We start from the raw sequence: 57,671 nt of genomic DNA on the forward strand, positions 1-57,671 counted from the left end.
GTGATAATCTACAAAAAAGAAGAACAGAAACTTCCTGCGACCTTTACCAACCTGATATCCATTGACCTTGGAGTCAATAATCTGGCCGCCAAGCGTGAAGAATTTGTTCGCACACACCGTATTCGTTCTTTGCAAGGAAAACGGAATCGCTATGTCCATAACTTCTTGCATCAAGCGAGTCGGAAGATCGTGGATCTCATCACCTACAAGGCCGAACTCCTCGGGATCACAGTTGTCAAGCAGAATGAAGCGTACACCAGTGGTTGTTCTGCACTTGATGAAGAGAAGATTGCGAAGAAGGCATACGCACCCAAGCGACGCATTCATCGAGGACTTTTTGTGTCCAACTCAGGATTCAAGATCAACGCAGATGTAAACGGGAGCCTGAATATCTTGCGAAAGTACCTGGGTGGAAAAGGTAGTGAAGCAAAGGTGGCGGGAGTCTTCAATTTCACATTTGGTACACTGAAGACCAGCGTATTGGATGCTTGACCGATATTGCTCGTTTTCCCAGTTGCGTTTTAAGTCAGCAATAAAGAGGATACCACAGACAACTTAAACAGTACTTGTAAAAATATAGAACAGTCTCGGAAGACTGGATTTTTGCCCATGTCACCCGTACTATATTCGGTAGACATAAAAGGAAGGGAGGGGGATCTCCATGAACGATCGGCTGTCCGCCAACATGCTGCGGGGGGTTCCGGAATTTCGTTACCTGAATGCGGAGAATGTCGCGCGTTACCGGGTGATCATGCGCTTTTTCTATCAGGAATACCAGCGTTTGCGCTATTGGCTGAGGCCGGAAGAGGTATATAACGGCGTAGTGCAGTGGGGGGTTTTGGAAGGGTACACGATGGAGCAGTGCCAGGCTGATCTGGAACAGTTGAAGGACTGGCGCAATCTCGCTTCCCGGCACGATGGCGGCCGGGCGTTGACGGTAGAAGAGTATATGCGGAAGAAAAGTCAGTATGTACTCACCCCATACTCCATCGAAATTGAGCGAATGCTGGAGACGCTCGAAACGATAAAAGGGTATGGCGGATCGCTGGAGACGACCTATCTCGATACGATTGCGGAATGCCTCATTGCCGTGCGGGCAAACGCCGGGCAATTTCAGCCGGGGGAGGCGCTGGCTTGTTGGGAAAAGCTGTACCAATGCTTTAAGACCATGCATGAGAACGCCGCCGACTTTATCGCCAGCATGCACTCCATCCAGGCGGAGCAGATGATGGCGACAGATGCGTTTCTGCTTATGAAAGACAAATTGACGGAATACCTCCAACATTTTATCAAAGGGCTGCAGAAGAGCGCCTATCAAATCGAAGGGCATTTGCTGAAGATCTCGGACACGCTGGCGGATATGTTTTTGGATCAGGTAGCTGAGGATGAACTGCGAAAGCCGCGGCTGGAGGAGAGTTTTACCCGCGAGGAATTGATCTCTTCCCTGAAGCAGGGATGGAATAATCTTCGGCGGTGGTTTCTGGGAGCAGGGCATGAACCGAGTGAACTGGTTTTGCTGGAACGGGCGACCAAGGAAACGATCGCCAAGGTGGTACGATGCGCTCTGCGGTTGCAGGAGCGAAAGCGCGCAGGGATCAGCCGCAAGAAGGAACTGGAGTATCTGGCGCAGTGGTTTGACCGGCTTGGCTCCCTGGATGAGGCTCATCGCCTTGCCGCGTATGCGTTTGGCTTGTTTTCCAGCAGGCATCTGCAAGGCGAGGATGAGCGGACGACGGATCTCGCGGACAAATCCATGTGGGAAGAAGTGCCCAATATTCGCCCGATTCGGTCACGCAGCCGTAAACGGATTTCCCGCTCGGAGACCGAACCGGTTCGCCAGTCGGGAAACAGGCAGCGGGAGTATCGGGCAGCGGTTGAACAGCAGTTTCAGGAAGAGAGGGCTTTTTTGGGCCAATTGGCGGAAAGAAGACAGGTACGCATATCCGACTTTGGCGTTGTCGATGCCAAAACGCGCATGCGGCTGCTGCAGTGGATCGGGCGATGCATGGCGAACTCGTCCCGTTCCTTTGTCACGGCGGAAGGAGTAAAGGTCAGCTTGCGGTTGGAGCGATCGGGCGAGATGACGACACTGTATTGCGAAGACGGGGAATTGGACATGCCCGACTACACCTTGCTGTTCGCCAGTCCGCTGAAGGGGGAGACGAAACATGGCTAGAGGCGGTTCAAGATCCTGGGCTTTGCGGCGGATGCGGATGCAGGGGCGGTCGGGTGAGGACGTCTGGCGGGAAAGACGCAGAGCGTGTGCGCTCGCCCTGTTAAACCGGCCCTGGATCACGAAAGAGGAAGAACCGGAGTTGTTCTACTGGATCCGCGACCAGTACCGCGAACTGCGCGACTGGTTTGCCGAGTATGCCGGGTTCTCTCTATTGGTCACCAGGACCATGGCCAAACTGGACAAGGCCCCCTTGTATGCTTACCCGTGGATGGGCTTTAGCGAATTCCGCGAACCGCGGGATTACACCTTTTTTACCTATGGCCTGTGGTTTCTGGAAGGAAAAACGGAGATGGACCAGTTCCTCCTGAAAGATATGGTCGTACAAATCCGCGAGCAGATGGTCGGTTCGGGCTTGCATGTGGATTGGGAAATCTACCATCACCGCCTGTCCATGGTTCGCGCCTTGAAAAAACTGAAGCAGCTGGGAGTGCTGATAGCGGTAGACGGCGACGAACAGGATTGGGCTCATAACGATCAAAACAATGTCTTGTATGAATGTACCCCGTATGTTCGCTACGTGCTGCGCCAGTTTCCCGATGAGCTTAGCCGCTATTCCGAAATTCACGAGCTTAGCGCGCAAATGGTTTACCCCGACACCGCCGACGGCGAGATGCGGAAACGGCGCCACCGCGTATACCGCAGACTGCTGCTGGAACCGGTAGTGTTGGATCGGGATTGGGATTCGGACGATTTGTATTACGTGATAACACAGCGCAGGTCGTTGATTGAGCAGCTGCGCACCATGTTTGGCCTGGAAGGAAGTAGGTACCGCGAAGGTCTGTTGTTTTTTCACCCTGAACTGACGGGTGACAGCGAACTGTTTCCCACTTTGTCCGCTTTGTCGAACCTGGCACTGCTGCTCGCAGGGGAGTTGCGACGCCTGATTCATCAGGAGTCGTCCCTTTGGCATGCAGAAGAGGACGGCACGGTGCTGCTTACCCGGACTGATCTGGAAAATCTCTTGCTTGTGCTTGGCCAGCGCTATAAGGAGTACTGGAGCAAGGAACATCGGGAGATGACGTCGGCGGAATTGGCCGAAGCGCTGACCCAGCATCTTGCCGAGTGGGGGCTTGGCCGTTGGCAAGACGACAACCGCTTCGCCGTCTTCCCGGTAATGGGGCGCTGGAACGGGATGTATCAAGCAGTGGAAGCAGAATAAAAGGAGGCGGATCGAGTGGACTCGCAAAACCAATGGGAAGGTTTGGAGAAACAGCATTCCCCTGAAGCCGGGCTGCCGCCGCGCAACCGCTGGGAAATGGCTCGGGCGGGAATCTTCAATTTTTGGGTGTACGACGACGAAGAGATCGCCCTGGAAGCGGGGCGGCTTATTTTGCGCGGGACGAACGGCGCCGGCAAGTCGGTGACGATGCAAAGCTTTCTTCCGCTCGTGCTGGACGGCGACAAACGCCCGCAGCGCCTCGATCCGTTTGGTTCGAGGGACCGGCGCATCGAATATTACCTGCTTGGCGAAGACGGCAAACATACGGACCGCATCGGGTACTTGTGGATGGAATTTTATCACCGGGAAAAGGACTTGTACAAAACGATCGGGATAGGCTTGCGGGCGAAGAGAGGCGCTTCACAAGTAGGCTTTTGGGGGTTTGTGCTGGAGGACGGCCGCAGAGTGAACAAAGATTTCTGGCTGTACGACCGGCATGATTGGTTGGAAGGCAAAGGAAAGTACCCGCTGGATCGACGTGAATTGGAAGAGCGCATCGGTGCGGGCGGCCAGGTGGTTCAAGAGCAAAAGGCATACCGGGACCTGGTGAACAAAGCATTGTTCGGTTTTCATGACAGCGAAGCTTTTGCCGATTTGCTGCAATTGATGATTCAACTGCGCAGTCCCAAGCTCTCCAAGGATTTTAAGCCCTCGGCCATTTACCACATCTTGACCGAAGCGCTGCCGCCGCTGCAGGAGGAAGACTTGCGTCCGCTGTCCGAAGTGCTTGAAGATATGGACCAGATCACGGATCGGCTGGATGAGCTAAAGCTGCACCAGGCCGAACTGGAGAAATTGGAAAAAGCGTACGATCGATATAACCGGTTTTTGCTTTATCAAGCGTCCGAACAGGTTTTGGAAGCAAAAGCGAGTGCCGATGAGGCGACCAAACATGTGGAAGAAGTTCGCGCCCAATGCGCGGATACCGAGCAGAAGATTGCCGGGACTGCCGAACGGCTGCAGGGATACCGGAACCGCCTGCAAGAGGTGGAAGCCGATCTGGAACTCTTGTCCCGGCATGAAGCGATTGAAAAGCAGAAAGAGCTGCAAGGGCTGGAAGGAAATTTTGCCGAGACAGGGGAGTATTTGCAAAAGATTCGCCAGCGAATCAAGGCGGACAGGCAGCGCATGGACAAGGTGCAGCTGGAAAAGAAGCAGTCCGAAACCATGCTGACGGAACAAATAAGCGCACAGGAAGAGATGCTGGCGGAGTTGGAATCGTCCGCCCGGGATTGTGAATTTGTCGAGCATGATCTCTACCACCGTTACTGGGGGACACAGCCTCCTGATGAATTCCATTTTATGGAGCATTGGAAACGGGATGTCGCACGCCACCGCGAAGCGATTGGGCATGCTTTGAAACTGGCGGAAACGGAACGGGAAGCATGGAACAGTTTGCAGGAGTTCGAGAAGGAGCTGGGCGCCGTTCGGCAGGAGCGAGACGCGGCCGAACGGGCAAAAGTAGAGTCAGAGAAACACCTGGCCGCAACTGTGCACCAGCTGAAAGAGAGTATCGTGCTGTGGCGGCAGCAGCTCAAGGGATTGCCCGTCAGCGACGATGGGTTCCAGCGAATTTTGCAAGCCGTCTCCTCCATGTCTCTTGCGCAGCGCAACTACGAGATCGTAAAGCGGCCCCTGCAGGAAGCGGCGGAAGAGGCCAGAAGGCAATGGAAGGAACGGGAATGGCAGCTCGCCCATGAGCGCGATCAGGTGACAGCGGAGCTCCAGCGATTGAAACAGGAACAACAGGCCTGGCGGGAGAGCCGTGAGCCGGAACCGGAGCGTAGTGAAGCAAGGGCGGCATCGCGGACAAGTCGCGGTGCGGGACAGGGAGCCCCGCTTTATGCAGTATGTGAGTTCCAGGATCACTGGGATGACGCGGAGCGGGCGCGAATAGAAGCGGTGCTGTCCGCTTCCGGCTTGCTGGATGCCTGGATCGCGTCTGACGGTCAGATCGGAAGGGTAGAACAGGGAGAAGAAGTGTGGATTGCTCCCGCACCGGTTGAATGGGGGTATACGCTTGCCGACGTGCTGAAGCCAACCCCCTCGCCGGAGAGCGGTTTGGACGAAGCGACGATCGATGCTGTACTGCGGACATTTGCCTGGAGCGAGGGAGGAGATGATGGGCTTTTTCAAGAGGCGGACGCGACGTCGATCTGGGTCGGGCCCTCATCATTCCAGTTTGGGCCGCTTCGCGGCCAGGTGACGGATACCCAGCCCGCGCGGTTTATCGGCAAAGAGGCGCGCCGCCGTTACAAGCTTGCGGAAATCGCGCGTCTGGAGCGGGAGATCGAAGCGTGTGGCCAAAGACTGCAGCAGCTTGCCGGGGAATTGAGGGATGTGCAGTCGTCCCTGGAACAGATCGAAGCGGAAGTCTCTGCTTTCCCGGAAGAAAAGCAGCTTCAGGAATGCCTGGATGCATTGGCCGAGGCGACCCACCAGTTGATGGCGCTAATGGGTCAGGAGCAGCGGATGTCCGAGCGGCTCAAGGAAAAACACAGTCAATGGCAGCAGATCAAAATAGAATTGACGGAAAGTACCCGGCAGTGGTCGCGCCTCAAAAGCCTTCGCGATCTTCGCGAGGCACGCGAAATGATTCAGCATTACGTAAATGGACTTTCCGATTTGTACGCGGAGTGGAAACAGTACCGGCACACGGTACAAACGGTAAACAGGCTGGCGGAAGAGGAAAGGGAACTGGTGTTGGGGCTTGAGCGTGACGAGGAGTTGGCGGATGAGCTGGAGGATAAGTGCCGCTCGCTAAAGGTCAGGATTGAGAGTTTGCGGCGTCATATGCAGGAGTTGGGCATTCACGATATGTACGAGCGTATTGCCCGGCTGGAAGCGGAGAAAAAGGAATTGAGGCGGAAGGATGAAGAGGAAGACAAGCTGCTAAGGGAAGCGGAATATGACCGGGCCCGGCTAATGGAACGCCTTGCGGTCAGGGAGGAGCGCATGCAGCAGGCGCTGCAAATATGTGAGCAGGCGCTCCAGCAGTGGAAGCGGGAGATGGAGCTTGCGCTGGTTGCCGATTGGCAGGACGTCTGTTCCACTGAGGGCGCGCCGGATCAGGTGTACCTCCTTTGCCAAACCATCTACGCCAAACTTCAGTCTATGGCAGCGGGACGAAACCGGGAAAGCTTTGCTTCTTCCCTGTTGGATCAGTTTAACGCAGTACGCCACCTTTTAATGGATTACGCGTTGGAGGCCGTGGTGGACGACGCCACCGGCCGGGTGACGGTAGTCTCCATGCGCGATCGCATCCGGCCGCAGACACCTGCCGCCTTGCTAGCCGAGATTACCGATCTGATCGCAGAGCAGTCCGGCTTGCTGGAGGAAAAAGACCGCCAACTGTTCGAAGAGATCATCTTGCGAAGCGTCGGGAAGACGATTCGCCAGCGGATTCTGCGGGCAGAACAGTGGATCAGGGACATGAACCGGTTGATGGCGGAACGCAACACCTCAAGCGGATTGAAATTGCAGCTTCAGTGGGTGCCAAAAGCGGCACAGTCGGAAAAAGAGATGAACGCCGAGCAGTTGGTTGACCTGTTGCGGCGAGACGCGCGGCTGCTGCGCGAGGACGAGATCGAACAGATGATTCAGCACTTCCGCTCACGCATCCAGTGGGCCAAGCAGGGCGCCCAGGAAGAGAGGGAGTCGCTGCGTAAGCATATTTACGAGATTCTGGATTATCGCACTTGGTTTCAGTTCGTGCTGCGGTATAAAAAAGGCGGGGAGGCAGGGTATCGCGAGCTGACCGATTCGAAATTCAACGTCATGAGCGGCGGGGAAAAGGCGATGTCCATGTACATTCCGCTGTTTGCCGCCACCTATTCCCGCTACGAGGATGCCGCGCCCGACGCGCCCAAAATCATTTCGCTGGATGAAGCTTTTGCCGGTGTAGACGAAGAAAACATCCGCGACCTGTTTAAGCTGTTGAGCGAAATGGATTTCGATTACATGATGACCTCGCAGGTTTTATGGGGATGTTACGATACCGTGCCCCGCCTGTCCGTCGTGGAAATCTGCCGGCCGAATGACGCCGATTTTGTCACGCTGTTCCGCTATCGTTGGAATGGCAAGCGTCTGAGCCTGCTCTCCTCGGATGAAGCGGCCGCAGCTCTGGAGTTGCAGCCTGATGAATGAGCAGCGGGAGAAAGAAGTGAAGCGATTTTTTTCCGAACCCGGATTTGCCCGGTTCATCGATCTCCTCCGCAAAAAGTACAGGTCACGGGGCGCATCCGGGACGATTTCCCTGCCGAAGCTGTCAGCGGAAGAATCAGCGGCACTTACCGGATTGTTGGGAATCTATTTGCATCCCGGCAAAGACTTGAGCGTCAAAGTGAAACATGTGGAAAAAATCTTGCTTCACAGCAGTTATGCGATCACCATCCGGGAACTGCTGGCCTGTTTGGATGGCGGTGAGGTTTTAACCCGGACAGAAGAGGAACAACAAGCGCAGATACGCTGGAAGCGATTTTTCGATGAGGCGCTTCAGGCTAATTTACCCTATCATCCGCCACCCGACCTCACGAAATGGGTAGAACAACTGCGTCAGGGGATTGCCCCGGGAAGCCGGATTTTACGCAGGATGCATGCCCAAAATCCGGAAGAGGCGCTGCGGGATTTTGTTCACTGTCTGGCCGCGCTCTGCCGGGTTTGGAAGAGGGAATCAGAAAAGAGCAATGAAGCTGCCGACCGGGTTATGCTCAGGCTACCTGTTTTGGCCGCACAGGTAACGGGCGATGCTCACGGCTTTGATTATAAAAAAACGGTTGGACGATTGCTGTGGCACGGCATTTTGGCGATTTTTACCGACGCGGGAGAGACGGCCCAATCGTTGTCTCTTCAAGAATGGGACGACGATTGGGAACAACATGATTCGCCTGGAGATGACGAGAAAGGTGTAACGGAACAGGTGAAAAGCTTGCTCATTCGCGAGACTTACCGTTTGGCCGGGATTGCCGATGATGACATCTCTTCCCAGGTGATTCTCTTTGCGCCGTACATGACCGGCAAATGTGAAGAGCTTGTCCTGACGCTGCGGCAAGTGGAGAAAATGCCTGTCGTTCCCGCATGCTCGGAACTGTATGTGGTAGAGAACCCATCGGTGTTTGCCACGCTTTTGGAAGGGATTGCCCCGGATGACCTCTCCCGCCATAGTGTGGCCAAGTCACCTCCTCTAGCCAATGCTCCGATGCTGGTCTGTTTAAATGGCCAGCCGAGTGCGGCCACGATTCGTTGGCTCGACCGCTGCATGGAGGGCGGGGAACACCACAATCGTTTGCTGTACTATTCCGGGGATTTTGATGTGAAAGGAGTGGCGATTGCCCAAGCCCTTCATCATCGCTATGGACAGCGATTTGTCCCTTGGCGCATGAGTGCGGCGGATTATGAAAAGTATGCCGATGCGGGAATTCCTCTGTCCGGTGAGGAGAAAAGGAAGTTGCAAAAATGGCAAGTTTCATGGGACGGCCGCCTCGGTACCGTTATGGCACAACACGGCACCAAAGTGCATCAGGAATTGTTTGTAGAGGATCTGCTGCTGGATTGGCTGAATGCGTGGGGGGAGGTGTAGTATTGCTTCAGGAGTCAAAGGAACAGCAGTTGGAAGCTATTTTACACGAACTGTTGGAGTTTCTCAGGATACAGGGTTCAAAACTCCAAAAATAAGACTTTTCTACTAAGCAAAAAGACCTATACAACCGATACTAATAATAGTCGTTCGTTTCATGATTTTGCCCTTGGCTGCACGCAGTTAAGGGCCTTTTTTTGTCCCTGCAAAGAGGATATCGGAATGATTCCGAAGAAGCAGTCCCAACCGGGAGTTTCTCTGCATCCTTCATGCAAGCAAGCTGCCAAATATGTGGAAAAAGTATGAGTGTAGAAGGTATAATAGGTTAATTGGAACTATTTCCCCTATGACGAAGCCGAAAGAGGGGTGGTGTCATGCTGTCAATTCAGCGAGAACCGGACTATATTGCGGAATCGAAATTATTTTGTAGAAAGGCGGGGATGGATCCAAAAGATATTCCTTATCCCAAAGTGATGATGACCTCGAAGGAGTTGGAAGACAAGAGGGGGGAGTATGAAGAAATTCTATCTGTGGTGCAGTTTTTCAGCCAGAAGGTGCTGGATTCCCTGAAAGGCACGCCGCTGCTGCTGGCGGTATCCGATGAAGAGGGATTTATACTCCACATGATGGGCGACGAGACCATCAAAAACACGATCAATCAGTTGGGCATCAGGCCGGGCGTGCAATTTACCGAACAGGCCATGGGTACCAATGTCGTCAGCCTTTCACTGAAGCATAGCGGTTTGCCTATACAAGTGATCGGCGCCGACCATTACCACGAATGCCTGCATCAGATTGCCTGCTATGCTGTGGCGTTTCATTATACGGACATCGGCGATCTTTTGGGCAGCCTGATTATCATGACCTCGGTCGAGTATCAAAATCCCCTGATGGTTACCATGCTGTCCATCACAGTCGATTCCATTGAAAGGGAACTGCTGCTTCGCAAGCAAAACCGGCAGTTGAACATTATGAATCAGATCATGATGGAAAATGCCACAAATGGCATTATTATCACCGATAAGGAGGGAAGGATTACCGGATTCAATCGGACGGCCCAATCTTTTACCGGTCTGTCGAAAGAACTGGCGCTGTGCAGGTCAGTTCTATACTTATCTCCCATGGACCACTACATATACGATGTCATTCAGCACGGAAAAAATACGAAGACATCCAGATCAGTTTTGAACAAAAGAACAAGGACACCCGTATTGTCTGTCTATTTGATGCTTTCCCCATTTACGACGAATCGAAACATCTCATTGGAGCATTTGGACAATTTCGCAATATTACGGAACGTTTTGAAGCGGAAGAAAGGTACAACTACTTGGCCAACCATGACGATCTGACCAAGCTGCCCAACCGCAGATACTATAAAAAACAGGTTACAGCCATACTGGAGCAAACGAGGCAGGGAATACACAGAGGCAAAGTGGCGATCATGTACCTGGATTTGGACCGCTTTAAGCTGGTCAACGACACATTGGGCCATTCCAATGGAGATTTGCTGTTGAAGCAGGTAGCGGACAGGTTAAAAGGGTGCCTGGAGTCAGACGAGATCGTGGCTCGGATGGGCGGCGACGAATTTATGTTTCTCCTCCCCGATGTTTCAGATGAGCAGCATATCAAGCAGCGGGTGGAAAAAATACTGGACCTGTTCCGCACGCCTTTCAATATGAACGGATACGAGTTTCACATCACCGCCAGTATCGGGATCGCCATCTATCCCAATGACGGCTGGGATATTGAGACATTGATGGTTCATGCCGATACCGCCATGTACAGGGCCAAGCACCTGGGCAAAAACCAGTATATCGTGTACTCATCCAATATGCGGACCAAGTCGCACGAAAAAATCGTCATGGAAACCTCCTTGCGCAAAGCTTTGGAGAATGGCGAACTGAAGCTCTTCTACCAACCCCAGGTCGATATTAAAACCGGCGAGATTAAAGGGGTAGAGGCTTTGATCCGCTGGCAGCATCCGGTGATGGGGCTGGTTCCTCCGCATAGGTTTATCCCGCTGGCGGAAGAGACCGGTCTAATCATCCAACTGGATCAATGGGTATTGCGCACGGCTTGCCAGCAGAATAAGCAGTGGCAGGAGAGGGGACTGCCTCCCATGCGCGTGGGTGTCAACCTGTCATCTCAGCAGTTTTCCCGGGAGCATCTTGTCGATACGGTCAAAGAGGTCCTGGAAGAGGTCGGGCTGCATCCGCGGTACCTGGAATTGGAGATTACCGAAACGATGACGATGGATGTGGAGCACACCATTCCTACATTGAAGGGACTGCATGATCTCGGTGTGCAGATCAGCATCGATGACTTCGGTACGGGGTACAGCTCGTTGAATTATTTGAAGAAGTTCTCAATCGACCGTCTCAAGATCGACCAATCCTTTGTCCGCGACATTACGACCGACTCCAACGACTCCGATATTGTCGGCACGATTATCGCGATGGCCCACAATATGGGATTGGAGGTAATCGCCGAGGGGGTCGAGCAAAAGGATCAGCTTCGCTTCCTGCAGATTCAGAAGTGCAATGAAGTGCAGGGATACTATTTTAGCGAACCGATGACAGCCGAAGAGATGGAAGCCAATTTTGAACAATTGCAGCGGCACATTAAAGATAAATATTAATCCTGAGGGGGGAGCGTCTATGCAGACAGTCGCAACTTTATTAGTCCATCATCTTGTCAAGTGGGGGGTTACCCACGTATTCGGGATTCCCGGAAAGCCTGTCACTCCGCTCATCCTGGAAATGGATCGGCAGGGCATCGCCTACGTGCTTGGCAGACATGAGGGCGGTTCGGGATTTGCAGCGGCCGGATACGCACAGAGCAGCAAGAGGTTAGGGGTGGCGCTGGGAACTGCTGGCCCGGGTGGAATCAACTTGCTCACGGCGGCGGGACAAGCGATGGCTACGTATTTGCCGGTATTGTTTCTCACCGGACAGCCGCCGATCAAGGAGATCGGCAAAGTGCTCGGCCAGGACAGTACCCCGTTTGGCAATGACCTGGTGAAGATGTTTGAAGAGGTGACCAAATTCAGTGCCCGCGTAGAGCGCGGCGAGCTGCTGGAAACGTATTTGCGTCATGCGATCGAACAGGCTTTCACCGGTGTGCGCGGGCCGGTCCATCTGTCTGTGCCGCTCGATGTCTTGATGGAAGAAATCCAGCCGTTTGACCTGCCGCTGCCAATCGACTACCCCGCAGTGATCTCCACCAATCTCGACCAGGTGATCGAACTGCTCGGCTCGGCCAAACGTCCTGCGTTGTTCGTGGGAGGCGGAGTGCACGGCTTTGCGGCGTATCGGGAGTTGGAGGAGTTCGCCAGCCGCTGGAGGATACCCGTCATTACGACCCCGAGCGGCAAAGGAAGCTTTGTTTCCCGTCATCCCCTTTCATTAGGGCCGTTCGGGTTGGGCGGCAATCAGGCTACGGAAGAATACCTGCTCCAGGGAGTAGACGTGATGGTCGTCATGGGAAGCCAGCTGAGCGATCTGGAGTTGGCCGGTTTTACCCCCGCCATGTATCCGCAGCAGATCATTCATTTTGACCACGATCCGGATTTTATCGGAAAAGCGATTCCGGTGCCGACTTTGCCGGTGTTGGGAAATATCAAGGAGAATTTGCGGGCTATTTTAAATAAAACCGATCATTTGGATGTAAAGAGAGATTTTTCCAAGACTGAGGAAGCGGAGGAACCCGCTGCCGCTGGCGATTATCTGACCGGCAGGCAGGTAATGGAGGTGCTCCGCTCAGAACTGCCGGGGGATACCGTCGTATTTGGCGATGCCGGCAGTCATTCCTTTTACGCGATCAAATATTTCGAGATCGAAGAGCCGGGGACGTTTTTCTTTGAAGAGGTTTTCGCTCCGATGGGACGGGCTATCGGATATGCGATAGGGGCAAAATTGGGGGCGCCCGACAAGACTTACGTATGTATTACCGGGGATGGCTGCATGTTCATGACCGGAACGGAAGTGTCAACGGCCGTCAACCATAACGCCCCGGTCATTTTCGTCGTTCTGAACAACGCCAGTCTGGACATGGTGGATAAGGGCATGGCGGCGCACTTGGGGCGCGGGGTCGGGACGAAGTATCAGATGCCGCTGCACGTGGCGAAGTTCGCGGAATCCATGGGGGCTGCCGCCTTCCGATGTACGAGGGAAGAGGAATTGCGGGCAGCGATCGCACAGGCTCTACAGCATGAACAGGTGACGGTGATTGAGGTCATGGTAGATCCCTTTGAAATTCCGCCGACGATGAAGCGGGGATAGTTTTTTATTGAGGTGAACTGATGATGAGTCATGATAAATTGACAAATGCGGAGCGTTACCAACAGGGAATGGACACGCTGATCAAAATGGTCGGAGAAGAAGGGGCGAAGACGATTGCGGATATCCGCTCGTTTTTTCCGGACTTTGGCCATACGCTCGTCGCCTTTGGGTTTGGCGACCTGTATTCCCGCCCTGTCCTCGACTTGAAGCAGAGGGAGATGATCACGTTGACCTCGCTGATCACGCAAGGAGCCACAGAGCAGCTGTCTTTTCACGTCCATGCCGCGCTGAATGTCGGGATGACGCCGGAGGAGATTCTGGAGATCGTGCTGCACTGCGGCGGCTATGCCGGTTTTCCCAAGGCCTGCGGGGCGTTGAATGTGGTAAAGGAAGTGTTTAAACAGCGGGAGATCACCGTGTCGTAATAGAAAAAAGCCAAGGGAGAGGTGCGCCTCTCCCTTATTGTTTGTATCCCAGATAAGCTGCCCAGCCGCCGATGATCAGGTGGATCACATTGTTCAGAGCCAGAACCTGAAAAAGTCCAAACATGCCGGGGACGATGAATCCAAGGATACCGATCAAGAGGTAAAATACGCCGATTACTTTGGCAAACAGCCCCGAAGAGCCGAGCTCCCTGCTAGCGTATAACCCCCATAGGCCAGTTATGATGTAAATAATATCAAGAATCGGATCAAACTGGAGAACCCCGGATACACTTGAGATGAAGAAGTCTAAAATCCCAACCAGCAGAAATAACGCTCCAAAGACTTTTGAAAACGTTTGCACAGCCATTGTGGCACCTCCTCTCTCCGCTCTTGATTCAACATATGCATTCGGGACTGGTTTGGTTATGGGATGATGCTGATAGGGGTGAGTTTTGGGTACATTAATATAGTAGAACTGCGGAAAGGAGCTTTGGGATGAACTGGAAGCGACTGGCTCTGGCGGCAATGCTGGCCTGGATGCCGGTATCCGGGGCAGGAGGAGCGCAGGCAGCCGGGCTGCAGGCCGATTTTCCTGACCTGCTGTTTTATTACGGCCCTCGCACCGAAAAGAAGGTGGCCCTGACCTTTGACGACGGCCCGGATGCGTTTTACACGAGGAAAATTCTCGGTATTTTGCAGGAGAACGGGATTCACGCCACTTTTTTCATTGTCGGAAGGCAGGCCAAAAAACATCCGGAAGTCGTCAAGGAAATCGCCAGGGCCGGCCATGTCTTGGGCAATCATACCTGGGGCCACCACAACTTGGCGAAAATGCCGGAACAAGACGTTCAAACAGAGATTGCCAAAACAGATGAGATTTTGTACTCGCTGCTGGGTTATCATCCAGCGCTGCTGCGGCCGCCGTTTGGCTCTACGACTGCCGAAGTGGTTGCGGAAGCGGCGGCCATGCAGTACAAGGTAGTGAATTGGTCGGTGGACACCCGGGATTGGGCAGGTACGCCGACGATTGAAATCCTGGAAAAGGTCCAACAGCAGGTCAAACCCGGGGCGATTATTCTGCAGCACTGCGCGGGCGGCAGGCAGAATGATCTCAGCAATACGCTGGCTGCGCTGCCGCTGATCATCGCGATGTTGAAGGCGCAGGGGTACACATTTGTCACGGTGCCGGAGCTGCTAAATATTTCAGGGCAAAATGAGTGAAACACCCTCCGTTTCTATACGTATAAGATAGAGGGTGTTTTTCCTTTGCCAAAGTATGCAAGAAAGAGTAAAAGCCTTTTTTTGCATTCGGTTTATGTTATGCTATGCTTAATGCAGGTCTAGAAGAAGAGATGTCGGATGAACAGGGAGAGTAACGGATGTTATCTTTTGTGAAAAATTGGCTAAACAAAGATTCTGCTGCGAAAGAAGAGAATACCCAGACGAGAGAAGAGTCTGTATTGCCTGCCGCGGAGGCGCCCATAGCGAGCGAACAGCAGCAGCCGTCCGAAGCTGATTCCAAGAAGACGGCGGCGACTGCCCTCTCGCTTCACGAGTCCTGGCAAACGGCTTTGGACGACAAGCAAAGATACGCCCTTTCTTTTATGGCAAACGAACTGCCTCCGATCGAGGTCGGTCACGTCGGATTGGCAGGGATTCACATGGCGCCCCATGACGATGGAGCAGAAGTGACCGCTTTTATTCGCAACGGATTGCCCCAGCCGATTCAATTGGGCAAGATGAACCTGGTGGTTCTGTTTGGGGAAAACGAGCTCTTTACCCGGCAGGAGTTTGATCTGTCAGAGCTCGGGGAGATTCCCGCTTTCCACGCCAGACCGTGGAGCTTTGTCTTCCACCGCGACCACTTTTTGCAAAAAGGCGTGCTGTTGACCAACTGGAAGGTTGCCTTCGAGCTGGCCGAGAAAAAAATGGTTTTACCGCAAAAGCTTGAATTGGAAGAATCGTGGATCAAAGCGCTGAGCGACGACCAGAAAAATTCGCTGATCCAGCTGGCCAAGCGGCTTCCTCCGCTCAAGCCGGGAGAGGTGAATATTCAAAGCGTACAATTGTCCAAATCGCAGGATGGGTCGCTGCGGGCCATGCTGTTGATTCGCAATGGCTCCCGACAATCCCTTTCCTTCGAAAAACTGCCGCTTCGTCTGCATGATGCTACAGACGAGGTTGTGGCGGAAGGATTGTTTGAACTGGCCGGGCTTACGGTCCATTCGGAAACCAGCAAACCGTGGATGTTTATCTTCCCGCCGGAGAGCGTGGTGAAAGAGGACGCGGACCTGTCTCGCTGGAAGGTGACTGCGCCGCAGAGGGCTGGAGCCTGAGCCCAAGGTTTCATGTTTTTGCTGGCTTGATGAACCAAACCATATGGTATAATGGACAGATGGGATGAACGTCAAAGCGGTTAAACAAAAAGGAGGATACCATGTTTACCTTTTTAAAGAAATGGCTGAATAAAGATCAAGAGGAAATGAAATCCCTTGAAGAAATAAAACGCGATGTCCAGGAGGACTACGAAGTCTCCACTCCTCCTGTGTCTCCTGACGGGTCAGAAGTGCAGTTCACACCAGGCGCGAATCCTACGGTGCGGACAGAGCTGTCGCTGCATCCGAGTTGGGAGGAGCAGCTGGATTCGGAGAAAAAATATACGCTTCGTTTTTTGCAGTCCGAACTGCCTGAGATGGTCGAGGGAACGATGGGGGTAGCAGGTTTCAGCCTGATCCCGAGTGAAGAAGGCGTTACGGTTGCGCTGTTCTTCCGCAATGGGTTGAAGCGTCCCCTGGAGTTTAACAATGTCGGCTTGACCATCCGGGTCGGGGATGAGGTGTTTGCCCGCCACCAGTTCGATCTGAAAGAATTGGGGATCATTCCGCCGCTCACCAGCCGTCCGTGGGAAGTCTTTTTCCCGAAAGAGACCTTCCTGATGGATCAGGTGGCGTTTGACCGTTGGAAGGTACAGCTGAATCTTGGGCAGCAGATTTCAGTCTGGCCGAAGCACCTGGATTTGGATCCGCAGATGGAAGAGCGCATGACAGAACTCCAGAAGCTGAAGCTGCTTGATATCGTCAACCGGCTGCCGGCTATGCGTCCGGATCATGTAGAGTTTGACGGATTCGACATCGGGTGGACGAAAGATGGCCGCCTCGTCGTCGGGGTTCTCATCCGCAATGCTCGCCGCCGCCCGTACCGTCCAAAATCGCTGGAAGTGAAAGTCACTGACCGTAAAAATAATGTGATCGCCCAGGGGAAAATCCTGACCCATAACATCGAAGTTCGGCCCGGAACGAGCCGTCCGTGGATGGTCGTCTTCCCCGCTGAAACGGTGAAAAAGCCCGGTGCCGAGCTGCATCGCAACTGGCTGCTGCGCGTAACAGATCCGGATAGCAAGTAAGGTGTTTGTGCAAACGAGGAGGTTTGTATATGAGTTGGTTATTGGAAAATTGGTTTGGTTCGAAAGAAAGCCTGGATCAGGTGCGGGAAGACATCCGCGAACACGCCCATAAAGAAACGTACTTGGGCGTGTCGGGTATCGAGAACCCGGAGCTCTCTTCCAATCGGGTTGAACCGTCTGAGCTGTTTTTATCCCTGCACGGTCCGTGGGAAGACAAACTGCAGGATATCGAGGAGGAGCTGCTGCAGTTTATACACGACGAGCTTCCGCCGATCGTTCGCGACGAGGTCGGGATTATCCCGTTCTTCACCAGTGTGCTGCCTCATGGCTATCTGATGCTCACCTTTATCCGCAACGCCAGCGAGGAGGACATCCTGTTGAATCAACTCCCGCTATCGCTGGTAACGCCTGACGGAGAAGTCGTGGCGCAAAAGACTTTTGACATGCTTTCGTTCGGCAGCATCGGCGATTACTCCAGCCGCCCTTGCGAGTTCGTGTTCCGCTGGGAAGAATTCACGAAAGTTCCCGAGCAAGTGGTGCCGCTCTCCTTGGTATTCGACGCACCGCCTGTGAGAAAGGCAGGCGGCAAGGATACGCCGCAGGACGGCTTGACCAGCGAAGAGATGACCCACTATGAAAAAATCGCGAAGGAGCAGCCTGCAGTTCCCAGCGGTGAAGTGGAGTTGAAAGTATTGGGCATCAAGCCTACGGAGGAAGGCGGCTTGAAGGTGGTCGTTTTGTTCCGCAACGGCTTGGACAAAACGCTTGAATTTACTGAGGTGCCGATCATTATTCGTGACAAGTCGGGGGAAGAAGTGGCCCGTGCGCACTTTGGACTGAAAAACCTCCATGTGGCGGCCAAAGACAGCCGGGTCTGGGGCTTCTGCGTGCCGGCAGATTCCCTGACCAAAACGGATGTGAATCCGGAGGAATGCACAGCGTTCATCCCTGATGCAAAACCTGATCACCCGCGTAATTTTGGAGGCGGATCTGCGGGGTTGGTTCAGTAATATGAGGAAGGCGGCAGGGCGGATTTTTTTGCTGATACTGATAGCCGTACTCTTCGGCGGTATCCAAGGACCTCTCGTCAGTGCCGCCGCCAGCGGCGGTTTTATCCGCAGCGTGACACCTGACTGGGGAGCGGCTGATATCAGTCCGTACGTGTCGATAGAGGTGACCCTGGATACTGCCCTTCCGGAAGACGTGCTGCGCGATTACGTCTCGCTCTTGGATCCTGCCGGGAAACAGGTAAGCGGTGTACGGATCACCCGGGGAAGCGGGACGAGCTTTTATGTGGATGCCGATGTACCGCTGGAGGCGGGGCAGACGTATCGCCTGATGTACATGGATGTCGTTCCGTTGACGCAGTTTACTACAGCGTCCCGTCCGCTGGTGTCGCTGGCGGGATATGTGCAAAAGTATAGTTTGATGCGAGATGTTCCGCTAGGTAAAACGTTTGAGATCGGCTTTACCCAGCCAATGCTCCCTGAGAGCGTCTCGCCGGATACCATCTGGATTGAAGATGATCACGGCGGCAGAGTCGATGTAAAGGTGTCGCTTTCCGCCGACAAGCAGGTGGCAAGCATCGCTCCGGTCGCTGCTTTCTCGCCGGGCCGGATGTATTTTCTAAAGGTATCTGGCGGAGTTCGTTCAGAGCAGGGGGTTGGCTTGGGAACACCGACGGTCCTGCCGTTTCGCACTGTTCATCAGTAGCCAAAAACAAAACTCCTCTGTCAACGGAACAGGCTGACGGAGGAGTTTTTGGTTTTATTGGTTGATTTCGATAACGGTGCCGCTGTCTGTGAGCAGTCCGGCCATCACCCCGGGCTCAGACAAGAGCTCTGCCCATGTGTGCAGGCTGCCATCGGCGGTCCGGACCAGGAGTTCTTCACTGCTGTAGGTCGCAAGCAGTTGGTGGAAGAGGGCGGGGTCGTCTTTTAACCTGGTGATCGTATAAGCGGTTGGTTTGGGTGTCGGCGTTTGGCCATCTTGCAGGTTTTGCAGGGCAAGGGCGAAGTCAATCCGTCCGTATCCGCTGTAGATGTCCCAGCCGGGGGGACCGATGTCGACGGTGGACTGCTTGATGATCTCCTCTATTTCGCCGCTTGACCGTTCAGGCGCCTGTGACTTTAGCAGGGCCGCCAATGCGGAGACAGCCGGTGTGGCCATTGAGGTGCCGTTCAACGTCTCATAGCCGCCGGGAGTGACCTGATCCGGAACGGTGCTGAGGATTCGGACACCGGGTGCGAGTACGTCCAGTTTGTCTCCGTAATTGGAAAAGCTGGCCGGCTGGTCATTGGCATCGCTCGCTCCTACGGCAATCGCCTCGGGGTAAGCGGCAGGGTACTCGACGGCTGCGGCTTGGTTGCCTGCGGCTGCCACCACGATGACATCATGGTCTTTGGCGTAACGAATCGCTTCTCTCTCCGCGCGGGAAGGCTCGTCGTCTCCCAGGCTGAGATTGATCACATCCGCCCCCATTTCAACGGCGTCGTAGATGGCTTGAATTTCGTTGGCCACTGAGCCTACTCCATCCTTATCCAGCACTTTTAAGGGGAGGATCATGACGTCCGTTTTCCCGGCCAGTCCGGCGATACCGATGCCGTTGTCCGTCCGGGCTGCGATGATGCCGGCGACATGTGTGCCATGTCCGTTTTGGTCGAGCGGCAGTTCGCTGTGGCTGACGTAGTCTTTTCCATCCATAATCCGGCCGGCCAGATCTGGATGGGATGGATCTACGCCGGTGTCAATGACGGCCACGACAACACTCTTGCGGGCGGGCTGCAGCAGATTCCACGCTTCCGGAACGTGCATCACAGGCAGCGACCACTGCTTGCGGTAGTAAGGGTCGTCAGGAATGGCTGTGCGATTCGCCTCGGAGATGTAGATTTTCTTATTGGGCTCGACGAAGTCAACATCAGGGTTTGCAGACAATTGCTGCATCATTTGCTTCGCTTCCTCGGTCGAACCTGTTCGCAGCAGGCTGATGTGCGGCGCGATTGCCGTTTCCCTGGCTGAAGCGATGGCAGCGGACGAGCGTTTTGCCTTCTGCGGTTCTTTCCAGACGACGATTAATTCTTTGTCAGGGTCAAGCTTTGACGCGAATGACCGGGAAGAGTCAACGGTTTGGCCAAATGCAGACTGACAGAATAGCGATGCGAGCAAAAAGAGTATGACAATGGCTGTCAGCCTGCGGATATGGAGTCGGGGCATAAGGGTTGTCCCTCCTAATATTGGTAGAAAGTCAGGCAGATTCATTTTAACAGATCACATTGCCTATTAACAGGTGATAGATTTATGATAGACTTGATGGAGGCTGTATGGAAAAGGAAGGATGTTCTATGGTGCCTCGACTTCGATTGCTGACTGCATGTTTTGCCGTCATGTTGCTGATGTTGGCCGGTATGGCAGGTTACGCCGGGGCGGCTGCGGCAGAAGACGGGTTTTATCTGGGCGGCGGGAATGCCGTATACATAACAATAGGCGAGTACATTGATCACGTGGACCTGGCATTGAAGATGGTCAATGAACGTGATTTTTCGCAAATCTACTTCGTCCAGGACGGCCTGATGGCCAGCTTGACGGAGATTGTCGGCGCGGGGGGGCTCAAACAGGCGCTTTACCCGGTACGTCCGGATCGACTGCAGCCGCGATACACACGTTTTTCGGATGGGAGCACCTTGATCATAGACGGCGGCTCGACACAAGAGCCGCCGGAGGTGGAGTACATCCGATAGGATACCTCTTTTCCCGGCATAGGGAAGGAAGGACGCGTAAATATGAATAAATATTTGGCTGTACAACGGGTGGCAGCTTTGGTGATTGGCATCTGCATACTTGCGTCGGGACAGACCGTCGCATGGGCCGCTGTTGAGCCGAATGATTCGTATTACAAGAATCAATCTTATCTGACCCAGATTGGCGCCAATAACGCCTGGAGCACGGTCAAAGGAAATACCGACATCAAGATAGCCGTACTGGACTCCGGCGTAGATACGAACCATCCCGATCTGGCTCCCAACCTGCTGCCGGGAGTCAATCTGGAGAAACCGGAGCGTCAGATGCAGGACGATTACGGTCACGGCACACAGGTGATGGGCATCCTGGCGGCCAAGGGAAACAACAAGATAGGTGTCACAGGCGTGATGTGGGATGCCCATGTGATTCCGATAAAGGTCCTGGATAAAAATGGGAGAGCTGATGTGAAGCTGTTGGCCAAAGGCATCAATCAGGCCGTTGCGATGGGGGCAAAGGTCGTGTTGATGTCGGTGAGCAACCTGTACAACTCCCCTTTGCTCGAGCAAGCGGTCAAAAACGCGGAAGCAAAAGGGGTGGTACTGGTGGCCGCCGCGGGGAATGAAGGCAGCCGCGTCGGTTATCCGGCTGCTTATCCGACGGTGATCGCGGTAGGCGCGGTGGACCGTAAAAACACCCTTTTGCCGCAGTCCAATATCGGTCCGGAGATCAATTTGGTGGCGCCCGGCTCCAATATCTACACGACGAGGGTCGGCGGCGGATACGGTCCGATCAGCGGCACCTCGGCGGCAGCTCCGCAGGTGGCTGCAGCCGCCGCTTTGGTACTTGCCAGGAACCCGAAGATGACGCCGCTCGAAGTCAGGCAGCTGCTCTATTATACCGCTACCGATCTTGGGCCGAAGGGCTGGGACAAGAAGTACGGGTATGGCCTGTTGAATGTCGGGCGTGCCGTGAAGACAAAACTGCCCGCCGACATAAACGAGCCGAACAACACCCAGGCCACGGCAGCGGCTTTTCCCATTGAGTCCCAGGTACGCGGGCAGCTCAGTTCCGGTGATCCGATTGATTGGTTTTACTCGGATATCCCCTATGACGGCAAGTTGGTTTTTACCACGAAAGTAACGCCAAGTTCTGGCTCGGCCATTGCAGCTACTTTTTATCGCAATGGCGATACACCCGTCACATATTATGTAGGCGGAGGCAAGACCCTGACCGTACCGGTGCGAGCCGGCAAACTTTACTTTAAATTGGAACGGGGGAGCGGGGCCGGAACTTTCTCATACGTATTCGAAAGCAAATTTATGATCAATCCGGACAAGTATGAGCCAAACGACGACCAAAAAACGGCACGGCCGCTTCCGCCGGGCAACCACATCACGATCGTGGGGAATTTTGACCAGCCGGGGGATTTGGACTGGTTTTCCTATTACGTACGCGAACAAGGTAAATTAAACATAACGGTTTCCGTCGACACCAAGCGAATCGATCCCGTCGTCTATGTAGTGAAGCAGGGGCGGCCCGATCAAAAATTTGACAATGGCACTGCCGCCGACCCGACGGAGCGGGTAAGCATGGAGGTTTCACCCGGCAAATACTATTTCCGCGTGAGCGACTATTGGAACAACGCTGTGAACGGCGAATACGTGTTCGATCTTTCCTATTTGCCGGAACGGCGGGATTACAACGAACCAAACGATACGCCTCAACTGGCTGCCAAACTGGGCAGCGGTACATTGATGACCGGGACGCTTCCGTCTAAAAACGATCAGGATTGGTTCCAATTTGATGTGGCGACAGATTCACTGGTGACGATTGACGCACCGCAAGTTCCGGTACCCTGGGGATTGCACATGGTGTTATACGACGAGAAGCTGAAGACGATCATATCGGTCCCCGATGTGGCGGAACAGGCCGCCAAGGGGGGGCATATCACCCAGCTCAAATTGAAGAAGGGTACTTACTACATTATTCTGACCAGCACCAATCCGTTTAAGTACGATACCTACCGATTGACCGTCGATCGCAAGCCGACAGGCAAGTGACCCGGACATGTAACATGTAAAGAGGTTTCGGATTCAGATAAGCGGAACGTCGGTTGCAAGAGGCGTTCGAAAGACCTTTGGGGAGGAGTTCAGCAATGAAAAGTGTACGTACCAGTTTAACTGCGGGGATAATCATCGGCGGGATGATTTTTGCCAGCCAGGCTTGGGCGGATGTAGCCGGGGCGCCTGGCTCTGCAGACGATCCCGTTGTGACGAAAAGCTATGTCGATCAGAAAATCCGCGAAGCGCTCGGCGGAGCAGCACCTGTCGGGGGAGGGGTGACCAACAGCGGAGGGACTGCTGCCGCAGGTTTGGAAGTAGTAGAACTGCCGCCCGGCAAGATCCTGTACGGATTTGAAGGAACCGAATTCATCGTTCGGACCGGAAATGTGCTCTCGGTCGCCGGGGTAAACGGAGACGGCCTGACAGACCTTACCGCGGGTGCCGATCTGCGGGCAGGGGACCCGGTCGAGCATAACCACTTGCTTTTGATCCCCCGTTCTGATTCGCGAGGGCTGCAGCTTGTCCCGGGATCTAAAGCAAAAACCTATGTGATCGTCCGCGGCAAATACGAATTGAAATAACAGCTAGGCACTTATGGATTGACACGTATAAGAAAAATGTTTATTCTATTAGGCGAAAGGGATACTCTTATCCAGAGTAGGTGGAGGGACTGGCCCGATGAAACCCGGCAACCGTCTAGCGCGGTGCTAACCAGCAGAGTGGTTACCCATTCTGGCCGATAAGAGGTTAGGGAACGCAAACAAAGAGCACCTTTTCCTCCATATACAGGAAAAGGTTTATTTTTTGTCGTGATAGAAACCCGACTCGGCTACCAAAACTATATCTGTACGCAGACAAAGGAGGAAGGCTCATGGCATTGCAAAAAGGGCGTCGCCTGTTTACGTCGGAATCCGTTACAGAAGGACATCCGGACAAGATTTGTGACCAGATTTCCGACTCTGTATTGGACGCGATTCTGGCAAAGGATCCGAATGCACGCGTAGCGTGTGAAACTTCTGTTACAACAGGTCTTGTATTAGTAGCTGGGGAGATTACTACGAATACGTATGTGGATATCCAAAAGCTCGTTCGCGATACGATCCGGGAAATCGGCTATGATCGCGCAAAATTTGGCTTTGACGCGGATACTTGCGGCGTGATTACAGCGATCGGCGAACAGTCTGCCGATATTGCCCTCGGTGTCGATCAGGCCCTGGAAGCGCGCGAAGGCAGCATGACCGATGAGGAAATCGAAGCGATTGGCGCAGGTGACCAGGGATTGATGTTTGGTTTTGCCTGCAATGAAACGCCGGAGTTAATGCCGCTTCCGATCAGCATGGCACACCAACTGGCTCGCCGCCTGACAGAAGTGCGCAAGAACGGCACGCTGTCTTATCTGCGTCCGGACGGGAAGACACAAGTGACCGTCGAGTACGATGGGGATAAACCGGTCCGCATCGATACGATCGTCATCTCTACCCAGCATGCGCCGGAAGTAAGCTTGGAGCAAATCAAGAAAGACCTGACCGAACATGTAATCAAGCCGGTAGTGCCTGCTAATCTGCTTGATCAGGAGACGAAGTACTTCATCAATCCGACAGGCCGTTTTGTCATCGGCGGCCCACAAGGCGATGCCGGTTTGACTGGCCGCAAGATCATCGTCGACACCTACGGCGGGTATGCTCGTCACGGCGGCGGTGCTTTTTCCGGGAAGGATCCGACGAAAGTGGACCGTTCCGGCGCCTACGCGGCTCGTTATGTCGCGAAAAACATCGTAGCTGCCGGTCTCGCTGAAAAATGCGAAGTGCAGGTTGCCTACGCAATCGGGGTAGCACAGCCCGTATCCATCAGTGTTGATACGTTTGGAACAGGGAAAATCTCCGAAGAGGAACTGGTGAAGCTGATCCGCAAGCATTTCGATCTACGCCCTGCCGGAATCATTAAGCAGTTAGACCTGCGCCGTCCTATCTACAAACAGACGGCTGCCTACGGACATTTTGGCCGCAACGACTTGAACGTACCGTGGGAGCGTACAGACAAGGCAGACGCACTGAAACAGGATGCTGCCGGTCTGGCAAAATAATGATCTTGATCTACGAGAGGAAACGCCTGGTAAATGCCAGGCGTTATTTTTGTTAGATGAGCGGAATTCTCCTGTTATGGAAAAACCATCCTCCGATGGATGCCAATGTATTAAAGGATTTCTCAGGTTTGTGTCGAAAAAATACCGTTAATCACGTATGCCATTATCCACGAGCCTGTGATTTTATGTTAACCTAAGTTAGGACAAGTTATTTTTTGTTACCGGAGAAAATCGAAAAAACTATACAATTTTTGCAACCTTTTTCCCCTGTTTTACCGTCTAAAATACGGTAGGCAAAATGATCTAGTATTTTTGATCGACAGGAATGCAGAGATCCAGTTTAACCTTCCCCGAAATTTGGGTAAAGAAAGCATGGTAAGATGAGGTAGCCAATGGATATAGACATCAGCCTCCTGGATGGAGTCATTAAAAAAACAATTCAAACGGTCGAGTCAAGCCAAGAGCAGATCTTTGAGATTGCGGAAAGCGCCCGGCGTGAGAGGAGCGCCATTCAAAACGAGATCGCAGAGATACGCGAAGAGGTGTACGCCGTCGTCGATCTGGTCGATTCGCTTGACCTGAAGTACCGCAAGTCCCGTGCTATGCTGGCGATGGTGAGCCGTAATTTTCACAGTTATACCGAAGAGCACATTCACCAGGTGTATAAAGAAACCAACGATCTGCAAGTTGAATTGTCACTCAGCCGGGAACGGGAAGCGACTCTGCGCCAGCGCCGCGATGAATTGGAGCGCCGGCTGCAAAATCTCGAAGCGACCATTGCCAAAGCCGAACAGTTAATGACACAGATAGGCGTTGTCTTGGGTTACCTGACCGGCGATTTTAGCAGGGTAGGGGAAGCGCTGGAAACAGCAAAACAGCATCAACAAATGGGGCTTCAGATTATTCAGGCGCAGGAGGAAGAACGGAAGCGGGTGGCCCGCGAGATTCACGATGGTCCAGCCCAATCGATGGCCAACGTAGCCTTGCGGATGGACATAGCCGAGAAGATGTTAAAAAATGAACAGATCTTGCAGGCGTTGGCGGAACTTCAGGAATTGAAAGAGATGGTTCGACTCAGCTTGGCAGATGTCCGCCGGATCATTTTTGATTTGCGCCCGATGGCGTTGGATGATCTGGGATTGATCCCGACACTGCAAAAGTACGTGCAAACCTTCGAAGAACGTACCGGCACCACCGCCGAACTGGTGGTATTCGGGCGGGAACAGGACATCGACGATGCGTTTAAAACACCGCTGTTCCGTCTCGTTCAGGAATGCCTCAACAACGTGGCCAAACACGCAAAGGCAAAGGTCGTCCATGTAAAACTGGAATTGCAGCATGATAACGTATCTCTTGTCGTAAAAGACAATGGCGTCGGATTTGATGTAATCGAGCGGCGCAATAAGTCTTTCGGACTGATGGGGATGAAGGAAAGAGTGCAGCTTTTGAACGGTACCATGGAGGTTGCTTCGGCACCGCTAAAAGGAACCAAGGTAATGTTTCAAATTCCGCTGAAGGCCAAAATGCAGCAAAGCTAAAGGAGGCAGGAGAGGGATGCAGAAACAATTGGAAGAGATAAGTATTGTATTGGTAGATGACCATAAATTGTTTCGCGAAGGGGTAAAGCGCATTCTGGAAATGGAGGGCGGTTTTAAGGTAGTCGGAGAGGGTTCCGACGGCGAAGAGGCCACTCATCTGGTAGAAGAGCACAAACCGGATGTCGTTTTGTTGGATATCAATATGCCGAATATAAACGGCGTATCGGCTGCCGAGAACGTCATCGAATCAAACCCGCAAACGCGTATCATCATTCTGTCTATCCACGATGACGAAGGGTACGTGTTCAGGACGCTGCGCACCGGTGCATCCGGGTATTTGTTGAAAGAGATGGAAGCGGAGGATCTGGTCGAAGCCGTTCGCGTTGTCGCCCGCGGCGGGTCATACATACACCCGAAAGTAACAGGCAAGTTAATCGACGAGTTTCGGCGTTTGAGCATACAAGAGGAAGCAGTCGGCCGTCCGCTGACGATGGAAAATACCCCTGTCTTGGATGCCCGCGTCATTGAATCACTGACGCGGCGTGAGCGCGAAGTGTTGCAGCTTATGGCAGAAGGAAAGAGCAACCGCGCGATCGGGGAGTTTTTATACATCAGTGAAAAGACTGTAAAAAACCACGTCAGCAGTATTTTGCAGAAATTAGGCGTGCAGGACCGCACGCAGGCAGTGGTCATTTGCATTAAAAACGGCTGGGTAAAAGTGTAATCAAAGATTAACGTACCTTGGCCAAGCATTGCGGCATACCCTGAGAATAGGAGGGGATGACCGTGATCACAAGTTTGTTGGTGTGGTTGTTGGCGGCGTATGGCTGCGCCTCTCTATTGGTGGCCTTGTTAGAGCGTATATCCTTTGAGTCTTTGGTTCGCGCCAGTGAGCCCCTTACCCATTATAAGGTTCTGCTGTATAACTCGGATCATTCCTTGGAAGGAGTCATTCGCAGGCTGATTTGGTCATCGATTCGATACGGGCAGCCGATCAGGATTTCATTTGTCGATTTTGGCTCCACTGACGATACACTGAAAATAGCCACAACCTTTGAACGGAATTACGAATACCTCGTTGAGGAAAGTGAACGGGATAAAACCAATACGATTTTGATCGACCTTCGCAGACCAACCGAGCAGGAGAGCATGTAGCTCTCCTTCCTTCGGTTTTTTAGTATTCATCCACGAATCTCAGTCCAACACGGTCCTGCGCCCGGTAACGTTGCATCCGCATCCTGGACAGATTTCCCGGTAATTTTGTCGTTCGGCAGGGTTCTGTCTGGATTGCTGCACATCCTCCCAGTATTCACCAATTATCTTCTAGGCATTTTGCACAAATCCTTCCTGTCTGCAAAAATTTCATAACAGATCCATTTTTTTGATCGGAAATTTTCTTGTGCCCATCTCTGTCTTTCTCCAAACTGAAGGCGAGACCAGGATATGGGAGGAGACGGGATGCGGGAGTATTTATTGTATGTGAAGGAAGAAGAAAATGCGCTGCGAGCCTACATTACTCCCTGTTTTCACATAGACAAGCTGTTCTGGCAGGAGCGCAATGGGCAGCGGCTGTACGTTATCGGCAGAAGCCCTTCGCTCGCACTGGCTTTCGCCTTGCGCGAAAAGATCGGCACATTCGCCAAAAGACGGCGCCTGACCGCAAAATCTGTGTTGGAAATGCAGCGGTTGGCCGCCTCTTATGTGCGCGAGGCAAATAAGCTGTACGTAAAAGAGGGGCACGCAGGCTATCGTTATACATTCCGGGCAGAACCGATCAAGCGAGAAAACTTGCCCCCGGAAGCCGGTCATGAGCGGGTATCTGAAGAAGCAAAGCAGTTGGCGAGCATTTTAAGCGGCCGTTCCCTGCTTGAGGAAGAAGCGGAGTGGCTGTTGAAAAAACGCGGCCGCTTCATGATTCCGATGATATGGCTGCTGCAATGGTTAGTTCTCATGAACAAGACCGAGTGGCGTCCAGGCGTAGGAATGGACATCCATAAACATTGGTGGCAACGCCGCCTGCGTTTTATTTGCTGGCGCTGCAGCAGCAGGAGCCACCTGGTGCGGACGGAATGCCACAGCTGCAGGCAGCCGTGCGTGTACTGTTCCTCCTGTTTGACGATGGGTAGGAGCAAATGCTGCACACCTTTTATCTGTGTACAAGCGGAGAATACGGGCAAGGGATGTCAAGACTCCGGCTCCTTGCTCGCCTGGGAGGGAGAATATACGCCGGCACAGGAAGACGCAGCCCGGCGTGCAGGGCAGTTTGCCGTAGAGACTGGAGGGGAAGCGGCGTTTCTCATTTGGGCGGTATGCGGCGCGGGAAAGACAGAGCTCTTGTTTCCGGCAATTGATGGAGTGCTGAGGAAGGGGGGACGGGTTTTGCTGGCGACACCGCGCAAGGATGTGGTGTTGGAATTGGCTCCCCGTCTGCAGGCTGCTTTTCCTTCTGTAACCGTACGTTCCGTCTACGGTTCAAGTGAAGAAAAGTGGGAGGAGGGAGATTTGATCATCGCTACTACCCATCAAGTCATGCGTTTTTACCGCTGCTTTCCGCTGGTGGTGGTGGACGAGGTCGATGCTTTTCCGTTTCACAACAACAAGCAGCTGCATGATGCCGTTTCACGCGCGGTGGCCAAAGAGGGCAAGCTGCTTTACCTCAGCGCAACACCTCCCGAGAGACTGCGGAAGCAATTGACCGGCTCCACTGCAGTGCTAAAGCCCCACTCAGCTACCCACGTACTCTTGGCTCGGCGCTATCACGGACATCCCCTGCCGGTGCCGGAGATCAAACTGGTTCCGCGGCTAATGGAAAAGGTAAACGCCGGGCGGCCGGTGGCCGAGTTGATCTCCGCTGCAGGGCATATGTTGGCTCAGGACAGGCAGGTATTTGTCTTCGTGCCTCGTGTAGAAGATGTAGATACGGTGCTCGACTACCTGCAGGGACTGCTGCCAGCCTATGCCGAAAAAATGGCCGGTGTCCACGCGGCAGACCAGGGGAGGGAGGAAAAAGTACAACGATTTCGCCGGCGGGAAAACATGTTGATTGTGACCACGACGATTTTAGAGCGGGGCGTGACCATTCCGCGCAGCGATGTCATCATCCTGGGGGCGGATGCTTCGGTATTTGATGAAGCTTCCCTGGTACAAATCGCCGGGCGGGTAGGGCGTTCGGCAGATGCGCCAGACGGCACTGTACTGTTTCTGGCCAGCCATCGGACACAAGCTCTGTACGCGGCCAAACGACAGATTGAACAGATGAATCGTCTGGCCGACAAGCGGTGGGCTGCGGACGGAAAACAGCAAAAAGCCGGGAGAAAAAGGTAAATGCGGGAATGCCTCTTGTGTCATCAATTCTTGTCTGCCAACGAGCGGCTGGAGGGCATCAGGCGTTGCGTGAATCGGCTTGTATCGCCGCGGCATTACCCGCAGGTATTTTCCCTGTTCAACCGCCTGCCGCTATGTGTGGGCTGCCTTGCGGGTCTTCCCTTCGTTGGGGAGACTATCTGTCATCGCTGCGGACGGAATATGTCAGCGGCTTCATCAGATGACCCTCTGCTTTTTTGTACGGACTGCCGATCATTCCTGGCCGAAGTGGATCCTCTGACTGCGAATCGAAGCGCGCTCCGCTATGACGAACAGGTGAAAGCGGTGGTCGCAGCGTATAAGTATCGCGGCGATGAACGGCTTGCAGAGCTTTTTGCCGTCCTTGCCGCAAGCTGCTATTACCGGTACTACAGCGGCATCTCTTTTCGGTTGATCACCTACGTTCCGCTGCATGATAAGCGGCTTGCCGAGCGGGGATTCAATCAGGTGGAGTTAATCGCAAAAGGGCTGGGGCGAATGGTTGGACTGCCTGTTTTGCCTCTATTGCGTCGGATCAAGTACACGGAAAAACTGAGTATTCAATCAGGTCGCACTGCCCGCTTTGCCAGCATGCAGAAAGCCTTCGCCCCGGGGGAAGGAGCAAGTCAGTCGTTTCGTCTGCGCAGATCTGGCTGGCTGAGCAGGAAAACGGACCGCCCGAAGGTCCTGCTGCTGGATGACATATTTACGACGGGGGCAACCGTCCGTTCGTGCGCGTCAGCTATCAAGGCTATTCCGGACTTTGCTGACGTGGAGGTCTACAGCCTGACGTTATGCAGGTGAAGGGGTCATTCTGCTGTCTTTGCACATCAAAAGGTTCTCCAGCCGTGATACAATCATATCAAGTTGGGTGGACAAAGGAGGGAGCGTATGAGTAACAACCTGTTAGAAGTAATCCGTGAAGGTTTCGAAACCGTAAACCGTAGGATCGAAGGAATGGAGACTCGGATGGAGGCGGGTTTTGAAGCCGTAAACCGCCGAATTGACGGGGTGGAGACTCAGATAGAAGCCGTGAACCGCCGGATTGACGGAGTGGAGACTCAGATAGAAGCCGTGAACCGCCAGATTGACGGAGTGGAGACTCGGATGGAAGCGGGTTTCGAAGCCGTGAATCGGCGGATTGACGGAGTGGAGACTCAGATAGAAGCCATGAACCGCCGGATTGACGGAGTGGAGACTCGGATGGAAGCGGGTTTCGAAGCCGTGAATCGGCGGATTGATGGGGTAGAGACCCAGATCGAAGCCGTGAATCGGCGGATTGATGGGGTAGAGACCCAGATCGAAGCCGTAAACCGGCGGATCGATGGGGTGGAAGCCCGAATCGATCATATCGAAAATCGGATGAACGAAGGATTTTCTTTGGTTCATGAACGAATCGACAAAGTGGAATTTAGCATTTACAATATGAACCTCTGCCTGGGCGATATGCAGAAAACATTGCAGCGGATTGAAAAAGCCCAAACAGAAGACGTCATGGGCATGCTGCGCCATGTAAAGGAAAAAACAGACTCACACGAGACCAAAATAGAACTGATAAATAACAGGCTGTTGGACGTAGAAAGCAAGGTGGAAAAATTAGAAAGGCAATAGGCAGCGTAAATATGGGAAACCCATCTCACCGGCGAGAAGGGCTGTCGATTTTTAAGCTCGTGATTTTCCAACGGTCCAAAGGTGTCGACCGATTGAGCAAAAATACCCAAACACCGTTTTTCTTATCTTTTCCTAATATATATGAGATGTTGACCGGAACGACTGCCGTAAACAGGCCGGCTGTCTGATTCGAAAGGCCGCTCTTTTTTACCGAATGCATATCATTAAAAGAAAACGGCAGGGGGAAACCATTCGTTGTCATGTCCAGCGTAGACCTGTCCTGTTCTTGAAGGGATGTTAAAAAGATGTCAACGAGCTGCTGGGGATCCGCTTGGATAACCGTCTGCCGCAAAGCCCCTGAAGCTTTTAACACCATCAGGCTGTGTCCCGGATCAGGAGTGTTGGAACGGCGGCGGTGCAGGGTGCTGCCCTTGAAATGAATGCAAAAATGCCCCCGAAAGTTGTTCCCGGCAATTGCTCCAGCCCCGTGCGGCATTCCGTTCATTGAGGCCGCGTATTTCTTTCCGTCGATGGCCACCAGGACTGCTCGACGTTTCCAACTCCATTTTCCCTGATAGACTTGCTTCATGATTTTGGTATCCTGTTTTGTTAACGGCTGCACATCTGCGTGACGGCTGCCTGCCCTCCGTTGTACCCGGAAAGCAGCTCCTGTTTCCAAGTCGATCACATCTGCGTAAGCCATTCGTTTAAAAGCCTTGCGGACGCTTTCCCAATCGAGCGGCTCGCCAAAGTGAGCCTTTTCCACTTGGGATATCCGCTTTTCCAGCTCGGTTTGCACTTTGACAGGCAGCAGTACCTGTTTTTTCTGCCCTGTTTCGTACATACGCGAAAATGAATCATACACATACTCTTTTTCGCCGATCCGGATGGTCGCCCGAGGAAGCTCCGGCAGCTGTTTAGAAGGAATGGTTGGGCTTTGTGTGATGGATGCGGCCAACCCGTGCTTGTCTTGGATGGACAGATGAGAGTAGAAAGGCGATGCGGGAGACGTTGCGACAATGATCTGCACGTCCCCGGCCGCATGTACCGGAGAACAAAGCAGCAGGAAGAGAAAGAATAACAAGACAGTTTTTTTCAAGGTAACTACCCCTTTTCGACACTGAGCACTTCTGTAGTATGCACCAAAGATCCTATTGAAACACTGATCTTTTAAAAAAATGGCTGCCTCGAATGAAGAAGGGAGAAGATATGTAAACTAACGGTTGTAAATAACCACAACGTGAGGCATCCGTATGAGAAAAATTCACTTTATGATGTTTGTGCTCATCTGCGGCCTGATTTTTTGCGATACAGGATACTGCGCCTCGGCTAAGGATAAGGATAAAGACGCGGACAAGGTCTACATACACATCAACCTCTGGCAACGAAAGCTGTATCTCAAGGATCAGCAGGATCGCGTGCTCGCTTCGTACCGGATAGGCCCGGGGAAGATTGATACTCCAACCCCGATCGGGACCTTTCGCGTGATACAAAAGTCGAAGGATTGGGGTGACGGATTTGGAACACGCTGGCTGGGGCTGAATGTAACTTGGGGAATCTACGGGATCCATGGTACCAACAGGCCGGAATATATCGGGGGGTATGTCAGCGGCGGGTGCATTCGCATGCGCAACCGGGATGTCGAGAAACTGTTCGAGCGCGTTCCTTTGGGCTCAACGGTCGTAATTGACGGACCCATTATGGGGCATGAAACCGTCACGTACAGGATACTTGTTCCAGGCAGCACCGGTTCTCTGGTAAAAATGGTGCAGAATAGGCTGAAAGCTGCCGGCTTGTATACCGGGAAAGCAAACGGAAGATACGATTATTGGACAGAAGTAGCGGTTAGGAAATTCCAAAAAGAGGTTGGTTTGAAGGTAACTGGGCACGTTGATTTTGATGAACTGCAATATCTGGGAATTATTGAGTAACACACTGTATTTTCAGTGTGTTTTTTCCTTTTTTCATCCGATAATATAGGTAAAAAGAGGCTTTGTTTCACGTGATGGAGGGGATTTACGTGTCGATCGGGAATCTGGAAAACTGTCCGCGCTGCGGGGCTTTGTTTGTCAAAACAGTTCGGGATGTCTGCCAGAAATGCTATCAGCAAATCGAAAAAGAATACGAAACATGTGCAACATTCCTGCGGAAAAAGGAAAACCGGGGCGTAGATATTTACCAGCTAAGTGAAGCAACAGGCGTCAGTGTCAAACAGATTACCCGGTTTATCAAGGAAGGGCGCATTTCGGTCAGGGATAATCCCAATATGGGTTATCCATGTGAAAGCTGTGGTGGGATGATCCGAATCGGAAATCTGTGTGAAGCATGTGCGAAGAGCTTGAGAAGGGAGTTCGAGCAGCAGTTGGAATTGGACAAGCGGCTGGAGGAACACAAACAGGAAAAAACAGTAAGTTATTGGAGAAGAGCCCAAGGAAAACGGGAAACGTGAAAATGCTAATGTCAACATATGAAATTGCCGATGATACTACTATAAGAGTATTCATCGGTGTTTGATAAAGAGGGTGTACGTATGCGCATTGACAAGACAAATCCGGCAGGGATGATTCAAGCCTACAACAAAACCAATCCAGGCCAGGCGGAAAAAATGTCGAGAAAGCCAATGGGAAGGGATGAAGTAAAGATATCCGACGAGGCTATTGAACTGCTTAAGTATGGTGAAGAGCAGGAAACCGACCCGGTTCGTGAGGCTAAAATAATTGAACTAAAACAGCAGGTGCAACAAGGGACATACCGTGTGCCTAGCGATAAAATCGCCGAGAAGTTTTTGGCCTTTTGGAAGAAAAGCGGGAGGTCAGACTGATGAGGATGGACGGGCTGTATGAAGTGTTGGAGAATCTGCTGAATCTTCATAAATCCCTTCTTGCCTTGGCCGCCGACAAAAAGCAGGCACTGCTTGCAGGCGAGATCGATTCATTGGTCGAGATTACACACCGGGAGCAAAAGCTGATCAAGGCGGTATCGCTGGCCGAACAAAACCGCATCGGGATTGTCCAGGAACTCTTGAAGGAGAAAGGGCTGCCTGGTTCAGAGGGGACCTTGGCCGGACTGTTGAAGACACTCACCAGTGCAGAAGAAAAGAAACGGCTCAAAATCATTCGCGAGCAATTACTAGGGATTGTATCCGAACTGCGGGAGGCAAATGAACTAAATCAGCAGTTGCTGGGGCAATCCCTCTCGTTTGTCAATGCCAATCTCGAGCTGCTGACAGATTCTCCGGAAGAGGATTTCGTCTACAGGAACCCGTCAACCCACTCTCACCATTCGTATGCCAGCCGTTCCTTTCTCAATACAAAAGCGTAAAGAGGTGCATCAAACATGCCTTCAACATTTCACGGAATAGAAGTAAGCAAGCGCGGGATTTTCGCTCAGCAGTACGGACTCAATATAACGGGGCACAACATCTCCAACGCCAATACGGAAGGCTATACCCGCCAGCGCCCCAACATGGAGGCGACCAAGGGGATTCCTGCGCCGGGCATGAACGCTGACCGGGCTCCGGGGTTGCTCGGGACGGGGGTGCAGATTTCTGATTTGCAGCGTTTGCGGGAGGACTTTTTGGACGTCCAATTTCGCAACCAGAACAAATTTTACGGATACTGGGAAAAGCAAAGCGATGTGTTGGGGAAGATAGAAGAGGTTTTCAAGGAACCATCCGATACAGGTCTCCAAAGCGTCATGGACGAAATGTGGAAGGCATTTCAAGACTTGGCTGATGACCCGACGAGTTCATCGGCTCGTGCGGTTTTAAGGGAGCGGGCCATTGCTGTTGCCGATACGTTTGCCTCCGTTTATTCACAACTGGAAACCATGCAGACCGATTTGGACAATGAAGTGAACGTCACTGTCAATAACATCAATTCTCTTGCCTCTCAAATCGCTACTTTAAACAAGCAGATAGCCGATGTGGTGCCGCACGGCTATCAACCGAATGACTTGTATGACCAGCGGGACTTGTTAATCGATAAGCTGTCGAAACTGACGGATGTCCGCGTAACGCAGGGCGAAAATGGCATGGTAAATGTTTTGATGGAAGGGCAAGAGCTTGTAAACGGCCGAAATGCGGCTCAACTAGCCACTTCAAGAAATCCGCAAACGGGATTTTTGGATGTCACACTAGGCGGGGCTCCGTTTAATCCGGTGAATGGACGATTAGCCGCCATTATGGATATGCGCGGGCGGACGGTAACCAATCCGGACGGCACCCTGACCCTGAGTGGAGCAATCCCAGACTTGATGCAAAAACTGGATACATTGGCGATCAATTTAGCGAAAGAGATCAACGACGTACACCGTCAGGGGATCAACATCACCGACATTAAGAACGGCTCTACACAACCCTCCGATCTGCCGTTCTTCGTGGATAAGGACGAGCTGGCTGCTGATGCGAATACGAAGGAGTATCCGAAAGGGGCCAAGCGTCTGACGCTTAATCCGGCTATTATGGCCAGTCTGGATGCGATCGCGGCTGCCAAGCCGGAGGCAAACGGCCAGGTAGTAGAGGGGAATAACAAGAACGCATTGGATTTAGCGGCAATCAAACAGAAGCTGATCTCCCCAGGTACGGGAGCAAACGATTTTAAGGAAACCTCGACATTGGATGACTTTTACCGTTACATGGTAGGGCAGCTCGGGATTGACCGTCAGGAAGGGCTGCGCAAATATAAAAACTCCGAGGATATCGTGTCGATGGTAGATAATCAACGCCAATCTGTCTCCGGTGTTTCCATCGATGAAGAGATGTCGGAGTTAATCAAATACCAGCATGCATACAGCGCCTCCGCTCGCGTGATGACCTCGATGGATGAGGTGCTGGATAAGGTGATCAATGGAATGGGCCGTGTTGGACTCTAAACGTAGTTGGAGGAGGGCTAAACCGTGGCAATCCGCGTAACGCAAAATATGATGAATAGCACGATGATGCGAAATTACTATAATTCGATGGGGCAGTTGGATCGGTATAACGAACAGTTGTCTTCAGGGAAAAAAATCTCACGTCCCTCCCAAGACCCTGTGGTGGCGGTCATGGGGATGTCTTACCGGACTCAGTTGAACAAAAACGACCAGTATCTTCGCAATGCGAGTCAGGCACAAACGTGGCTTGACACAGCAGATACGGCAATGAACGAGGTCGGCAACGTTCTTCACCGGCTCAATGAGCTGGTCCTCCAATCTGCCAGTGATACAATGTCACCGTCTGATCGTCAGGCGATGGAAAGCGAAGTGATCGAGCTGAAAAATCAGCTTGGGGAGATCGCCAACCAAACGGTCAACGGAAGATATATCTTTGCCGGAACAGATACGACAAAAGCCCCGTATGACAAAAACGCCGGCGACTATACAAGCACCAATTTCTCAGAATTCACTGTCGAGGTAGGACAAGGCATTTATATCCCGATAAATGTTAATGGTCAAGAAATCTTTAACAAATCGATAAACGGGAACACTATCTTCAAGCTAATGGATAATATTATCAATGACCTGCACAATGGCAATTCGGCAGACGGCCACCTCGACGAAGTGTCGCAGCATATGGATAATGTGTTAAAACAAAGAGCTACACTTGGAGCCAGGGTAAACCGTATGGAGCTGGTCACAGAACGTCTGGAAAGTTCCGGATTAAACATTACCAAGGCGATGTCGGAAAATGAAGATGCAGATATGGCAGCCGTCATCACGAATTTAAAGACGCAAGAAAATATCCACAGAGCTGCTCTGGGATCAGGTGCTCGCATTATTCAAACAACGCTGCTTGATTTCCTCCGTTAACAGGCAAAGGGGAGAGTACAATGCAGTTGCCACGAATTCAGATTCAACAGACTCCCATGTTGCTCGGATTGAATATCCAAAAACCTGTTCAGGAAATGGAACAGCCGAAAGCGGAGCTGAATTTGCGCCAGGAACCTGCCGTTTTGGAAATTCGCCAGCCGCAAGGAACCTTGTCCATCGATTCGAGCCGTGCTCGTTATAATATTGGATTGCGTACGTCAATGGAATTTAGTGACGCGAATGCTGAGCATGGTGTACAATCCTGGTTAGAGGCTATTGCACAATCCGGTTCTGAAGGCGATCGCTTGGCAGCGATTGAACAGGGGGGCAACGCAATCGCAGATATTGCATTCGAGCGTGGATTGGAGTCTAATCCCCCGGATATTCCTGTTTCCGGCAGCGACGAGGGAGTCGATATCAGCTACCAAGCGGGAAAAGTGGAGATTAATATAGAGCGGCGCGGGATGAGGATGGATCCGATTCTTCGTCCGCCCATTTTGCAGTATACCCCTGGTAAAGTAGAAGGGTATGTACGCCAATGGAATAAGGTGAATATTGAAGTGGTTGGGCTTCATGTGAATCAAACCTTATAAATTGTCGTTTAAAAAGGAGTTGTCGCAGGTGGCCAATCCGCAGTACGTAGAGGTAGGCAAGCTGTTTTTCGAGGAGGGCCTGCCCGGCTTTTCCCATTTGCAATTTTTTCGGCTGCTGCAAGAAGAAAAAGGCAGCCCTTTTTATTCTCTTGAGTCAGTTGAGGATCCGCAGGTAGGATTTTGGGTGGTTGATCCGTTCGCTTTTTTTGCCGATTACGAATTTGAGCTTCAAGAGCAAGCCAAGGCGTCACTGCATATCTCGCAGGAGACCCCTGTTGTCGTTTTAAATATCGTGACACCACGCCCCAATCAGCAAATAACAGTAAATCTCAAAGCGCCGATCATCGTAAACCAGGTGAATCGCATGGCCAAGCAAGTGATCCTTCGCGAGGAAATTTATGATGTACGCCAACCGCTCCTTCCCGTGCGGCAGGCCGCAAGTAAGTAGGTGAGCGGATGCTGGTACTTTCCCGCAAAAAAAATGAATCGATCATGGTCGGAGATAATATCGAGATCAAAGTGATTGGGATTGAAGGCGATTCAGTCCGCATCGGCATTGAAGCGCCCCGTGAAGTAGACGTGTATCGAAAAGAAATCTACTTGTCGATTCAGGAAGAAAACCTGCTCGCTTCGCAAACAAAAGCAGATTGGTCGACGTTAAAACAGTGGATCGGCATGAAACCGTCTGATGAAGAATAATTTCATCAGATTTTTTATCGGCAAATGTGTAAATAGTCCTAAAAGATTTAAGCGGCCTCTCCGATAAATAGAATGTAAGGATTCGTAAATCCAAGCGCGCGATTGGATTGTGAGTCCCAAAATGCAAAAAGCAGTCACAGGGACGTGACTGTCACAATCAAGGAGGAAAAATCATGATTATCAACCACAATATTTCCGCGTTGAACACGCACCGTCAAATGGGCGTAAACGCCGGAAACCTGAGCAAAAACGTAGAGAAACTCTCTTCCGGCTACCGCATCAACCGCGCTGCTGACGACGCTGCCGGCCTCTCCATCTCCGAGCGTATGAGAGCGCAAATCCGCGGTATGAACCAAGCAGCTCGCAACTCCCAAGACGGTATCTCCCTGATCCAAACGGCTGAGGGTTCCCTGCAAACTGTAAACGACATGCTGGTTCGGATTAAAGAATTGGCTACTCAGTCCGCGAACGGTACGTATGACGATAATGCTGACCGTGCTCGTCTGCAGGAAGAAGTAACTGAGCTGTCCAAAGAGATTAACAACATTAAAGATAAAACCAAGTTCAACGGAATTAAATTGTTGGATAAAGCAGATGGAGTATACAGTGGTTCAATTGCTGCTGGAACAAATGTAGTCCTTAGTGGTACCTATAGCGGAACTGCTGATAAAACTATTACATTAAAATATATTGACGCTACCAGTGGATGGCACGTTGATTCTGGTAATGGTACTTTTGCTCAAGTATCCGGAGCTTCGATCAGTGGTATCTCTTTCAAAACTTCTGGATCCGTCCCATCTGGTGTTACATCTGGTACAACAATAACTGTTACTATAAAAGCAAAAACACCAGATAAACTGGATCTTCAAATTGGCCAAGAAGCAGGTCAAACGTTATCTTTAGATCTCCAGAAGATTGCTCTTAACGATGTAGCTTCCAAAGTTAGCGGTTGGAATATCGCTTCACAATCCGGCGCTCGAACAGTTCTCAGTGAAATTGAGAACGTGATCAACCAGGTGAGTGCTGCCCGTTCTTACCTTGGTGCTAACCAAAACCGTTTGGAAAACACCATTAACAACCTGAACATCACTTCCGAAAACCTGTCTGCTGCTGAATCCCGTATCCGCGATGTAGACATGGCGAAGGAACAAATGGAGTTCACCAAGAACAACATCCTCGTTCAGGCTTCCCAAGCAATGTTGGCTCAAGCGAACCAACTGCCGCAAGGCGTTCTGCAGTTGCTCCGTTAATCAAAACAAACAAGTGAGGAACCTTGGATTTTCTAGGGTTCCTCTTTCGTATTTATCATCCAGGTTCCAGTCATTTCCGTAAAAAGCATTCATGAAAAAGCCGATACAAGTAATAACCAAACCTTAACCAAACAAGGAAGGTATGCTGTTTGTTCGGTACTATGTTATGCGGGATGGGGGAACAGTCTTGGAACTGAAAATAATGGATCGGATCTACGTTTATGAAAATAATGAAACCGTACTTGATCAACTCATGAATGATGTCAACCAGTTTATGCATGAATCAAATTCGGTGATTGTCCAGATGGATATTGACGGTCAGGTTGTTTTTGACGATTACTTCGAATATATATCTGATCGCATTGGGGAAATCAGAAAAATCGAGGTGATTTCTCAGTCTGTAGAGGAGTTTACAAACGAGGTGTTAATGACCGCAAATGAATATCTGGAGCGGTCTCTTCCCCTTATTTCGTTATTGTCTGATGAATTTTATCAAGGTCCCAAACAGGAAACATGGGAACAATTTGAACAGCTTATAGAAGGCTTGCAATGGATGGAACAGACTGTTCAATATGTAAGCAACAATAAGCCATCATGTGAACAATGGCAGGAAACATTCAGATGGTCGACGGAATTGGCTGAACTAGAGCAGGCAGTGATACAACAAGACGCGGTTTTAATCGGAGATATTCTGCGTTACGAGATTTTAACTCGACTGGAAATGCTGAAAAAAGAGCTAGAGCAAGAGATTCATAATGGGGTAATCAATCATGATCTTAATTGATAACATTCATCTGTTAAAAAAGCACTATCCGGATGTCTGGAAGGCACTAAAGGAGTATGAGGATCGGTCACACCCAAAGCACGTAGAAGTCATGGATACGAAAAAAGGGGTACCGACGCTTCTGCTTCAGGATAATCATGTCCCTGTATATATTCACAGTAAATACGACCCTTATCTTGAAGCGGAGCGATTGCTTGAACAGTATACTTCAGTAGAATCGAGTAAACATGTCTTTTTTTACGGGATAGGATTAGGCTATCATATTGAAGCCTTTACACAAAAATATCCTGACATCCCATTTTCCATCTACGAACCAAGTCTAGAAATATTGCATACGTTTCTCTCTAAACGGTCATTAGATATATTTCCGATCTCTATGTTAAAAAATATTTTCGTAGAACAAAATTCGCTGCAATCGAAACAACTTATTAACAAGTTTGTCAGCTCAGTGAAAGAAGAAGTCTTGTTTATCGTTTTACCAGCCTATGAGAGAGTTTTTAAACAAAATTATAAAGAGTTTGTAACAAGCTTTCGGGAAGCAGTCCGCGAAAGAAGGTCGCATTTGCATGTAAATGTGGCGTTCGAACAGCGGTGGACGATCAATAGTATTATAAATCTGGAAACTACCCTGAATACCCCTAATGTGCTTCGAGAAAAGAAGGGATACTTTCAAGACAAACCGGCGATTATTGTTTCAGCAGGTCCTTCTTTAGAAGAAGAAATAGAGAATCTGAGATACATCAAGGAAAACAGACTAGCCTATATCTTCTCAGTCGGATCAGCTATTAATGCGCTGCTATCCCATGGGATCGAGCCGGATGCAGCATGTACGTATGACCCAACGGTGCTAAATCAAAGGGTATTTGAGAAAGTGGTAGAGCAGGAAATAAAAACAATCCCTTTGATATACGGAACAAGTGTCGGTTTCGAAACGGTGAAGCGTTATCCTGGACAAATGTTCCACATGATTACGAGTCAAGATACGATTTCTCCGTTTTACTTAAATGATGTAGATCCTGAAGAGATCGTTAACGATTCACCTTCCATCGCGGTAATCACACTGCAATTATTACATAAATTTGGCTGTAACCCTATCATTCTCGTTGGACAAAATTTAGCTTTTAAGAATGATCGAGTTTACTCAAAGGGAATTGAATACGAGCACAGGCCAGCCACTTTAACGGAACCTGAAAAGAAAAACCTGTTAACCACGGAAAGTGTCGATGGTGAAGTTGTTTACACAAATGAAGGTTTTAATCGTATGAGAAAACAAATGGAAGCGCTGATTGCCCAATATCAGGACAAAGAGATTATTAACACGACACGGGGCGGGGCCAAAATCAACGGTACTTCTTTTATTCCTCTTGATCAAATCATAAAGGAGAAACTAACTTCGTCATTCAATACATCAGACTGGTGTAAGGAAACTAATCAAAGTTACAGTGTTACCTATACAAGACAGCAGTCGGCTAAAATGATGATTTTCCTTGAGGAATTTCCAAAGGTACTTGACGAATTCCGAAAAATTATTAATGAAATAAACCAATCGGTTAAAACCCATAATGTCAAACAACTGGAAAACTTTTTTACCAAGTTTGACAAGGTATTTAAAAAAATGCAGAAAAACCAATTCTATCAATGCGTGATAAGGCAAATGAACCGAGTCCAATTTGAGTTGGTCGCCAAAGAGATTGAAGAGCTTCGTTTTGAACGGGATACTCTTCATAAGGGGAAACGGATTGCCAGTGAGTTTGGAGCCTATGTTGATAACTGTACAGTTAACATGCAGTTGGCCGCGCCATTGCTTCAGGAAATGCATCAAAAGATTCTTCAAGAAGTTGAGGCAACAACATAAATTTTTCTGTGGAGAGAGGCTATATGAACCTGAAAGGGAAAAAAATACTAGTCACCGGAGCAGATGGTTTTATAGGTTCTCATTTGACAGAAGAGCTTGTCAGACGAGGGCATAATGTGAAAGCCTTTGTTTACTACAATTCCTTTAATAGTTGGGGCTGGTTGGACGAATCTCCCAGTGATATTCGCAGCAGCATCGAGATATTTTCAGGAGATATTCGCGATCCGTTTGGAATAAAGGAAGCAGCCAAGGACTGTGATGTCATTTTTCACCTGGCGGCATTAATTGCCATTCCCTACTCGTATCATTCCCCTGCTACGTACGTGGAGACCAATATAATGGGAACACTGCACGTGGTTCAGGCGGCCCGTGAATTAGGGATCGAAAAAGTCATTCACACCTCGACCAGTGAAGTGTATGGAACAGCCAAGTACGTTCCGATTACGGAGGAGCACCCCTTACAGGGACAGTCCCCTTATTCAGCAAGTAAAATAGGTGCCGATCAGATGGCTATGTCGTTTTACCAGTCGTTTCAGACGCCGGTTGCTATCATTCGCCCATTTAACACATATGGACCGCGTCAATCGGCAAGGGCGATAATCCCAACTGTCATTACTCAGATTGCCAGCGGACAACGCAAAATCAGGTTGGGAGCACTTCATCCTACGAGGGATTTTAATTATGTAAAAGACACCGTCAATGGATTCATTGCTGTGGCAGAGTCTGATGCTTCTGTAGGCGAAGTGATCAACATCGGGAGCAACTATGAGATATCGATCGGAGAAACCGTTCAATTGATCGCAGATGTGATGGGGAAGGAGATTGAAATCGAAACAGATGCCCAGCGGCTTCGCCCGGAAAAAAGCGAGGTAGAACGTCTTTGGGCTGACAATACTAAAGCGAAAACCCTGCTGAATTGGGAGCCAATCTTTGCGGGACGCGAGGGTCTAAAAAGAGGTTTGCAGGAAACGGTTGAGTGGTTTAGCAGCCCGGAAAATCTACGTAAATACAAAAGCGATGTGTACAATATATGAACAAATCAATTGATTTACAGTGTATTGTCGAAACGTTGCAATCGGTATTGCCCAAAGACCAGGAGTTTATCGCCCTTCATGAACCCCGTTTTTCCGGAAATGAATGGGCCTATGTGAAAGAATGTCTGGATACGGGTTGGGTTTCCTCGGTTGGGAAATACGTCAATCGCTTTGAAGAAATGCTGCAGGAATACACTGGTGTACGTCACGCCGTGGCTGTAGTAAATGGTACAGCGGCATTGCACATGTGTCTGCAACTTGCGGGAGTTGAAGAAGGGGATGAAGTGCTAGTCCCGACTTTGACCTTTATAGCTACTGCCAACGCGGTTCACTATTGTGGGGCTACTCCGCATTTCGTAGATATTGAAACAAGAACGCTTGGACTTGACCCTTATAAGCTGGGGGACTATCTAAGAGAGATAACCGAAATCCGGGACAATGCTTGTTTCAACAAAATAACCGGGAAGCGATTAAAAGCTGTTGTTCCGATGCATACATTCGGTCATCCTGTTGATCTTGATCCACTGGTGGAAGTATGTAACAGGTTTAAGCTGGAATTGATAGAGGATGCAGCGGAATCGCTGGGCTCCTTTTACAAAGGACGGCATACGGGGCATTGGGGGAAACTGTCGGCTCTTAGTTTTAATGGAAATAAGGTTGTAACAACCGGAGGCGGCGGTGCCATCTTAACTAACGATTCTTCGTTAGCCAAACTGGCAAAACACCTTACCACAACAGCCAAGGTGCCGCATCGTTGGGCGTTTAACCACGACCGGGTCGGTTACAATTATCGTTTGCCCAATTTGAACGCTGCATTAGGTTGTGCCCAGTTGGAGCAGCTTCCTGGTTTTATTGCTAAAAAGCGCAACCTGGCTGATCAATACAAAAAAGCCTTTTCTGAATTTGTAGGGGTAAGCTTCTTTACTGAGACGGAATTTGCAAAAAGCAACTATTGGTTGAATGTATTGTTGCTGGATGAGCAGTATGCAGGTAGACGGGATGAATTGTTGGAGTTGACAAATGAGATGGGGATCATGACACGGCCGTTTTGGACTGCTCTTCATAAACTGCCAATACACGCGAAATGTCCAAAAATGGAACTAACGGTAGCAGAAAACCTGGAAAGCCGCGCGATTAATATTCCAAGCAGTGTGGTGTTGGGTGTGAGTAGTGATGAAGCGTAAAATATGCGTTGTTACCGGTACCCGTGCAGAGTATGGTTTGCTTTATTGGTTAATGAGGGAGATAGAGAATATCCCAGACTTCGAATTGCAAATCGCTGTAACTGGCGCTCATTTATCTCCAGAGTACGGCTTTACATATAGGGACATAGAGAATGACGGTTTTTTTATCAATGAAAGGATAGAAATGCTTCTATCAAGTGATTCCTGTGTTGGAGTGACGAAGTCAGTAGGCTTGGCAACGATCGGTTTTGCAGATGCGTTTGATCGTTTAAAGCCTGATCTAGTCGTTATTTTAGGAGATCGTTATGAGATGTTAGCTGCAGCCCAAGCTGCCTTAATCGCAAAAATCCCAATTGCTCATATTGCCGGTGGGGATACTACAGAAGGGGCATTCGATGAAGCAATCCGCCATAGCATTACTAAAATGTCCCATATCCATTTTGTTACAAATGAAGATGCTGCAAGAAGAGTTCGTCAAATGGGGGAAAACCCCAAACATATTTTTAATGTGGGAAGTATGGGGATAGATCATATCAGGCGTTTGCGTCTAATCGAAAGAAACGATTTAGAAAAAGAACTGGATTTCAAATTCAGGGAAAAAAATCTTCTGGTTACATATCATCCTGTTACATTGGAGTTGAACTCAGATTCATTACACCAGTTTCAGGAATTACTAAATGCACTTGATGGTTTAGGGAATCAATACGGTCTGATTTTTACTAGACCGAATGCTGATCCATGCGGAAAAGCCATTAACGTACTTTTGGACAAATTTGTAGCGACACATGAAAACGCGAGAGCCTATACATCATTAGGACAACTTCGTTACTTAAGTACTATTGCACAAGTTAATGCGGTTGTTGGCAATTCATCGAGCGGGTTGTACGAGGTTCCTTCTTTTAAAATCCCAACAGTAAATATTGGTGATCGCCAGAAGGGACGATTACAAGCAACATCCGTAATTAATTGCGAACCTAGGACAGATTCAATTTTACGAGCGATACGAGAGGCTATGGAGAAGAAATGCTTCGATACAGTAAACCCTTATGGTGATGGACATAGTACCGAGAGGATTATTGAAATTTTACAAAGTTACTCTAACTTCAGCGGGTTGTTAAGAAAAAAGTTTTTTGGGGTGGAATGCCTGTGATTACCGAACAACAGAAGGTATTTATCATCGCGGAAGCAGGCGTAAATCATAATGGCTCGCTCGAGATGGCAAAGCAATTGGTCGATGCAGCTGTTGATGCCGGAGTTGACGCTGTAAAGTTCCAGACGTTTAAATCGGAAAAATTAGTGAGTAAATCTGCACCAAAAGCGGAATATCAGACCAAAACCACGGACTCTTCGGAATCACAGTTCGAGATGATAAAAAAACTGGAGTTGGATGAAGAAGCCCATCAGGTGTTGATTGAATATTGCGCTCAGAAAGGAGTCCAATTTTTATCAACTCCCTTTGATATCGACAGTGTTGACTTGTTGGCGAGACGTTTTGATCTGCCGCGTCTAAAAGTACCATCCGGCGAAATAACGAATGCTCCTCTTTTATTAAAAGTGGCATCGACTGGAAAACCAATTATACTCTCAACGGGTATGAGTACACTTGGTGAAATAGAACTTGCATTGGGTGTTATAGCATTCGGCTATTTGCAAACAGGTCAACAACCCTCTGTCAATGCTTTTGAAGCGGCTTATTGTTCTGCCGAAGGGCAAAAGCTCTTACAAGCAAAGGTCGTATTACTTCACTGTACCACAGAGTATCCTGCACCGTTTACGGATGTAAACCTTATGGCAATGGATACGCTCCGCAGTACCTTTGGGTTGCCTGTTGGGTTTTCTGATCACACGGTTGGCATATCAATACCCATTGCTGCCGTAGCACGTGGGGCTGTCATCGTTGAAAAGCATTTTACCCTTGATCGAAATTTACCTGGTCCCGATCATAAGGCTTCTTTAGAGCCGAACGAACTAAAAGCTATGGTGAAGGGGATTAGAGAAGTAGAACAGGCATTAGGCGTTCCGAGAAAAATGCCCGCCATTTCAGAGTTGAAAAATAAACCGATTGCACGGAAAAGCATTGTTGCATCGAGGAAAATCCAAAAAGGCGAGCCTTTTACCGATCAGAATATAACGATCAAGCGGCCCGGAACCGGAGTTTCTCCTATTCATTATTGGGATTATATCGGGAAATTGGCAGATAAAGACTACCTTTCGGATGAAGTGATCCAATGAAGAATATGCCAGTTATTGTTTTGGGCGGCGGCGGACATGCGAAGGTGTTAATTGACACTTTACTTCAACAATCCGTAGACATCCTTGGCTTTACAGATTTAACGATGCCATCCGAAGAGAAAATATTAGGGGTTCGCTATCTTGGACCCGACAGTATTATTTACGGTTACAGCACCGACAGTATTATGCTGGTAAATGGACTAGGTTCGATAGGGGCAGTTTCTCGAAGAAAACATTTGTTTTGTGAATTCAAGAAACGCGGATACTCCTTCATGAACGTCGTCCATCCTTCTGCTGTCGTCTCACCTTCTGCTGTCTTGTCTGAAGGTGTGCAGATTATGGCGGGGGGTGTCATTCAATCCGGAAGTACGATTGGAGAAAATTCGATCGTTAATACCAAGGGATCGGTAGACCATGATTGTATCATTGGTGCCCATGTCCACTTGGCACCTGGCGTCACTTTATGCGGCGGGGTGAAAATTGGCGATGAGGTGCATATTGGAGCTGGCGCAACTGTTATCCAAAATATAGACATTGGACGGAAAAGCGTAATTGGCGCAGGGGCCCTGGTCTTGAAGAATGTACCGGAGAAGGTAACCGTTTACGGTATTCCGGCAAGGGAGGTGTAGTCGATGAACTGGAGGAACGTTTTAATTAAGCAGGATACCCCGATCATACAAGCGATCCAAATCATCGATGCTGGAGCTATTCAAATAGCGCTTGTCGTCGACGAAAACGAGAGATTGCTGGGTACGGTGACAGACGGAGATATCCGTAGAGGAATCTTAAAGGGAATACCCCTTAATGAATCGGTTAAACACATCATGAACGATCAACCGAAATATGTTTTCCCTGATGAAAGTCCAGAGAAGATGTTGGCTTTTATGAGGGCCAAACGGTTAAATCAGGTTCCAATCATAGATAAGGATAGGCGCATTATCGGGATCAAAGTTTTGAATGAACTTCTTCGCCGGGAGCAAAAAGAGAATTGGGTTATTCTGATGGCTGGAGGATTAGGGAGTCGTCTTCAACCTTTAACGGATGACTGCCCCAAACCGCTTCTAAAAGTCGGAAGCAAACCCTTGCTGGAGACAATAATCGAAAACTTCGTTGAACAGAACTTTTATAAATTTTTTCTATCTGTAAACTATAAAGCCGAAATGATCAAGGAGTATTTTAAGGACGGGTCACAATGGGGAGTTGAGTTAAACTACCTTCATGAAAATAAAAGATTAGGAACTGCAGGCGCATTAAGTTTATTGCCTGAAAGACCGGATGCACCAATTATCGTAATGAATGGAGATCTATTAACCAAGGTTAATTTCAACCAGTTACTGGAATTCCATGTGGAACATAGAGCGGCGGCGACAATGTGCGTCAGGGAGTATGACTTCCAGGTGCCCTACGGTGTTGTTCGAACAGACAACCAACGTCTGGTAAGCATAGAGGAAAAGCCAACACAGCATTTTTTTGTAAGTGCAGGAATTTATGTGTTGGAACCGGACGTATTGGATAAGATCCCAGACCAGACCTACTTTGATATGCCCAGCCTTTTCGAAAAGCTGGTAAATGAGCAAGTCGAAACGGTTGTTTACCCTATCCGGGAGTATTGGCTCGATATTGGCCGAATCACTGACTTTGAGCGAGCAAACGTCGAATTTGCGGAGGTATTCGGGTGATAGACGGGAAAACGGTTTTAGCTATTATTCCGGCGCGAGGAGGCTCCAAGGGGGTCCCTCGCAAGAATATTCGAGAGGTGGCCGGCAAGCCTTTGATTGCATGGACAATCGAGGAGGCGAAGAAATCACGTTATATTGATCAAACGATTTTGAGTTCGGAAGACGATGAAATCATTTCAGTGGCCAGATCATGGGGGTGCGAAGTGCCATTCAAGCGTCCCCCGGAATTGGCGCAAGATGATACACCTGGGATTGATCCGGTATTACATGCACTAAGCCAAGTCTCAAAATATGATTATATAGTACTTTTGCAGCCAACTTCTCCACTTCGAAAAGCTGAGGATATTGATGGTTGTATTCATACTTGCCTTCGGTTATCGGCAAATGCTTGTGTTTCGGTAACGGAGCCGGATAAAAGTCCTTATTGGATGTATAAGGTTGACGATAGGAAGAGGATGAGTTTGTTACTCACTGGTGATTCTTTTGCCGTTCGCAGACAGCAACTGCCCAAAGTATATGCTTTAAACGGGGCAGTCTATGTGGCTAAAAGTGAGTGGATTCAAGCGAAGAAAAGCTTCCTAACAGATGAAACGGTTGCTTACATAATGCCAAAAGAGCGTTCGATTGATATAGATACTGAATTTGATTTGAAAGTTGCAAGTATTTTATTAGATAGTACACAGGGTTAATAATATTGAAATACAATTAAATGATTTAATGTAAATTAGTGTAAATGTTTGAGTTTTTAATTAAATTTCTTCCTATTTAAGCCGATACATATAGTAAAAGTACGGTTGGAGGAAAATGTCTATGGATATTCATTCCGTAAATCAGACAGGCAAAATATCTTCTTCTTACCAGGCGGAAAGGCCAATAGCAACCAGTAGTGGAGAACCGATACCTTTTCAGGAAGCATCGGGAGAACCTAGTCCTGAGGGGAATACTTCCAAAAAGGAAGTAGAAAAAGCAGTAGATTCCCTAAACAAATGGCTCCAAACGGGTAGTACGCATTTAAAATTTACCTTGCACGAAAAATTGAACGAATACTACGTAGAAATTGTCGACGATCAGACCCAAGAGGTAATACGCGAGGTACCCCCGAAAAAAATATTGGATATGGTTGCGAAAATGCATGAAATGATTGGCATTCTCGTAGACGAAAAACGATAGGAGGATGGCCATGATCGACCGTATACGTTTTGGAGGAATGTACTCCGGATTAGACACAGAAATGATCGTTAAGCAGTTGATGAAATCCGAAAGCGCGCCTTATGACCGATTGAAACAAAAGCAACAAAAGCTGGAATGGAAACGCGACGATTACCGTGAGGCGAATAGACTGCTGCTTGAACTAAAAAACATGATGGCTGATTTAAGGTATGCTTCCACTTTTACCAATAAGAAAGTGGCTGTATCCGCTAACGATAGTGTAGTCTCGGTAAAAAGTGCGGGGAAATCGCAATTCTCATCGTACCCAATCGAGGTGAAGGAGCTAGCTGCTGATGCTACTCCTGCATCCGTGGCTTTCAAGACCAAGTTTACTGATGCAACCACTCCTGTTGGTGCAGATAACGCATTTAAATTTAATGTAAAAGGTCAGGAGATACAAGTAAATGCTGATGATACACTTGAAACTATCGTAAAAAAGGTAAATGATCAAACAGAAAGTACGGGTGTTAAAGCCACTATTTTCAACAATCAGTTGGTATTTACCTCGACAGGCACTGGCAACGCCAGTAATTTTACGGTAGAAGTGACTTCACAACCAGCCAGCGGTGTTAATGTGCTGGGAATGGATGGATCTGTTACCACTTCAAATGGTAAGGATGCCAAGGAAGGCAAGGTTGTGATCAACGGTGCCGAATTGTCCATCTCCAGCAACACCTTCACCTACGACGGTATTGAATATACCGTGAAACAAAAGACAGAACCGGGATCTTCCGTAAATATCAGCGTCAAGCAAGACACAGATGCCATTTTCAATACGATCAAGGGCTTTGTCGACAAGTATAATGATGTAATCGCCAAGCTCAACGACAAGATCTCGGAACCTGTCTATCGCGACTTTTTCCCGCTAAGTGATGAACAAAAGTCGGACATGAAAGACAAGGATGTTGAGAATTGGGAGAAGAAAGCCAAAAGCGGAACGCTTCGAAACGATACGCTTTTATCCGGCATATTGTCTTCAATGAGGACCGCATTGAATACAAAAGTGTCAGGAGTCAGCGACAATTTCAGCACGCTAAGCAGCATTGGCATCACGACAGGGAAGTACTACGAAAAAGGGAAACTTGTGATTAATGAAGAGCAGTTGCGAAAAGCAATTAGTGAAAATCTGGATGATGTAACAAAATTGTTTACAAATTATGCATCTCAAGATTCCCCTAACAGGAACCAAGAAAGCGGTTTGTTTGAACGTCTTTACAGTCAATTGGATAAGACAATCAAACAGATTTCTGATAAGGCTGGAAGCGCTACAGCCACAGGCAATGACATTAGCGAGATGGGCTTAGAATTAAACCGAATGAACCAAGAGATCGACTCTTGGCAAGACCGCCTAAAGAAAATTGAAGATCGCTACTGGAAACAGTTCACAGCTCTCGAACAAGCTATGGCAAAATCACAATCTCAAACCGGATGGTTCTCCCAATTAATGGGTAACCGATAAGGGAAGGAGCGAAGGTTGGTGTTGCAAAATCCAGCACAGGTCTACCAAAACAATCAGGTTACGACAGCAACGCCAGGTGAGTTGACCCTGATGCTCTACAACGGGGCGATCCGATTTATTAAACAAACAAGACAAGCCATTCTCGATAAAAAACTGGAGAAAGCCCACGAATGCAATATTCGCGTACAAGATATACTTCACGAGTTAATGTCAAGCCTCAACCGGGATGTACCGATATCTGAACAGTTTATTACCATGTACGATTACATGCTCCGCCGAATGGTTGAGGCAAATGTACGGAAGGACGTGGAGATCCTTGACGAAGTCGAATCCCTGTTTGGAGAGTTTCGCGATACTTGGAAAGAAGCCATGATCCTGGCGAAAAAACAGGGTCAGGCAGTTGAGCAGCCATGATGGAGACAGCTCTTGAGCCATTATTGGAACGTCTCTTGGCATTAACCTTGGACCTGGAAAAGTGCGTGAATGACCCACAGGAAGAGCCGGAGGAATGGGTAAAGATATTCGAGGAACGTCAAGGTGTTATGGACAGCATATCCAGTATGCTTGCAAATGGTGAGGTATTGTCCGAACCGCTTAAACACAAGTACGTCGAAAAGGCTTACCATTGCGATCAAAAGATTTTACCGGTTCTAAATAGGAGAAAGGAAGAACTTGCAGCCAAAATAGGGCAACTTAATAGGCGAAAAACCGCAAACCTGCAGTATCATGGGTACGGAAATTTTGCAAGCTATGGTGCCTTTTTCGATCAGAAAAACTAATACCTTATCATATGATGAAACGGCCGGGAAACCCCGACCGTTTTTCCATCTTCCCCCCGCCCAAAAGCCCATCTACACACTCACATCAAGCTGCTTCCCCAGAGTCGGGTGAGGTGCATCCGCTGTCGCTTGAGTCTTGCTCAGATCCTCGATCATCACGGTCGCCTGGGCAATCTGCGTCGCCTGAAGCATTTTCATCACGCCGAGACTTACCGTATGCTGCAGCTGGCTAAGTTGAAAATTCATCTGTTCACCTCATTTCTTTTTGATTATTTTTGTTATCGGTCAAAAATACCCGAGAAATTACCGAAACCCCATGATTTCTGCAATAAAGGAAGACGTGGCTAATAATATCAAAAGAGATATAACTGTAATAAAAAGAAGACGTTGCCAAACTTAAATTCGACCTGGCCGGTTTAATAAACACATGACCGCGAATTTTGTCAAACGAATCTTGCGCGAGGACACTGGATTCAGCATCGTGAATGACAAAAGGTAACAAGAGGGCGTCGGATTGGAATAGTCCAATTCTGCGGCTTTTTATTCGTTCGTACGAAGACTCCCATCTTTATAGGTAATGTTATGAAAGTTATTTTTCGTACTTTAAACAATTTTCAGAACACGAGTTCCTCTCTCTGTGGTAAAATAAGGGCAGGAGGTGAACCGAAAAAGAAACTGTTCTACAATGGATTCCGCGTTGGTCGGCTGAACAGCTTGCGTTTTTGGACGGATTGGGCGTTTCATATGACCAAACTCTAAAACATCGCCAGTCATCTGTGGCGAGAAGAAGGGTTTCGTTCCTATGTGAAACTGGAAAAGGAACTGAAGTCCAATTGCACTGGGAGTACCTATCAGAATTGTATCAAGATGGTGAAACAAAATCGGAAAAGCTTTTTTACCGTAAACACAAACTTCAAGAAGAATCTGCAGAAATACAATGAGACACTTAAGCATGTTGGTAATTGCAAAAATGAAATCATTTTCACCCATTTGCCATTCGAGTACATGAGAATGGAAAGAGTACACCAGCGGTTGTTCTGTGCTAAATAGGGGGAAGATTTCGAAAAAACCCAAGCAAAATATTCACCGCAGAACAGAGATCTAAATATCTTACGAAGGTACCTTAATGGAAAAGGTATTCCTGCACTGATCCAATCAGTAAGGGATAATGGGTGTTTGAAGCATCCGAAACGTATTCTTGTCGCGTAAGACAGGAAACATTTGAATCCCCACCTCTAAGCAAAGCGAAGGTGTCGGGAGTCTTCAAAGAACCTTTAGTTATCGGCAGCTGCATGATTGGCAGTTTGTCGGCAGTAAAACATGTGTGCTTTTCCCCAGCTTGTGCACAAGCTCTTGTGGATAATGTGGACAACTCTGTGGAGAAGGCCAATTTAGCGGTCTTTTGCTGTGGACAGAATGGGGAAAGAGTAAAAGGGGGTCTTTGTATCATGAAGCTGAAGAGAAAAAAGCGTTGGTTGGCTGCATGTTCACTGGCACTGTGCCTCGGTCTGCTGGTGACGGGATGCGGCGGCAGCGGAGGAGGCGGCGGCGGGGCACCGGCAGCGGGCAGTGAGCAGCCTTCGGAATCGGCTGGCGGCAGTCAACCTGCGGAGGGAGGAGCCAATTCGGGGGGCACAGATTCCTCTGCGGCCGAGAAGGTCTACGTCGTCGGGACGGACGCTGCCTACCCGCCGTTTGAGCAGGTGGAACCGGACGGAAAGATCACCGGGTTTGACATGGACGTGATCCAGGCAGTGGCTGATGCTGCCGGCTTCAAGATTGAGAAGAAACACACCGGTTGGGACGGAGTATTCGATGGAATCGACAAGGGGACCGTCGATATTGGGATCTCCACGATTACCATTACGGATGATCGCAAAAAGAAATACGATTTTTCCGATCCCTACTTTGAGACCAACCAGTTGATCCTGCTGCCGGAAGATTCGACCGTGACCAAATTGGCAGATCTGAAGGGCAAAAAAATCGGCGTACAGTCTGCGACTACCGGGGAATTTGTTGTCCAGGAGGCTTTTGGCAAGTCTTATGAGGGACTCAAAGGGTACGACGATCTTCCGGGAGCGGTTGACGACTTTTTCAACAAGCGGCTGGATGCGGTTGTCGCCGATGACGGGGTCATGATCTACTATGCCACCAAAATTGCCGGGAAAAAGTACAAGACCTTAAAGGATGATTCGTTTGAGCCGGAATACTACGGGGTTATGGTGAAAAAAGGCAATCAGGAGCTGTTGGACAAAATCAACCAAGGCATCAAGACGATCAAGGAAAACGGGAAACTGGAAGAACTGCGCAAACAGTATTTCGAAAAATAACGGACCGCCCGGCGGGCAGGCCTGTGAGTTTGCCCGCTGTATCACCGACCAGCGCTTCAGAAGGGAGGAATTCATCTGGACTGGTCTGTCGTGTACGAATACCGGGAATTATTTATTAGAGGTTTCTTCTATACGATCGTCCTGACGAGCGTGGGAATTGCCTGCGGTACTGTATTGGGGTTATTTTTCGGCCTTGGCAAGATGTCGTCCAATCCGATTCTCAGTGTTCCTGCCCTCGTGTATGTCGAGATCTTTCGGGGTACGCCGCTGTTCGTGCAAATCCTGTTGATTCATTACGCGATCATACCTTCGATCTGGGAGCTGTTTTCTACCGAACCGCCGCCCAGTGCGCTCTTTACAGGATTTGTTGCCCTCTCACTCAATGCGGCCGCCTACATTGCCGAGATTTTCCGGGCCGGGATACAGTCGATCGACGTCGGACAGATGGAAGCGGCAAGGTCTTTGGGGATGACCAAAGGGCTGGCGATGCGCCTCATCGTCATTCCGCAGGCGTTCGTCCGTATGCTGCCTGCGCTTGGCAACGAGTTTATCGCACTGTTGAAGGATTCCTCGCTGCTCGCGATCATTGCCACCTCCGAGCTGGCCTTCGCCGGGATGACGGTAGCCAAAAGCACATTTGAGCGGTACCCGCCGTACTTGACGATCGCCGCGATCTATTTAATCCTTACATTATTCCTCTCCCGGGTCGTCGTCAGAGGGCTGGAAAAGCGCTATACACCGCGTTAAAACGTCTGTTTGACTTTGTATCTGGCGTAGTGATATAGTCAATTTATGGGATGTCCATCTCAATCCAGTTTTCAAACAGAAAGGAACGTGTATTGATGTTAGGTAAAGTAAAATGGTTCAATGCTGAAAAAGGCTACGGCTTCATCGAGCGTGAAGACGGCGGCGACGTATTCGTTCACTTCTCTGCAATCCAAGCGGAAGGTTTCAAGACACTGGACGAAGGTCAATCCGTTGAGTTTGACATTGTGGAAGGCGACCGTGGCCCGCAAGCAGCGAACGTAGTTAAACTATAATATCGGAAACCAAACAGCCCCTTGATCTCGGTCAAGGGGTTTTTCGTTTTTTCACTTTTTCCCCGCTGGGAGGGGGGGAATGTTTGTAAATGTTTTGTAAATATTTTCAGATGGAACAGACAGGATTAACGGGGGTGAAACGAGAATAAGTTTATCATAGACGGAAGGAGGTCAGATACCATGAAGATGCATATTCGTGGTGAAAACATTCAGGTTACAGAAGCTCTGCATGATTATGTAGAAAAAAAGGTCGGCCGTCTTGACCGCTATTTTGACACCTCGCAAGTGTCAGATGTACAAGTAACCTTGCGATTCCTCCGAGGAGCAGGGACCATTGAGGTCACCATACCACTTACCGGCGGCGGTATTTTGCGAGCTGAAGACACCCATGAGGACATGTATGCCGCAATTGACTTAGTCGCTGAAAAACTGGAACGTCAAATCCGAAAGCACAAAACCAAGTTAAATCGAAAAATGCGTTACGATTCTTCGGCCAAGGTAATGGCCGCAGGTTCAAACGCCATTGCACTCGCGGATACGGAAGAAGATTTTGATACCGAAATCGTCAGGGTCAAGCGATTTGACCTGAAACCGATGGACGCCGAAGAAGCCGTCATGCAGATGGATATGCTGGGGCACAACTTCTTCGTTTTCCAAAACAGCGCCACCAATGAAGTGAATGTGGTTTACCGCCGAAACGATGGAAGATTCGGCTTGATAGAACCGAAGTAAGGAGAAAAGAAAAATACGGATACAAAGGGAGTTGTCTACTGGCAGCTCCCTTTACTTGTTTTCCCTTCTTCACTTTTGCTACAATAGTTTGTTAGATGGAGATATTTGTTTCCCGCAGATAGAAACGGTGCTCTCCTGGAAAAGCGAGAAACCGTGGAAGGAGTGTCCTATGTTAGGGCTTAAGAAACTTTTTGGTGATTCGAATGAACGCGAAGTCAAAAAGATGTTTAAACGGGTTGAAAAGATAAACGCTTTAGAGCCGACCGTGGCTGCCATGACAGATGAGCAGCTGAAAGAAAAAACAACGGAATTTAAGGCTCGCCTGGAAAACGGGGAGCAGTTGGACGATATTTTAAATGAAGCGTTTGCCGTCGTGCGCGAGGCTTCGAAGCGCGTACTGGGCATGCGCCATTTTGACGTGCAATTGATCGGCGGGATGGTCCTGCAGGAAGGACGGATCGCCGAGATGAAGACAGGGGAAGGGAAAACCCTTGTCGCAACGCTTGCTACTTACCTGAACGCCCTGGTGGGAAAAGGCGTTCACGTCGTCACGGTCAACGAGTACCTGGCCGAACGCGACTCGACGATCATGGGTCAGCTGTACAACTTTCTCGGATTGACGGTTGGCCTCAACAAGACCGGGATGTCTCCCGAAGAGAAGCGGGCTGCCTATGCCTGTGATATCACCTACGGAACGAACAACGAATTTGGCTTTGACTACTTGCGCGACAACATGGTGCTGTATAAGGAACAGATGGTGCAGCGACCGCTCCACTACGCGATCATCGACGAGGTGGACAGCATTTTGATCGACGAGGCGCGGACGCCGTTGATCATCTCGGGCTCGTCTCAGAAGTCGACAGAACTGTACTATATCTGTGCCCACTTCGTCAAGCGTCTGGAGGCGGGGACCGATTATACCATCGACGAAAAACTAAAGATTGTGTCACTTACAGACGAAGGCGTAAGCAAGGTGGAGAAGGCGTTCAATATCGAAAACCTCTACGATACCGCCCACATGACGCTGAACCACCACATTACCGCCGCGCTTAAAGCACAGGTGCTGTTTAAGCGGGACGTAGACTACGTCGTCCAGGATGGCGAAGTCGTGATCGTTGACGAGTTTACCGGCCGCTTGATGGTAGGGCGCCGCTACAGCGACGGTCTGCACCAGGCCATCGAGGCAAAAGAGGGCCTGCGCGTCCAAAGCGAAAGTATGACACTGGCGACGATTACCTTACAAAATTACTTCCGGATGTACAAAAAGCTGGCCGGTATGACAGGGACGGCCAAAACGGAAGAAGAAGAATTTAAGAAGATCTACGGGCTGGATGTCGTCGTGATCCCGACGAACCGGCCGGTCATTCGCAAGGATCTGCCGGATTTGATCTACAAGACCGAAGCGGCCAAGTATCGCGCGGTCGTAAATGAGATTGTCGAGCGGCACAAAAAAGGACAGCCCGTACTGGTCGGTACGATCTCGATCGAAAACTCGGAAATGCTGTCCCGGAT

The 57,671-nt window shown here is 50.0% G+C and carries 57 protein-coding genes and 1 riboswitch (1 of these 58 running past the window's edge); of the genes, 52 read left to right on the forward strand and 5 right to left on the reverse strand.

The annotated features are described in order from the left end of the window. The 9 genes from HGBM_RS21845 to HGBM_RS21890 form a co-directional block, all read left to right on the forward strand. Positions 1-492: zinc ribbon domain-containing protein (locus HGBM_RS21845; RefSeq protein WP_019123223.1), on the forward strand; the 492-nt coding region annotated here is incomplete at its 5' end. Positions 493-661: 169 nt separating this feature from the next. Continuing rightward, on the forward strand, positions 662-2,176 hold the full coding sequence (locus HGBM_RS28245; protein WP_019123224.1) for a TIGR02677 family protein: 1,515 nt from the start codon (positions 662-664) through the stop codon (positions 2,174-2,176). Further along, a complete protein-coding gene (locus HGBM_RS21855; RefSeq protein ID WP_019123225.1) occupies positions 2,169-3,395 on the forward strand; it encodes a TIGR02678 family protein in 1,227 nt (408 codons plus the stop codon). The genes HGBM_RS28245 and HGBM_RS21855 overlap by 8 nt, the downstream gene beginning before the upstream one ends. A gap of 15 nt (positions 3,396-3,410) precedes the next feature. After that, positions 3,411-7,601 carry a TIGR02680 family protein gene (locus HGBM_RS21860; RefSeq protein ID WP_019123226.1) on the forward strand — a complete coding sequence of 1,397 codons (4,191 nt, stop codon included), beginning with the start codon at positions 3,411-3,413 and terminating at the stop codon, positions 7,599-7,601. After that, positions 7,594-9,033 carry a TIGR02679 domain-containing protein gene (locus HGBM_RS21865; protein WP_019123227.1) on the forward strand — a complete coding sequence of 480 codons (1,440 nt, stop codon included), beginning with the start codon at positions 7,594-7,596 and terminating at the stop codon, positions 9,031-9,033. Before HGBM_RS21860 ends, HGBM_RS21865 begins: the two co-directional genes overlap by 8 nt. Before the next feature lie 437 nt (positions 9,034-9,470). Then, positions 9,471-10,379: a PAS domain-containing protein gene (locus tag HGBM_RS32310; protein WP_315969980.1), complete on the forward strand. Its 909-nt coding sequence runs from the start codon at positions 9,471-9,473 to the stop codon at positions 10,377-10,379. Next, complete coding sequence (locus HGBM_RS32315; RefSeq protein ID WP_315969981.1) at positions 10,358-11,668, forward strand: putative bifunctional diguanylate cyclase/phosphodiesterase; 1,311 nt, start codon at positions 10,358-10,360, stop codon at positions 11,666-11,668. Before HGBM_RS32310 ends, HGBM_RS32315 begins: the two co-directional genes overlap by 22 nt. Before the next feature lie 19 nt (positions 11,669-11,687). Then, positions 11,688-13,310, forward strand: coding sequence for a thiamine pyrophosphate-binding protein (locus HGBM_RS21885; RefSeq protein ID WP_019123229.1), 1,623 nt, complete (start codon positions 11,688-11,690; stop codon positions 13,308-13,310). Between the two features lie 23 nt (positions 13,311-13,333). Continuing rightward, positions 13,334-13,735 (forward strand): carboxymuconolactone decarboxylase family protein, encoded by a 402-nt coding sequence (locus HGBM_RS21890; protein ID WP_019123230.1) that lies wholly within the window; start codon positions 13,334-13,336, stop codon positions 13,733-13,735. Positions 13,736-13,769: 34 nt separating this feature from the next. Here the strand turns inward: HGBM_RS21890 and HGBM_RS21895 are convergent, their stop codons facing one another. Further along, entirely contained in the window at positions 13,770-14,102 is a 333-nt protein-coding gene (locus HGBM_RS21895) for a DUF4383 domain-containing protein (RefSeq protein ID WP_019123231.1), read from the reverse strand. A gap of 128 nt (positions 14,103-14,230) precedes the next feature. Here HGBM_RS21895 and HGBM_RS21900 point away from each other — a divergent pair, with 128 nt between their 5' ends. The 5 genes from HGBM_RS21900 to HGBM_RS21920 all read left to right on the forward strand — a co-directional run bounded on the left by HGBM_RS21900 (position 14,231) and on the right by HGBM_RS21920 (position 18,851). Continuing rightward, a complete protein-coding gene (locus HGBM_RS21900) occupies positions 14,231-14,956 on the forward strand; it encodes a polysaccharide deacetylase family protein (protein ID WP_019123232.1) in 726 nt (241 codons plus the stop codon). A gap of 158 nt (positions 14,957-15,114) precedes the next feature. Next, on the forward strand, positions 15,115-16,071 hold the full coding sequence (locus tag HGBM_RS21905) for an accessory Sec system S-layer assembly protein (RefSeq protein ID WP_019123233.1): 957 nt from the start codon (positions 15,115-15,117) through the stop codon (positions 16,069-16,071). A 101-nt stretch (positions 16,072-16,172) separates the two neighbouring features. Continuing rightward, entirely contained in the window at positions 16,173-17,138 is a 966-nt protein-coding gene (locus tag HGBM_RS21910) for an SLAP domain-containing protein (protein WP_019123234.1), read from the forward strand. Between the two features lie 29 nt (positions 17,139-17,167). After that, positions 17,168-18,148: an SLAP domain-containing protein gene (locus HGBM_RS21915; protein ID WP_019123235.1), complete on the forward strand. Its 981-nt coding sequence runs from the start codon at positions 17,168-17,170 to the stop codon at positions 18,146-18,148. A 28-nt stretch (positions 18,149-18,176) separates the two neighbouring features. Then, positions 18,177-18,851 (forward strand): Ig-like domain-containing domain, encoded by a 675-nt coding sequence (locus tag HGBM_RS21920; protein ID WP_147512958.1) that lies wholly within the window; start codon positions 18,177-18,179, stop codon positions 18,849-18,851. Positions 18,852-18,905: 54 nt separating this feature from the next. Here the strand turns inward: HGBM_RS21920 and HGBM_RS28255 are convergent, their stop codons facing one another. Continuing rightward, entirely contained in the window at positions 18,906-20,351 is a 1,446-nt protein-coding gene (locus HGBM_RS28255; protein WP_019123237.1) for a S8 family peptidase, read from the reverse strand. Positions 20,352-20,482: 131 nt separating this feature from the next. Here HGBM_RS28255 and HGBM_RS21930 point away from each other — a divergent pair, with 131 nt between their 5' ends. The 10 genes from HGBM_RS21930 (at position 20,483) to HGBM_RS21975 (ending at position 31,513) form a co-directional block, all read left to right on the forward strand. Beyond that, positions 20,483-20,875 (forward strand): hypothetical protein, encoded by a 393-nt coding sequence (locus HGBM_RS21930; protein WP_154653336.1) that lies wholly within the window; start codon positions 20,483-20,485, stop codon positions 20,873-20,875. A gap of 42 nt (positions 20,876-20,917) precedes the next feature. Beyond that, positions 20,918-22,936 (forward strand): S8 family peptidase, encoded by a 2,019-nt coding sequence (locus tag HGBM_RS28260; RefSeq protein ID WP_019123239.1) that lies wholly within the window; start codon positions 20,918-20,920, stop codon positions 22,934-22,936. Between the two features lie 95 nt (positions 22,937-23,031). Next, positions 23,032-23,520: a hypothetical protein gene (locus tag HGBM_RS21940; protein ID WP_019123240.1), complete on the forward strand. Its 489-nt coding sequence runs from the start codon at positions 23,032-23,034 to the stop codon at positions 23,518-23,520. 64 nt (positions 23,521-23,584) lie between these two features. After that, positions 23,585-23,685: riboswitch (SAM riboswitch) on the forward strand. A gap of 131 nt (positions 23,686-23,816) precedes the next feature. Further along, positions 23,817-25,022, forward strand: coding sequence for a methionine adenosyltransferase (gene metK / locus HGBM_RS21945; RefSeq protein WP_173391407.1), 1,206 nt, complete (start codon positions 23,817-23,819; stop codon positions 25,020-25,022). Positions 25,023-25,414: 392 nt separating this feature from the next. Further along, complete coding sequence (locus HGBM_RS21950; protein WP_019123242.1) at positions 25,415-26,560, forward strand: sensor histidine kinase; 1,146 nt, start codon at positions 25,415-25,417, stop codon at positions 26,558-26,560. Positions 26,561-26,576: 16 nt separating this feature from the next. After that, positions 26,577-27,284, forward strand: coding sequence for a response regulator (locus HGBM_RS21955; protein ID WP_019123243.1), 708 nt, complete (start codon positions 26,577-26,579; stop codon positions 27,282-27,284). 62 nt (positions 27,285-27,346) lie between these two features. Then, the gene (locus HGBM_RS21960) at positions 27,347-27,715 is read left to right on the forward strand and encodes a hypothetical protein (protein ID WP_019123244.1); all 369 of its coding nucleotides are present in this window, start codon (positions 27,347-27,349) and stop codon (positions 27,713-27,715) included. 303 nt (positions 27,716-28,018) lie between these two features. Continuing rightward, positions 28,019-29,884, forward strand: coding sequence for an ATP-dependent helicase ComFA (locus HGBM_RS28265; protein ID WP_019123245.1), 1,866 nt, complete (start codon positions 28,019-28,021; stop codon positions 29,882-29,884). A gap of 69 nt (positions 29,885-29,953) precedes the next feature. Then, entirely contained in the window at positions 29,954-30,706 is a 753-nt protein-coding gene (locus HGBM_RS21970) for a ComF family protein (RefSeq protein ID WP_147512959.1), read from the forward strand. Between the two features lie 87 nt (positions 30,707-30,793). Next, positions 30,794-31,513 (forward strand): AAA family ATPase, encoded by a 720-nt coding sequence (locus HGBM_RS21975; RefSeq protein WP_019123247.1) that lies wholly within the window; start codon positions 30,794-30,796, stop codon positions 31,511-31,513. Positions 31,514-31,538: 25 nt separating this feature from the next. Here the strand turns inward: HGBM_RS21975 and HGBM_RS28270 are convergent, their stop codons facing one another. After that, positions 31,539-32,612 (reverse strand): hypothetical protein, encoded by a 1,074-nt coding sequence (locus HGBM_RS28270; RefSeq protein WP_019123248.1) that lies wholly within the window; start codon positions 32,610-32,612, stop codon positions 31,539-31,541. Between the two features lie 154 nt (positions 32,613-32,766). On the opposite strand from HGBM_RS28270, the gene HGBM_RS21990 reads away from it, so the two are divergent. The 23 genes from HGBM_RS21990 to HGBM_RS22100 all read left to right on the forward strand — a co-directional run bounded on the left by HGBM_RS21990 (position 32,767) and on the right by HGBM_RS22100 (position 52,057). Further along, positions 32,767-33,444, forward strand: a complete 678-nt coding sequence (locus HGBM_RS21990) for a L,D-transpeptidase family protein (RefSeq protein WP_019123249.1) — start codon at positions 32,767-32,769, stop codon at positions 33,442-33,444. An 89-nt stretch (positions 33,445-33,533) separates the two neighbouring features. Beyond that, positions 33,534-33,962 carry a TIGR03826 family flagellar region protein gene (locus tag HGBM_RS21995; protein WP_026074597.1) on the forward strand — a complete coding sequence of 143 codons (429 nt, stop codon included), beginning with the start codon at positions 33,534-33,536 and terminating at the stop codon, positions 33,960-33,962. 81 nt (positions 33,963-34,043) lie between these two features. Then, positions 34,044-34,334, forward strand: a complete 291-nt coding sequence (gene flgM, locus HGBM_RS22000) for a flagellar biosynthesis anti-sigma factor FlgM (RefSeq protein WP_019123251.1) — start codon at positions 34,044-34,046, stop codon at positions 34,332-34,334. After that, positions 34,334-34,834 (forward strand): flagellar protein FlgN, encoded by a 501-nt coding sequence (locus tag HGBM_RS22005; protein ID WP_019123252.1) that lies wholly within the window; start codon positions 34,334-34,336, stop codon positions 34,832-34,834. Before flgM ends, HGBM_RS22005 begins: the two co-directional genes overlap by 1 nt. Positions 34,835-34,849: 15 nt before the next feature. Beyond that, on the forward strand, positions 34,850-36,385 hold the full coding sequence (flgK, locus tag HGBM_RS22010; RefSeq protein ID WP_019123253.1) for a flagellar hook-associated protein FlgK: 1,536 nt from the start codon (positions 34,850-34,852) through the stop codon (positions 36,383-36,385). A 24-nt stretch (positions 36,386-36,409) separates the two neighbouring features. Further along, the gene (gene flgL, locus HGBM_RS22015; RefSeq protein ID WP_019123254.1) at positions 36,410-37,300 is read left to right on the forward strand and encodes a flagellar hook-associated protein FlgL; all 891 of its coding nucleotides are present in this window, start codon (positions 36,410-36,412) and stop codon (positions 37,298-37,300) included. A gap of 20 nt (positions 37,301-37,320) precedes the next feature. Beyond that, positions 37,321-37,893: a DUF6470 family protein gene (locus HGBM_RS22020; RefSeq protein ID WP_019123255.1), complete on the forward strand. Its 573-nt coding sequence runs from the start codon at positions 37,321-37,323 to the stop codon at positions 37,891-37,893. Positions 37,894-37,921: 28 nt separating this feature from the next. Next, positions 37,922-38,341, forward strand: a complete 420-nt coding sequence (gene fliW / locus HGBM_RS22025) for a flagellar assembly protein FliW (RefSeq protein ID WP_019123256.1) — start codon at positions 37,922-37,924, stop codon at positions 38,339-38,341. Between the two features lie 8 nt (positions 38,342-38,349). Further along, positions 38,350-38,592, forward strand: a complete 243-nt coding sequence (gene csrA / locus HGBM_RS22030; RefSeq protein ID WP_019123257.1) for a carbon storage regulator CsrA — start codon at positions 38,350-38,352, stop codon at positions 38,590-38,592. 173 nt (positions 38,593-38,765) lie between these two features. Continuing rightward, positions 38,766-39,842 (forward strand): flagellin N-terminal helical domain-containing protein, encoded by a 1,077-nt coding sequence (locus tag HGBM_RS22035; RefSeq protein WP_019123258.1) that lies wholly within the window; start codon positions 38,766-38,768, stop codon positions 39,840-39,842. 187 nt (positions 39,843-40,029) lie between these two features. Next, entirely contained in the window at positions 40,030-40,626 is a 597-nt protein-coding gene (locus HGBM_RS22040) for a DUF8042 domain-containing protein (protein ID WP_147512960.1), read from the forward strand. Then, the gene (locus tag HGBM_RS22045) at positions 40,613-42,481 is read left to right on the forward strand and encodes a motility associated factor glycosyltransferase family protein (RefSeq protein ID WP_019123260.1); all 1,869 of its coding nucleotides are present in this window, start codon (positions 40,613-40,615) and stop codon (positions 42,479-42,481) included. Before HGBM_RS22040 ends, HGBM_RS22045 begins: the two co-directional genes overlap by 14 nt. Positions 42,482-42,504: 23 nt before the next feature. Further along, positions 42,505-43,515: an NAD-dependent 4,6-dehydratase LegB gene (locus HGBM_RS22050; protein ID WP_019123261.1), complete on the forward strand. Its 1,011-nt coding sequence runs from the start codon at positions 42,505-42,507 to the stop codon at positions 43,513-43,515. Continuing rightward, a complete protein-coding gene (locus tag HGBM_RS22055; protein WP_019123262.1) occupies positions 43,512-44,699 on the forward strand; it encodes a LegC family aminotransferase in 1,188 nt (395 codons plus the stop codon). The genes HGBM_RS22050 and HGBM_RS22055 overlap by 4 nt, the downstream gene beginning before the upstream one ends. Beyond that, positions 44,689-45,849 (forward strand): UDP-N-acetylglucosamine 2-epimerase, encoded by a 1,161-nt coding sequence (gene neuC, locus HGBM_RS22060; protein ID WP_019123263.1) that lies wholly within the window; start codon positions 44,689-44,691, stop codon positions 45,847-45,849. The genes HGBM_RS22055 and neuC overlap by 11 nt, the downstream gene beginning before the upstream one ends. Then, positions 45,840-46,931, forward strand: coding sequence for an N-acetylneuraminate synthase (gene neuB / locus HGBM_RS22065; RefSeq protein WP_035287688.1), 1,092 nt, complete (start codon positions 45,840-45,842; stop codon positions 46,929-46,931). The genes neuC and neuB overlap by 10 nt, the downstream gene beginning before the upstream one ends. Beyond that, a complete protein-coding gene (locus HGBM_RS22070) occupies positions 46,928-47,560 on the forward strand; it encodes an acetyltransferase (protein WP_019123265.1) in 633 nt (210 codons plus the stop codon). The genes neuB and HGBM_RS22070 overlap by 4 nt, the downstream gene beginning before the upstream one ends. 3 nt (positions 47,561-47,563) lie before the next feature. Then, positions 47,564-48,610, forward strand: coding sequence for a nucleotidyltransferase family protein (locus HGBM_RS22075; RefSeq protein WP_019123266.1), 1,047 nt, complete (start codon positions 47,564-47,566; stop codon positions 48,608-48,610). Further along, complete coding sequence (locus tag HGBM_RS22080; protein WP_019123267.1) at positions 48,607-49,299, forward strand: acylneuraminate cytidylyltransferase family protein; 693 nt, start codon at positions 48,607-48,609, stop codon at positions 49,297-49,299. Before HGBM_RS22075 ends, HGBM_RS22080 begins: the two co-directional genes overlap by 4 nt. Positions 49,300-49,420: 121 nt before the next feature. Then, a complete protein-coding gene (flaG, locus tag HGBM_RS22085; RefSeq protein WP_019123268.1) occupies positions 49,421-49,780 on the forward strand; it encodes a flagellar protein FlaG in 360 nt (119 codons plus the stop codon). Positions 49,781-49,790: 10 nt separating this feature from the next. After that, a complete protein-coding gene (fliD, locus tag HGBM_RS22090; RefSeq protein ID WP_019123269.1) occupies positions 49,791-51,278 on the forward strand; it encodes a flagellar filament capping protein FliD in 1,488 nt (495 codons plus the stop codon). An 18-nt stretch (positions 51,279-51,296) separates the two neighbouring features. After that, on the forward strand, positions 51,297-51,692 hold the full coding sequence (gene fliS / locus HGBM_RS22095; protein WP_019123270.1) for a flagellar export chaperone FliS: 396 nt from the start codon (positions 51,297-51,299) through the stop codon (positions 51,690-51,692). After that, positions 51,689-52,057 (forward strand): flagellar protein FliT, encoded by a 369-nt coding sequence (locus tag HGBM_RS22100; RefSeq protein WP_019123271.1) that lies wholly within the window; start codon positions 51,689-51,691, stop codon positions 52,055-52,057. The genes fliS and HGBM_RS22100 overlap by 4 nt, the downstream gene beginning before the upstream one ends. A 72-nt stretch (positions 52,058-52,129) precedes the next feature. Here the strand turns inward: HGBM_RS22100 and HGBM_RS22105 are convergent, their stop codons facing one another. Beyond that, on the reverse strand, positions 52,130-52,303 hold the full coding sequence (locus HGBM_RS22105) for a hypothetical protein (RefSeq protein WP_019123272.1): 174 nt from the start codon (positions 52,301-52,303) through the stop codon (positions 52,130-52,132). 357 nt (positions 52,304-52,660) lie between these two features. Then, positions 52,661-53,131, reverse strand: coding sequence for a hypothetical protein (locus HGBM_RS22110; protein WP_019123273.1), 471 nt, complete (start codon positions 53,129-53,131; stop codon positions 52,661-52,663). A 374-nt stretch (positions 53,132-53,505) separates the two neighbouring features. Between HGBM_RS22110 and HGBM_RS22115 the strand changes: the two genes are divergently transcribed. The 5 genes from HGBM_RS22115 to secA2 all read left to right on the forward strand — a co-directional run. Next, a complete protein-coding gene (locus tag HGBM_RS22115; protein WP_019123274.1) occupies positions 53,506-54,387 on the forward strand; it encodes a basic amino acid ABC transporter substrate-binding protein in 882 nt (293 codons plus the stop codon). 75 nt (positions 54,388-54,462) lie between these two features. Further along, entirely contained in the window at positions 54,463-55,134 is a 672-nt protein-coding gene (locus tag HGBM_RS22120) for an amino acid ABC transporter permease (RefSeq protein WP_026074600.1), read from the forward strand. 95 nt (positions 55,135-55,229) lie between these two features. Next, positions 55,230-55,427, forward strand: coding sequence for a cold shock domain-containing protein (locus HGBM_RS22125; RefSeq protein WP_019123276.1), 198 nt, complete (start codon positions 55,230-55,232; stop codon positions 55,425-55,427). 180 nt (positions 55,428-55,607) lie between these two features. Continuing rightward, entirely contained in the window at positions 55,608-56,159 is a 552-nt protein-coding gene (gene hpf / locus HGBM_RS22130) for a ribosome hibernation-promoting factor, HPF/YfiA family (RefSeq protein WP_019123277.1), read from the forward strand. Positions 56,160-56,328: 169 nt separating this feature from the next. Then, a protein-coding gene (secA2, locus tag HGBM_RS22135; protein WP_019123278.1) for an accessory Sec system translocase SecA2 crosses the window boundary here: on the forward strand, positions 56,329-57,671 show its 5' portion. 1,177 nt of this gene lie beyond the right edge of the window; the window shows 1,343 of its 2,520 coding nt (coding positions 1-1,343); the start codon lies at positions 56,329-56,331; the stop codon falls past the right edge of the window.

Origin of the sequence: Brevibacillus massiliensis (assembly GCF_000311785.1) — a bacterium.
Taxonomy (GTDB): Bacteria; Bacillota; Bacilli; order Brevibacillales; family Brevibacillaceae; genus Brevibacillus_C; species Brevibacillus_C massiliensis.

Bases quoted from the DNA above. Each gene is read 5' to 3' on its own strand.
- HGBM_RS21955 (WP_019123243.1), top strand. From the start codon at position 26,577: ATGCAGAAACAATTGGAAGAGATAAGTATTGTATTGGTAGATGACCAT.
- HGBM_RS21950 (WP_019123242.1), top strand. From the start codon at position 25,415: ATGGATATAGACATCAGCCTCCTGGATGGAGTCATTAAAAAAACAATT.
- HGBM_RS28265 (WP_019123245.1), top strand. From the start codon at position 28,019: ATGCGGGAGTATTTATTGTATGTGAAGGAAGAAGAAAATGCGCTGCGA.
- HGBM_RS32310 (WP_315969980.1), top strand. From the start codon at position 9,471: ATGGATCCAAAAGATATTCCTTATCCCAAAGTGATGATGACCTCGAAG.
- HGBM_RS22070 (WP_019123265.1), top strand. From the start codon at position 46,928: ATGAAGAATATGCCAGTTATTGTTTTGGGCGGCGGCGGACATGCGAAG.
- HGBM_RS22100 (WP_019123271.1), top strand. From the start codon at position 51,689: ATGATGGAGACAGCTCTTGAGCCATTATTGGAACGTCTCTTGGCATTA.
- HGBM_RS21915 (WP_019123235.1), top strand. From the start codon at position 17,168: ATGAGTTGGTTATTGGAAAATTGGTTTGGTTCGAAAGAAAGCCTGGAT.
- neuC (WP_019123263.1), top strand. From the start codon at position 44,689: ATGAAGCGTAAAATATGCGTTGTTACCGGTACCCGTGCAGAGTATGGT.
- HGBM_RS21940 (WP_019123240.1), top strand. From the start codon at position 23,032: ATGAAAAGTGTACGTACCAGTTTAACTGCGGGGATAATCATCGGCGGG.
- HGBM_RS21865 (WP_019123227.1), top strand. From the start codon at position 7,594: ATGAATGAGCAGCGGGAGAAAGAAGTGAAGCGATTTTTTTCCGAACCC.
- HGBM_RS22125 (WP_019123276.1), top strand. From the start codon at position 55,230: ATGTTAGGTAAAGTAAAATGGTTCAATGCTGAAAAAGGCTACGGCTTC.
- HGBM_RS22045 (WP_019123260.1), top strand. From the start codon at position 40,613: ATGATCTTAATTGATAACATTCATCTGTTAAAAAAGCACTATCCGGAT.
- HGBM_RS21990 (WP_019123249.1), top strand. From the start codon at position 32,767: ATGAGAAAAATTCACTTTATGATGTTTGTGCTCATCTGCGGCCTGATT.
- HGBM_RS22005 (WP_019123252.1), top strand. From the start codon at position 34,334: ATGAGGATGGACGGGCTGTATGAAGTGTTGGAGAATCTGCTGAATCTT.
- HGBM_RS22115 (WP_019123274.1), top strand. From the start codon at position 53,506: ATGAAGCTGAAGAGAAAAAAGCGTTGGTTGGCTGCATGTTCACTGGCA.
- HGBM_RS22055 (WP_019123262.1), top strand. From the start codon at position 43,512: ATGAACAAATCAATTGATTTACAGTGTATTGTCGAAACGTTGCAATCG.
- fliD (WP_019123269.1), top strand. From the start codon at position 49,791: ATGATCGACCGTATACGTTTTGGAGGAATGTACTCCGGATTAGACACA.
- HGBM_RS22075 (WP_019123266.1), top strand. From the start codon at position 47,564: ATGAACTGGAGGAACGTTTTAATTAAGCAGGATACCCCGATCATACAA.
- HGBM_RS21910 (WP_019123234.1), top strand. From the start codon at position 16,173: ATGTTTACCTTTTTAAAGAAATGGCTGAATAAAGATCAAGAGGAAATG.
- HGBM_RS21885 (WP_019123229.1), top strand. From the start codon at position 11,688: ATGCAGACAGTCGCAACTTTATTAGTCCATCATCTTGTCAAGTGGGGG.
- HGBM_RS22105 (WP_019123272.1), bottom strand. From the start codon at position 52,303: ATGAATTTTCAACTTAGCCAGCTGCAGCATACGGTAAGTCTCGGCGTG.
- HGBM_RS21905 (WP_019123233.1), top strand. From the start codon at position 15,115: ATGTTATCTTTTGTGAAAAATTGGCTAAACAAAGATTCTGCTGCGAAA.
- HGBM_RS21855 (WP_019123225.1), top strand. From the start codon at position 2,169: ATGGCTAGAGGCGGTTCAAGATCCTGGGCTTTGCGGCGGATGCGGATG.
- flaG (WP_019123268.1), top strand. From the start codon at position 49,421: ATGGATATTCATTCCGTAAATCAGACAGGCAAAATATCTTCTTCTTAC.
- flgM (WP_019123251.1), top strand. From the start codon at position 34,044: ATGCGCATTGACAAGACAAATCCGGCAGGGATGATTCAAGCCTACAAC.
- HGBM_RS22035 (WP_019123258.1), top strand. From the start codon at position 38,766: ATGATTATCAACCACAATATTTCCGCGTTGAACACGCACCGTCAAATG.
- HGBM_RS22020 (WP_019123255.1), top strand. From the start codon at position 37,321: ATGCAGTTGCCACGAATTCAGATTCAACAGACTCCCATGTTGCTCGGA.
- HGBM_RS22050 (WP_019123261.1), top strand. From the start codon at position 42,505: ATGAACCTGAAAGGGAAAAAAATACTAGTCACCGGAGCAGATGGTTTT.
- HGBM_RS28245 (WP_019123224.1), top strand. From the start codon at position 662: ATGAACGATCGGCTGTCCGCCAACATGCTGCGGGGGGTTCCGGAATTT.
- HGBM_RS28255 (WP_019123237.1), bottom strand. From the start codon at position 20,351: ATGCCCCGACTCCATATCCGCAGGCTGACAGCCATTGTCATACTCTTT.
- HGBM_RS21895 (WP_019123231.1), bottom strand. From the start codon at position 14,102: ATGGCTGTGCAAACGTTTTCAAAAGTCTTTGGAGCGTTATTTCTGCTG.
- flgK (WP_019123253.1), top strand. From the start codon at position 34,850: ATGCCTTCAACATTTCACGGAATAGAAGTAAGCAAGCGCGGGATTTTC.
- csrA (WP_019123257.1), top strand. From the start codon at position 38,350: ATGCTGGTACTTTCCCGCAAAAAAAATGAATCGATCATGGTCGGAGAT.
- HGBM_RS21900 (WP_019123232.1), top strand. From the start codon at position 14,231: ATGAACTGGAAGCGACTGGCTCTGGCGGCAATGCTGGCCTGGATGCCG.
- HGBM_RS21975 (WP_019123247.1), top strand. From the start codon at position 30,794: ATGAGTAACAACCTGTTAGAAGTAATCCGTGAAGGTTTCGAAACCGTA.
- hpf (WP_019123277.1), top strand. From the start codon at position 55,608: ATGAAGATGCATATTCGTGGTGAAAACATTCAGGTTACAGAAGCTCTG.
- HGBM_RS21890 (WP_019123230.1), top strand. From the start codon at position 13,334: ATGAGTCATGATAAATTGACAAATGCGGAGCGTTACCAACAGGGAATG.
- HGBM_RS28260 (WP_019123239.1), top strand. From the start codon at position 20,918: ATGAATAAATATTTGGCTGTACAACGGGTGGCAGCTTTGGTGATTGGC.
- neuB (WP_035287688.1), top strand. From the start codon at position 45,840: ATGCCTGTGATTACCGAACAACAGAAGGTATTTATCATCGCGGAAGCA.